This window comes from Pseudoalteromonas mucoides (assembly GCF_049257175.1).
Lineage (GTDB): Bacteria > Pseudomonadota > Gammaproteobacteria > Enterobacterales > Alteromonadaceae > Pseudoalteromonas.
Window position 1 is genome coordinate 57,383 of sequence record NZ_JBMMUC010000006.1, and the last position, 57,671, is coordinate 115,053.

55 protein-coding genes (1 of these 55 cut by a window edge) are annotated in these 57,671 nt (G+C 40.6%); 41 read left to right on the forward strand and 14 right to left on the reverse strand.

Annotation, left to right across the window (positions count from 1 at the left end):
* Positions 1–41: 41 nt before the first annotated feature.
* From AAEU30_RS08440 to leuD, 6 genes are all read left to right on the forward strand, one after another.
* On the forward strand, positions 42–560 hold the full coding sequence (locus AAEU30_RS08440; protein ID WP_421960135.1) for a DUF2931 family protein: 519 nt from the start codon (positions 42–44) through the stop codon (positions 558–560).
* Positions 561–730: 170 nt separating this feature from the next.
* Complete coding sequence (locus tag AAEU30_RS08445; protein WP_421960136.1) at positions 731–1,159, forward strand: DUF2931 family protein; 429 nt, start codon at positions 731–733, stop codon at positions 1,157–1,159.
* A 416-nt stretch (positions 1,160–1,575) separates the two neighbouring features.
* Positions 1,576–3,129, forward strand: coding sequence for a 2-isopropylmalate synthase (gene leuA / locus AAEU30_RS08450; RefSeq protein ID WP_421960137.1), 1,554 nt, complete (start codon positions 1,576–1,578; stop codon positions 3,127–3,129).
* Positions 3,126–4,202: a 3-isopropylmalate dehydrogenase gene (gene leuB, locus AAEU30_RS08455; RefSeq protein WP_421960138.1), complete on the forward strand. Its 1,077-nt coding sequence runs from the start codon at positions 3,126–3,128 to the stop codon at positions 4,200–4,202. Before leuA ends, leuB begins: the two co-directional genes overlap by 4 nt.
* Positions 4,203–4,263: 61 nt before the next feature.
* Positions 4,264–5,664, forward strand: a complete 1,401-nt coding sequence (gene leuC, locus AAEU30_RS08460) for a 3-isopropylmalate dehydratase large subunit (RefSeq protein WP_421960139.1) — start codon at positions 4,264–4,266, stop codon at positions 5,662–5,664.
* Positions 5,664–6,263, forward strand: a complete 600-nt coding sequence (gene leuD, locus AAEU30_RS08465; protein ID WP_421960140.1) for a 3-isopropylmalate dehydratase small subunit — start codon at positions 5,664–5,666, stop codon at positions 6,261–6,263. The genes leuC and leuD overlap by 1 nt, the downstream gene beginning before the upstream one ends.
* 54 nt (positions 6,264–6,317) lie before the next feature.
* Here leuD and AAEU30_RS08470 read toward each other — a convergent pair whose 3' ends face one another.
* Positions 6,318–6,632 carry a hypothetical protein gene (locus AAEU30_RS08470; protein WP_290209804.1) on the reverse strand — a complete coding sequence of 105 codons (315 nt, stop codon included), beginning with the start codon at positions 6,630–6,632 and terminating at the stop codon, positions 6,318–6,320.
* A 205-nt stretch (positions 6,633–6,837) separates the two neighbouring features.
* Between AAEU30_RS08470 and AAEU30_RS08475 the strand changes: the two genes are divergently transcribed.
* Entirely contained in the window at positions 6,838–7,431 is a 594-nt protein-coding gene (locus AAEU30_RS08475; protein WP_421960141.1) for a hypothetical protein, read from the forward strand.
* A gap of 9 nt (positions 7,432–7,440) precedes the next feature.
* Here the strand turns inward: AAEU30_RS08475 and AAEU30_RS08480 are convergent, their stop codons facing one another.
* Entirely contained in the window at positions 7,441–7,767 is a 327-nt protein-coding gene (locus AAEU30_RS08480; RefSeq protein ID WP_421960241.1) for a hypothetical protein, read from the reverse strand.
* A 140-nt stretch (positions 7,768–7,907) separates the two neighbouring features.
* Between AAEU30_RS08480 and AAEU30_RS08485 the strand changes: the two genes are divergently transcribed.
* The gene (locus AAEU30_RS08485) at positions 7,908–8,354 is read left to right on the forward strand and encodes a tellurite resistance TerB family protein (RefSeq protein ID WP_421960142.1); all 447 of its coding nucleotides are present in this window, start codon (positions 7,908–7,910) and stop codon (positions 8,352–8,354) included.
* Positions 8,355–8,359: 5 nt separating this feature from the next.
* On the opposite strand, the gene AAEU30_RS08490 is transcribed toward AAEU30_RS08485, so the two are convergent.
* Positions 8,360–8,929 (reverse strand): NADPH-dependent FMN reductase, encoded by a 570-nt coding sequence (locus AAEU30_RS08490; protein WP_421960143.1) that lies wholly within the window; start codon positions 8,927–8,929, stop codon positions 8,360–8,362.
* 126 nt (positions 8,930–9,055) lie between these two features.
* Between AAEU30_RS08490 and AAEU30_RS08495 the strand changes: the two genes are divergently transcribed.
* Together AAEU30_RS08495 and AAEU30_RS08500 are read left to right on the forward strand one after the other, a co-directional pair.
* Positions 9,056–9,952, forward strand: a complete 897-nt coding sequence (locus AAEU30_RS08495) for a LysR family transcriptional regulator (RefSeq protein WP_421960144.1) — start codon at positions 9,056–9,058, stop codon at positions 9,950–9,952.
* Positions 9,952–10,179, forward strand: coding sequence for a hypothetical protein (locus AAEU30_RS08500; RefSeq protein WP_421960145.1), 228 nt, complete (start codon positions 9,952–9,954; stop codon positions 10,177–10,179). The genes AAEU30_RS08495 and AAEU30_RS08500 overlap by 1 nt, the downstream gene beginning before the upstream one ends.
* Before the next feature lie 3 nt (positions 10,180–10,182).
* On the opposite strand, the gene norR is transcribed toward AAEU30_RS08500, so the two are convergent.
* Positions 10,183–11,742, reverse strand: a complete 1,560-nt coding sequence (norR, locus tag AAEU30_RS08505) for a nitric oxide reductase transcriptional regulator NorR (protein WP_421960146.1) — start codon at positions 11,740–11,742, stop codon at positions 10,183–10,185.
* A 159-nt stretch (positions 11,743–11,901) separates the two neighbouring features.
* Here norR and AAEU30_RS08510 point away from each other — a divergent pair, with 159 nt between their 5' ends.
* The 3 genes from AAEU30_RS08510 to hmpA are packed head-to-tail and all read left to right on the forward strand — an operon-like array spanning position 11,902 to position 14,594.
* Complete coding sequence (locus tag AAEU30_RS08510; RefSeq protein WP_421960147.1) at positions 11,902–12,159, forward strand: hypothetical protein; 258 nt, start codon at positions 11,902–11,904, stop codon at positions 12,157–12,159.
* A complete protein-coding gene (locus tag AAEU30_RS08515; protein ID WP_421960148.1) occupies positions 12,159–13,385 on the forward strand; it encodes an NnrS family protein in 1,227 nt (408 codons plus the stop codon). Before AAEU30_RS08510 ends, AAEU30_RS08515 begins: the two co-directional genes overlap by 1 nt.
* A gap of 27 nt (positions 13,386–13,412) precedes the next feature.
* Entirely contained in the window at positions 13,413–14,594 is a 1,182-nt protein-coding gene (gene hmpA / locus AAEU30_RS08520; protein ID WP_421960149.1) for an NO-inducible flavohemoprotein, read from the forward strand.
* A 66-nt stretch (positions 14,595–14,660) separates the two neighbouring features.
* On the opposite strand, the gene AAEU30_RS08525 is transcribed toward hmpA, so the two are convergent.
* On the reverse strand, positions 14,661–15,314 hold the full coding sequence (locus tag AAEU30_RS08525; protein ID WP_421960150.1) for an endonuclease: 654 nt from the start codon (positions 15,312–15,314) through the stop codon (positions 14,661–14,663).
* A 106-nt stretch (positions 15,315–15,420) separates the two neighbouring features.
* Entirely contained in the window at positions 15,421–16,137 is a 717-nt protein-coding gene (locus tag AAEU30_RS08530) for a hypothetical protein (RefSeq protein ID WP_421960151.1), read from the reverse strand.
* A gap of 160 nt (positions 16,138–16,297) precedes the next feature.
* Here AAEU30_RS08530 and AAEU30_RS08535 point away from each other — a divergent pair, with 160 nt between their 5' ends.
* A complete protein-coding gene (locus tag AAEU30_RS08535; protein WP_087532597.1) occupies positions 16,298–16,678 on the forward strand; it encodes a hypothetical protein in 381 nt (126 codons plus the stop codon).
* Here AAEU30_RS08535 and AAEU30_RS08540 read toward each other — a convergent pair.
* Positions 16,675–17,118: a PaaI family thioesterase gene (locus AAEU30_RS08540; protein WP_421960152.1), complete on the reverse strand. Its 444-nt coding sequence runs from the start codon at positions 17,116–17,118 to the stop codon at positions 16,675–16,677. The genes AAEU30_RS08535 and AAEU30_RS08540 overlap by 4 nt on opposite strands.
* Before the next feature lie 111 nt (positions 17,119–17,229).
* On the opposite strand from AAEU30_RS08540, the gene AAEU30_RS08545 reads away from it, so the two are divergent.
* From AAEU30_RS08545 to AAEU30_RS08570, 6 genes are all read left to right on the forward strand, one after another.
* On the forward strand, positions 17,230–18,006 hold the full coding sequence (locus AAEU30_RS08545; protein ID WP_421960153.1) for a hypothetical protein: 777 nt from the start codon (positions 17,230–17,232) through the stop codon (positions 18,004–18,006).
* Between the two features lie 94 nt (positions 18,007–18,100).
* Positions 18,101–18,718 (forward strand): transcriptional repressor LexA, encoded by a 618-nt coding sequence (gene lexA / locus AAEU30_RS08550; RefSeq protein WP_087532594.1) that lies wholly within the window; start codon positions 18,101–18,103, stop codon positions 18,716–18,718.
* Between the two features lie 411 nt (positions 18,719–19,129).
* Positions 19,130–20,272 carry a cytochrome c oxidase subunit II gene (gene coxB, locus AAEU30_RS08555; protein ID WP_421960154.1) on the forward strand — a complete coding sequence of 381 codons (1,143 nt, stop codon included), beginning with the start codon at positions 19,130–19,132 and terminating at the stop codon, positions 20,270–20,272.
* Positions 20,272–21,873, forward strand: a complete 1,602-nt coding sequence (gene ctaD / locus AAEU30_RS08560; RefSeq protein ID WP_421960155.1) for a cytochrome c oxidase subunit I — start codon at positions 20,272–20,274, stop codon at positions 21,871–21,873. The genes coxB and ctaD overlap by 1 nt, the downstream gene beginning before the upstream one ends.
* Positions 21,873–22,400 (forward strand): cytochrome c oxidase assembly protein, encoded by a 528-nt coding sequence (locus AAEU30_RS08565; protein WP_421960156.1) that lies wholly within the window; start codon positions 21,873–21,875, stop codon positions 22,398–22,400. The genes ctaD and AAEU30_RS08565 overlap by 1 nt, the downstream gene beginning before the upstream one ends.
* A gap of 11 nt (positions 22,401–22,411) precedes the next feature.
* On the forward strand, positions 22,412–23,287 hold the full coding sequence (locus AAEU30_RS08570; protein ID WP_421960157.1) for a cytochrome c oxidase subunit 3: 876 nt from the start codon (positions 22,412–22,414) through the stop codon (positions 23,285–23,287).
* On the opposite strand, the gene AAEU30_RS08575 is transcribed toward AAEU30_RS08570, so the two are convergent.
* Positions 23,187–23,552: a DUF2909 family protein gene (locus tag AAEU30_RS08575; RefSeq protein ID WP_421960158.1), complete on the reverse strand. Its 366-nt coding sequence runs from the start codon at positions 23,550–23,552 to the stop codon at positions 23,187–23,189. The two genes, AAEU30_RS08570 and AAEU30_RS08575, sit on opposite strands and share 101 nt — an antisense overlap.
* Between AAEU30_RS08575 and AAEU30_RS08580 the strand changes: the two genes are divergently transcribed.
* From AAEU30_RS08580 to AAEU30_RS08640, 13 genes are all read left to right on the forward strand, one after another.
* Positions 23,503–24,240, forward strand: a complete 738-nt coding sequence (locus tag AAEU30_RS08580) for an SURF1 family protein (protein ID WP_421960159.1) — start codon at positions 23,503–23,505, stop codon at positions 24,238–24,240. The genes AAEU30_RS08575 and AAEU30_RS08580 overlap by 50 nt on opposite strands.
* A gap of 1 nt (position 24,241) precedes the next feature.
* Complete coding sequence (locus AAEU30_RS08585; protein ID WP_421960160.1) at positions 24,242–24,736, forward strand: transmembrane cytochrome oxidase associated protein; 495 nt, start codon at positions 24,242–24,244, stop codon at positions 24,734–24,736.
* Positions 24,737–24,756: 20 nt separating this feature from the next.
* Positions 24,757–25,746: a COX15/CtaA family protein gene (locus tag AAEU30_RS08590; RefSeq protein ID WP_421960161.1), complete on the forward strand. Its 990-nt coding sequence runs from the start codon at positions 24,757–24,759 to the stop codon at positions 25,744–25,746.
* Positions 25,747–25,755: 9 nt separating this feature from the next.
* Entirely contained in the window at positions 25,756–26,664 is a 909-nt protein-coding gene (gene cyoE, locus AAEU30_RS08595; protein ID WP_421960162.1) for a heme o synthase, read from the forward strand.
* Positions 26,665–26,675: 11 nt separating this feature from the next.
* On the forward strand, positions 26,676–27,287 hold the full coding sequence (locus AAEU30_RS08600; protein WP_421960163.1) for an SCO family protein: 612 nt from the start codon (positions 26,676–26,678) through the stop codon (positions 27,285–27,287).
* Between the two features lie 258 nt (positions 27,288–27,545).
* Positions 27,546–27,839 carry an STAS domain-containing protein gene (locus AAEU30_RS08605; protein ID WP_498049584.1) on the forward strand — a complete coding sequence of 98 codons (294 nt, stop codon included), beginning with the start codon at positions 27,546–27,548 and terminating at the stop codon, positions 27,837–27,839.
* Positions 27,840–27,848: 9 nt separating this feature from the next.
* Positions 27,849–28,211, forward strand: coding sequence for a response regulator (locus AAEU30_RS08610; protein WP_290209780.1), 363 nt, complete (start codon positions 27,849–27,851; stop codon positions 28,209–28,211).
* A 15-nt stretch (positions 28,212–28,226) separates the two neighbouring features.
* Entirely contained in the window at positions 28,227–30,317 is a 2,091-nt protein-coding gene (locus tag AAEU30_RS08615; protein ID WP_421960165.1) for a chemotaxis protein CheA, read from the forward strand.
* Positions 30,314–30,799 carry a chemotaxis protein CheW gene (locus tag AAEU30_RS08620; RefSeq protein WP_421960166.1) on the forward strand — a complete coding sequence of 162 codons (486 nt, stop codon included), beginning with the start codon at positions 30,314–30,316 and terminating at the stop codon, positions 30,797–30,799. The genes AAEU30_RS08615 and AAEU30_RS08620 overlap by 4 nt, the downstream gene beginning before the upstream one ends.
* Before the next feature lie 47 nt (positions 30,800–30,846).
* Complete coding sequence (locus AAEU30_RS08625; protein ID WP_421960167.1) at positions 30,847–33,177, forward strand: methyl-accepting chemotaxis protein; 2,331 nt, start codon at positions 30,847–30,849, stop codon at positions 33,175–33,177.
* Positions 33,178–33,257: 80 nt separating this feature from the next.
* Positions 33,258–34,088 (forward strand): CheR family methyltransferase, encoded by an 831-nt coding sequence (locus AAEU30_RS08630; RefSeq protein WP_421960168.1) that lies wholly within the window; start codon positions 33,258–33,260, stop codon positions 34,086–34,088.
* A complete protein-coding gene (gene cheD / locus AAEU30_RS08635; protein ID WP_421960169.1) occupies positions 34,072–34,689 on the forward strand; it encodes a chemoreceptor glutamine deamidase CheD in 618 nt (205 codons plus the stop codon). The genes AAEU30_RS08630 and cheD overlap by 17 nt, the downstream gene beginning before the upstream one ends.
* A gap of 8 nt (positions 34,690–34,697) precedes the next feature.
* Positions 34,698–35,729 (forward strand): protein-glutamate methylesterase/protein-glutamine glutaminase, encoded by a 1,032-nt coding sequence (locus AAEU30_RS08640; RefSeq protein WP_421960170.1) that lies wholly within the window; start codon positions 34,698–34,700, stop codon positions 35,727–35,729.
* A 10-nt stretch (positions 35,730–35,739) separates the two neighbouring features.
* Here the strand turns inward: AAEU30_RS08640 and AAEU30_RS08645 are convergent, their stop codons facing one another.
* Positions 35,740–36,771 carry a polysaccharide deacetylase family protein gene (locus tag AAEU30_RS08645; protein WP_421960171.1) on the reverse strand — a complete coding sequence of 344 codons (1,032 nt, stop codon included), beginning with the start codon at positions 36,769–36,771 and terminating at the stop codon, positions 35,740–35,742.
* On the opposite strand from AAEU30_RS08645, the gene dinF reads away from it, so the two are divergent.
* From dinF to AAEU30_RS08675, 6 genes are all read left to right on the forward strand, one after another.
* The gene (gene dinF / locus AAEU30_RS08650; protein ID WP_421960172.1) at positions 36,748–38,079 is read left to right on the forward strand and encodes an MATE family efflux transporter DinF; all 1,332 of its coding nucleotides are present in this window, start codon (positions 36,748–36,750) and stop codon (positions 38,077–38,079) included. The genes AAEU30_RS08645 and dinF overlap by 24 nt on opposite strands.
* Before the next feature lie 106 nt (positions 38,080–38,185).
* Positions 38,186–42,199: a two-component regulator propeller domain-containing protein gene (locus AAEU30_RS08655; RefSeq protein ID WP_421960173.1), complete on the forward strand. Its 4,014-nt coding sequence runs from the start codon at positions 38,186–38,188 to the stop codon at positions 42,197–42,199.
* A gap of 612 nt (positions 42,200–42,811) precedes the next feature.
* Positions 42,812–46,405, forward strand: a complete 3,594-nt coding sequence (locus AAEU30_RS08660) for a PKD domain-containing protein (RefSeq protein WP_421960174.1) — start codon at positions 42,812–42,814, stop codon at positions 46,403–46,405.
* A gap of 52 nt (positions 46,406–46,457) precedes the next feature.
* Positions 46,458–46,670 carry a hypothetical protein gene (locus AAEU30_RS08665; protein WP_421960175.1) on the forward strand — a complete coding sequence of 71 codons (213 nt, stop codon included), beginning with the start codon at positions 46,458–46,460 and terminating at the stop codon, positions 46,668–46,670.
* Positions 46,671–46,880: 210 nt separating this feature from the next.
* Positions 46,881–47,495 (forward strand): trimeric intracellular cation channel family protein, encoded by a 615-nt coding sequence (locus AAEU30_RS08670; protein ID WP_421960176.1) that lies wholly within the window; start codon positions 46,881–46,883, stop codon positions 47,493–47,495.
* Between the two features lie 33 nt (positions 47,496–47,528).
* Positions 47,529–49,040 (forward strand): YifB family Mg chelatase-like AAA ATPase, encoded by a 1,512-nt coding sequence (locus tag AAEU30_RS08675; protein WP_421960177.1) that lies wholly within the window; start codon positions 47,529–47,531, stop codon positions 49,038–49,040.
* On the opposite strand, the gene AAEU30_RS08680 is transcribed toward AAEU30_RS08675, so the two are convergent.
* The gene (locus AAEU30_RS08680) at positions 49,037–49,741 is read right to left on the reverse strand and encodes a response regulator transcription factor (RefSeq protein WP_421960178.1); all 705 of its coding nucleotides are present in this window, start codon (positions 49,739–49,741) and stop codon (positions 49,037–49,039) included. The two genes, AAEU30_RS08675 and AAEU30_RS08680, sit on opposite strands and share 4 nt — an antisense overlap.
* Before the next feature lie 140 nt (positions 49,742–49,881).
* Complete coding sequence (locus tag AAEU30_RS08685; protein WP_421960179.1) at positions 49,882–52,377, reverse strand: alpha/beta hydrolase family protein; 2,496 nt, start codon at positions 52,375–52,377, stop codon at positions 49,882–49,884.
* A gap of 82 nt (positions 52,378–52,459) precedes the next feature.
* Here AAEU30_RS08685 and AAEU30_RS08690 point away from each other — a divergent pair, with 82 nt between their 5' ends.
* Positions 52,460–53,527, forward strand: a complete 1,068-nt coding sequence (locus AAEU30_RS08690; protein ID WP_421960180.1) for a hemolysin family protein — start codon at positions 52,460–52,462, stop codon at positions 53,525–53,527.
* Here AAEU30_RS08690 and AAEU30_RS08695 read toward each other — a convergent pair.
* Positions 53,524–54,741 carry an EAL domain-containing response regulator gene (locus tag AAEU30_RS08695; RefSeq protein ID WP_421960181.1) on the reverse strand — a complete coding sequence of 406 codons (1,218 nt, stop codon included), beginning with the start codon at positions 54,739–54,741 and terminating at the stop codon, positions 53,524–53,526. The genes AAEU30_RS08690 and AAEU30_RS08695 overlap by 4 nt on opposite strands.
* Positions 54,742–54,885: 144 nt before the next feature.
* Here AAEU30_RS08695 and AAEU30_RS08700 point away from each other — a divergent pair, with 144 nt between their 5' ends.
* The gene (locus AAEU30_RS08700) at positions 54,886–55,902 is read left to right on the forward strand and encodes a site-2 protease family protein (protein ID WP_421960182.1); all 1,017 of its coding nucleotides are present in this window, start codon (positions 54,886–54,888) and stop codon (positions 55,900–55,902) included.
* Between the two features lie 39 nt (positions 55,903–55,941).
* On the opposite strand, the gene AAEU30_RS08705 is transcribed toward AAEU30_RS08700, so the two are convergent.
* Positions 55,942–57,255 (reverse strand): short-chain fatty acid transporter, encoded by a 1,314-nt coding sequence (locus AAEU30_RS08705; protein WP_421960183.1) that lies wholly within the window; start codon positions 57,253–57,255, stop codon positions 55,942–55,944.
* A 76-nt stretch (positions 57,256–57,331) separates the two neighbouring features.
* On the reverse strand, positions 57,332–57,671 hold the 3' end of the coding sequence (locus AAEU30_RS08710) for a chemotaxis protein CheV (protein WP_421960184.1). It continues 611 nt past the right edge of the window; 340 of the gene's 951 nt are visible here — the last part of the coding sequence; the start codon falls outside the window, past its right edge; its stop codon occupies positions 57,332–57,334.

Genomic DNA, 57,671 nt, shown 5'->3' on the forward strand with positions numbered 1-57,671 from the left:
AGCTATTCCTCAAGGGCAGCTTGAACTTAAATGGATAGATTATGGACAACCTCATAAAATCACTCATCGCACTCACTTTTACATTATTTGTAATGGGTTGCTCGTCAACAGGTAAAATTGATTACATGGTTGCAGGTGTCGGCACCGAAAATGGCAATGCAATTTGGGGGCGCTCAATAGTATTTGATGATGAGTGGGGGATCCCTTCCGGTGCAATAGAATGTTGTTACGCACAAGCTGGTGGTACTGTAAGTGTCTACAATCAAAAATTCCCAGAAAAAGTCGCGGTTGAATGGTTAGATAAGTCAGAAAATAGAATTTACTACGGTGAAGTGGCAATAGATAAAAATGGCTATAAATTAGCTAAAAATTTACCTGCTTATACATGGGTAAGTACAGGAGAAGTAGAAGAAAATATCAGGCCTTATTTAATTGTTGGCATGGGCGAAACTGGCGAAATAAAAGTGTGGCTATCAAATACAAGCTCAGGAATGAATAGAACAGGTCGCGTATTACACGAGCTTGGCTCTGGGCAAGCACAATGGCGTGAGAATAAATGACCAGTTTTAAACGCCTTTTTACAATCAGCCAGAATAAGCTGAAAAGAGGAGCAATGGCAGTCACAATTAATTAACGGATATAGATTATAGACAAGCTCATAAAATTACTTATCACACTCGCTTTAATATTATTCGCTGTAGGATGTTCGTCAACAGGTAAAATTGATTATATGGTTGCAGGTGGTGCGACACAAAAGGGCAATGAAATCTGGGTGCAATCAATCACTTTTGATAATAGTTGGGGTTTTCCTATGGGGAGCCTTGGTTGTTGCTGGCAAAGTGCCGGTAAAACAAGTGGTGTTTACGATCAAAAGTTCCCAGAAAAAGTTGCGGTTGAATGGTTAGATAAGTCAGAAAATAGAATTTACTACGGTGAAGTGGCAATAGATAAAAATGGTTATAAATTAGCAAATAAATTACCTCGATTTAGTTACCATACAGGCGAAGTAGAAACTGATATTTACCCATATTTAATAGTCGGTATGGGTGAATCAGGTGAGATAAAGGTTTGGGTTTCGAATACGCCATCCGCTGGATTTACAGGTCGTGTATTACACGAACTAGCCTCAGGGCAAGCACAGTGGCGAGAGAATAAATGACAGGTTTTGATAAAAGCTGGACTTTAGTGATAATAAAAATAGAAAACTTATCTAAGCAGGATCGCTGATAAAGCAAAGTATATTATGATTGATTTATGCTTGAATTGAATTGAAAATCTAACAAATAAACTTTTTATGAAATACCATTCCTTTAATTGCAAGTTTTCATTTGTTTTAAAGGTTATATTATGCTTGCTTGTGTTGTTTTGAAGTGTTAAAAATAGGGCTCACTGAACACACACATTTAGTAAAGATGATGAAAAATACACAGTTAATTACATTAAAACTAAACCTCTTACTGCTAACGTATGTAAGCGGGGATTAGTGTATTTTCATTAGAAAACATTAAAAAACCCCGCAATATGCGGGGTTTTTTTTATCTCGCAACTAGGGCAGCTGAGAATTAAGGGTAGATTATGCAAGATAAAGACAAGGTATGGATTTTCGACACCACATTGCGTGACGGTGAGCAGGCGCTTAAAGCAAGTCTAACTGAAGATGATAAAATCCAACTGGCGCATACTATTAGTCGTCTAAATGTGGATGTGATGGAAGTGGGCTTTCCGGTTTCGAGCCCTGCCGATTTTCGTTCAGTACAACGCATTGCCACTGAAGTGAAAGGGCCTATTATTTGCGGTTTAGCCCGCTCTGTTGCGAAAGACATTGAAGCCTGTGGTGAAGCATTACGCACGGCGCAACAAAGCCGTATTCATACTTTTATCGCTACCAGCCCGCTGCACTTAGAACACAAACTACGTATGAGCTTAGATGACGCTACTGCCATGGCGGTTAAATCAATCAAGCTTGCGCGTAATTATACAGATGATGTGGAGTTTTCATGTGAAGATGCAGGCCGTACGCCGCATTGGGATTTATGTAAAATTGTAGAGCAGGCTATCAATGCGGGTGCATCTACGATTAACTTACCTGATACCGTTGGTTTTGTAACGCCAGACGAATACGCGGCGATGATCCATCATTTAATGAATAATGTGCCAAATATAGATAAAGCACGCTTAAGTGTGCATTGTCATAACGATTTAGGGCTAGCTGTAGCGAACTCTGTTGCGGCAGTTCAAGCCGGTGCACGCCAAATCGAATGTACAATCAATGGTATTGGCGAGCGTGCAGGTAACTGCTCGCTTGAAGAAGTGGCGATGATTATGAAAATGCGCCAAGACCACTTAAAAGTACATACTGATATTCGTAGCGAAGAAATTTACCGCGCTTCTCGCCAAGTGGCTAAAATCTGTAATATGCCAGTGCAACCGAATAAAGCCATTGTTGGTGAAAACGCATTTGCTCATAGTTCAGGTATTCACCAAGACGGTGTCTTAAAAGCGCAAAATACTTATGAAATCATGTCGCCAGAAAGCGTTGGCGTGCCAAATAACCAATTAAATATGACCTCACGTTCGGGTCGTCATGTTATTGAGCATCGTTTAGAAGAGTTAGGTTATCAAAAATCTGATTACGATATGGATAGTTTATACGCAAGCTTTTTAGCGTTAGCTGACCAAAAAGGCACGGTTTACGATTACGACCTTGAAGCGATGATCTACTTTAATCAAATCAATGATAAAGACGAAAAATATCAATTAGAGTTTGTTAACTCAACGTCTAATTCACAGTCGGTAGCAAGCTCAACTATCGGGATGACCATAGCTGGTGAATCTAAACAAGAAGCCGCAACCGGCAATGGACCAGTTGAAGCGTCATTCTTAGCGATTGAGCGCTTAACGGGTATGGCTGTTGAAATGATTGAATTTAATTTAGAAGCCACAGGTGAAGGTGCCAGTTCATTGGGGCAAGTCAATATTATAGCTAAATACGATGGTCGCCCTTATCACGGAGCGGGCATAGCAGCGGATGTGGTTGAAGCGTCAGTACGCGCCATGATCCGTGTTTATAACTTAATTTATCGTGCACAAAAAGTGTCTGATTTAAAACAACAAAGGAAAGCAGGATGAGTCAAACAAATTACAGCGTTGCGGTATTAGCAGGCGACGGTATCGGCCCTGAAGTAATGGCAGCAGCAGAAAGCGTACTTGATGCAGTAAGTAACAAGTTTGGCTTTACCATGACTCGTCATCCTCACGCTATTGGCGGTGCAGCAATTGATGAGTTTGGCAAAGCATTACCAGATACAACGCTTGCAGCGTGTGAAAAGGCCGATGCGATTTTATTTGGCTCAGTAGGTGGCCCAAAATGGGAGCACTTACCTGCTGATGAACAACCAGAACGTGCCTCTTTACTCCCACTGCGTAAGCACTTTGGGTTGTTTTGTAATTTACGCCCAGCCCAGCTATTGCCAGCATTAAGTGCAGCTTCACCACTACGTGCAGATATTAGTGAGCGTGGTTTTGATATTTTATGTGTGCGTGAGCTAACAGGTGGTATCTACTTTGGAGATAAAGGCCGTACAGGTGAAGGTGCCGATGAAGCTGCATTTGATACACAAACTTATTCGCGCAAAGAAATAGAACGCATTGCTCGTTTTGCTTTTGAAGCGGCAAAACTACGCAACAACCATGTAACGTCGGTTGATAAAGCGAACGTATTAGCATCAAGCGTGTTATGGCGTGAAGTGGTAACGGATGTCAGCAAAGACTACCCAGAGGTCAGCCTAGATTATATTTATGTTGATAACGCAGCAATGCAATTGGTTAAGCAACCAAGTCAGTTTGATGTATTACTTTGTGATAACTTGTTTGGTGATATTTTGTCTGATGAATGCGCGATGATCACAGGTTCTATGGGGCTATTACCTTCAGCGAGTTTGAATCAATCGGGTTTTGGTATGTATGAACCTGCTGGTGGCTCAGCCCCAGATATTGCAGGCAAAGGCATTGCTAACCCAATCGCACAAATTTTAAGTGCGGCGCTGATGTTGCGTTATTCGCTAGGTCAAGACGAAGCGGCGCGCAGTATTGAAAAAGCAGTAGCAGAAGCCGTGGAAGCGGGTGTAGGCACACCAGATATTTATCCAAATGGTGGATACACTACAAGTGATGTTGCAGCAGCAATCGTTTCACGCATCTAAATATTTTTATAGCCGAAGCACCGTTATGTTTCGGCTCAAAACAGCATTAGGGAATTAGCAAGTGGCCCAAACTTTATACGACAAAATCTGGCAAGCACACGTAGTTGCCAGTATTAATGAGCAAACTGACTTACTTTATATTGACCGTCATTTAGTGCACGAAGTAACCTCGCCGCAAGCGTTTGCAGGCCTTCGTGAAAAAAATCGTAAAGTACGCTGCCCAGAAAAAACCATCGCGACTATGGATCATAATGTATCGACTAAAAGCCGATCACTTGATGCCGCCAGTGAAGTATCAAAGAACCAATTAATGGCGCTTGATGCAAACTGTAAAGAATTTGGTATTACGCTTTACGATCTAAACTCAATTAATCAAGGCATTGTGCATGTAATGGGACCTGAGCAAGGTATTACCTTACCGGGCACTACCATAGTGTGTGGCGATAGTCATACCTCAACGCACGGTGCATTTGGTGCACTTGCTCACGGCATTGGTACCTCTGAGGTTGAACATGTTCTTGCGACGCAAACGCTACAGCAGAAAAAAGCCAAGTCATTAAAAATTCAAATCAATGGTGTTTTACGTCCTACAGTGACAGCCAAAGATTTAATAATGGCGGTGATTGGCAAGCTAGGTACAGCCGGTGGTACAGGCTATGTAGCAGAGTTTTGTGGCGAAGGTATTGAGGCGTTATCAATGGAAGCACGTATGACGCTGTGTAACATGAGTATTGAAATGGGCGCGAAAGCCGGTTTAATAGCCTCTGACCAAATTACGTATGATTACTTAAAAGGCCGCCCGTTTGCACCCAAAGGCGCTGATTTTGATGCAGCCGTTGCTTACTGGGAAACGTTAAAAACTGACGAAGGCGCGCAGTTTGATTTAGTTGTTGAATTAGAAGCGAGCAGCATCCAGCCACAAATTACTTGGGGCACAAGCCCTGAACAAGTAATTGGTGTAGATGAATTTATTCCTGATCCTGATAAAGAGCCTGATTTAATCAAAGCAGATGCAATTCGTAGCGCGCTTAAATACATGGACTTAAAAGCGGGGGAAAAGCTGTCATCAGCAAGCGTTGATACCGTATTTATTGGCTCATGTACTAACAGTCGGATTGAAGATTTACGTGCTGCTGCTCATATTGTGCAAGGTAAGCAAGTTGCTGCTGGCGTTGAAGCGTTAATTGTACCGGGCTCAGGCTTGGTGAAAAAACAAGCGGAAGACGAAGGCTTAGCCGATATTTTTAAAGCCGCAGGCTTTGAATGGCGCGAGCCGGGTTGTTCAATGTGCTTAGCAATGAACGACGATCGTTTAGGCGCAGGAAAGCGTTGTGCATCTACGTCTAACCGTAACTTTGAAGGCCGTCAAGGCCGCGGCGGACGTACACATTTAGTAAGCCCAGCAATGGCCGCAGCGGCAGCAATACATGGTCGTTTTGTTGATATTAGAGGAGAAGCTTAATGAGCACTTATTTTAGCGGCTTAATGGCCCCACTAGATAAAAACAATGTTGATACAGACCAAATTATTCCTAAGCAGTTCTTAACATCAACTAGCCGTGATGGCTTTGATGCAGCCTTGTTTTACGATTGGCGCTATTTAGATAACGGCGAGCCAAACCCAGAGTTTATTTTAAATCGCCCTTGTTACCAAGGTGCGCAAATATTGCTAACTCGCGATAACTTTGGCTGTGGCTCATCACGTGAGCATGCACCTTGGGCACTTAAACAATACGGTTTTGAAGTGATTTTGGCTGAAAGCTTTGCTGATATTTTCTTTAATAACTGCGGTAATAACCAAATGCTTGCGATTGCATTATCAGCGCAAACATTGGAAGATTTATTTGTACTGAGTGAACAACATGACGATATTCATATCGACATCGATCTTGAAAATCAAACGTTGACCAGTAACAAGTTTGCACCAATTAGCTTTGATATTCGTAAAGACGTAAAAGAGCGTTTATTAAGTGGTTTAGATTTTATCGGCGTAACCGAAACGCTAAATCCGCAAATCGACGCCTTTGAAGCAAAGCTTAACGCTGAGCGTCCTTGGCAGTAGTGGTTTAAAAGTGATTAAATAATGAAACGCGGCTCAGGCCGCGTTTTTTTATGGTTAATATATATAAGCAATCGTCAAACCTAGTACTGTAAGTGCAAAGCAAATAGTCATATTAATAGTTTTAAGCTTTTTAAATTGACTAATTTTTGGGTCATCTAGGGTTGAGAAAAAGCCATTTTTGAGTGATTCATTAAAATTAGCTGCCACTGCACAGTGTGAAGTATCGCCTAGTGTATTTTGCGCTAATTGCTCCCACTGAGTTGGATGTGTCTGCGCTAAGTGTGTAAGTAAGGCGTTATATTTTCGATTTTGTATAATAAATAGTGCACAAATTAAAATGAACGACAGCAATGGGTAACTTCCCATCATTCCTTCCTTATTTTTGTTTATCTTTTATTAATCGAACATAAGTTGTTTTTCATTTAAGTTCAACAGTGATGGCCGCTTTTGTTTTATTTTTAGACTCGCTAACTTTTATCTCACCTACTTATAGCTGAACTGCCATTCACCGCGATTACTTCCTTTGTCTTTAGTAACAAGCTAAGGTGGGCTTTTTATCTATTAGGAACATGCTATGAAGTTATTTACTGCTGCAACCTTATTTTTGGCATCAACTGCTGTGTTTGCACGCCCAGCACCGTTAGTGTCTATCCCTAGCCATGATGGCTTTTTTGATAATATTGCCGCCCATTGTGGTAAAGCTTACGAAGGAACTGTAACAGTTGATAATGCTGCTGGTCCTAGTTCGTTTGCGGGTAAAAAATTAGTCATGCATGTTCGTAAATGCACTGGTAGTGAACTACAAGTGCCATTTCACGTTGGCGATGATGCCTCACGTACGTGGATAATTACAAAAACAGGCAGTGGCTTGAGCTTAAAGCACGATCATCGCCATAAAGATGGCTCTGATGATGTATCTACTATGTACGGTGGTCATACGATTGATGCGGGTTTTGAGAGCGTGCAGTCTTTCCCTGCGGATCAATATTCAAAAGAATTATTTGTTAACCAAGGTATTCCACAATCAATGGGTAATACATGGCAAATGTATATTTACCCTGAAAAGTTTACTTACCGCTTGATTCGCCAAGGCCGTGAATTCCGTGTTGATTTTGATTTAACTAAACCAATTACTCCACCTGCTGCACCTTGGGGTTATAAAGATTAAAAGCAAAGACTAGTCTTTTGTGGGCTCAGTCTCACATTGCAGTAATACAGTTAAAGGTGGCTGATATTTACGAGGTTTGGTCGGGAAACGGTCATATTCTTGTACGCCGTCAGTCACTTTTAACATAAAGGTATTGCCACGACATAGACGGTTAGCATGACGAAGTAAAAACACGCTTTGGTTTTTAAAATGCTGATAGTCGTCAGATTGAATTTCTAAGTGGTAGTTATTATCGTCAATTTGAGTTTGGTAGTAATGCACTTTTTCGTCAAAGTCGTAGAGCTTTTCGGTTTCTCCTTTTTCTGCATAGGCAGTATTACACCCCGCTAATATCATAAGAATAAAGATACTTGTGAGGTTTTTGCTCCATTTTCCTGTCATAAACCTTGTACTCCATTATTGTATTGCGCACGCGATTTAACTACAGTGGTGCTTCAGCTATGAGTTAAGTCTAACACCCCAAAAGGGAAAATGTGATGTTCAAACAAATAAAACAGCTATTTTCAACTTTTAATGATCAGCCAAATCAGATGCAAGAGCATGATCTGAAAACAGCGGTCGCGGCATTATTAATTGAGGTTATGCGTGCAGATACCCAGCAGCAAGATGATGAGCTTAAAACGTTAACCTTCACACTTAAAAAGTATTTTCAGTTAACGGATGAAGAAGTTGACGAGCTGATGCAAAGTGCAGGTAAAAGTTTAGATGAAGCCATCGATTACTTTCAATTTTCTAAGCAAATCAATAATCAGTGCAGTGCACGGCAGCGTATTGAAATTATAGAATTACTTTGGAGGTTGGCTTATGCCGATGGTGAGCTTGACCCGCAAGAAGAATATGTAATACGTCGTGTTGCTAACTTACTTTACGTAACTCATGAAGACTTTATCGCCGCTAAACTAGCCGCGACAAAGCTTTCTTAAAGGATTTACTTATTTAGTTTACTGGCAACGCTTACAAGTTGTTGCACCAAGCCTGCTACTTTGTCAGCGGTAACAGGGTCGCTAATGCGGCCAGTTTCATCAAGTACAGTATGAATAGCAGGCACCGCTAGTTGATCAGCTAACACTAAGCTACCAATACCCGATAAAATATCGCGTACGTGATTCAAACCACGTAACCCACCTAAACCACCCGGTGAAGAGGCATATAACGCTGTCACCTTGTTACGAAATGCAGGGACTGCACCTTGCTCTGTGCGTGATGCCCAGTCAATCGCATTTTTAAGTACCGCAGTGATAGAACCGTTATATTCAGGGCTAGCAAGTAAAATACCATCAGCTGCGCGAAGCTTGTTTTTTAAAAGCTGTGCTCCTGCTGGAGTACCTTGTGCTTCAATGTCTTCATCAAATAGTGGTAAGTTTAAATCTGCAAGTTTGATCACTTCAACTTCTGCGCCGCTTTCTAATGCAAAGCGAGCTGCTTCGTTGATCAATTTTTGATTGAAGCTATCTTTACGTAAGCTGCCTGCTAAGGCAATAATTTTTGGTGCAGTCATGGTGTTCGCCTTAATTAATTTAGTTTGTCTGTCTGTTAGTTACTTTAGCAAATATTTACTTGCAGAAAAGCCAAATAAACGCAAAACTTATGTGCATATACGCACAATTAAAAGTTAAGGGCGAGTATGGCGATTCAATTTGATGACTGGCAAGATGTAAAGGTAGCTTATGAAGTAGCGCGACTGGGCACACTCACAGCCGCGGCTGAAAAACTCAACGTGCACCACAGTACGGTACTTAGGCGTATTAATAATTTAGAGCAAAGCTTAAATGCACGTTTATTTCATCGTCATGCTCGCGGTTATAAAGTGACAGAGATCGGCGCTAAGTTATTTACAACAGCGCAATCTATCAACAGCGAACTTGAGCGGCTACATAACGATATAATTGCTGCTGACAGCACCTTGCGCGGCAGTTTATTGCTTACCACAGTGAGTGGTTTTATTGATGTATTAAGTGATGTGTGTGAGCAGTTTCAAAGCTTACACCCGCAAGTGCAATTAGAAGTGATACTTGACCAAAAACGTTTGCGGCTGGATCATGGGCAAGCGCATATTGCAGTACGTGCAGGCCCGCGTCCAGATGAAGGTGACTATATTGCTCAGCACTTAGCGCATTTATCATCAGGCTTTTATGCGTCTAAGCGCTACATAACCAAACATGGATTGCCTAAATCATTAAAGCAGCTTGAATTACATAATTTTGTTTCGGGGGTTGCAGGCTACAATGGCAAAGTACCTTACTTTGCGTGGGTTGATCAGCATATTCCAGCTGCGCAAGTGAAACTAAGAGTATCAGAAACCTCCGAAGCAACACGAGCAATTGTGAAAGGGTTGGGTATTGGCGGCTTACAGCATGATGTTGCGGCACAATACCCAGATTTAGTGCCGGTATTAGCTAGTGAGTTAAGTTGGCCTACAGATTTATGGCTTGTAACGCATCACTTAGTTCACAGAACGGCGAAAGTGCAAGCGTTTAGTCAGTTACTAAAAGCGTATTTCAAAGAGCGTAAATTAGGCTGATGTGGCATTGCAAAAATTTAGGTGATGCGATGCTGTCAGGCATCGAACTTGATAAAATAAAACAACAAGCTAAAGCTGATGCGCCGTTGTTTGTGCGTTATGTCGCAAAACATGGTTTGCATTGTGAAGTGATTGTTTATTTTCCACCAGCGGCAAGTGAGCTGGCTAAACAGTGTTTAGCCAGTCCGTGCTTAGCGCCTGAACAGCAAGATTTAACGGCACTTTAAATATTACAGTGTCTTTTTAATTGTAATTCCGAGTCGTTTAGCAAGTCTTACTAAATTGGCTCTATCAATATTTAAAGTACGTGCAGTTGCCGCCCAATTAAACTCATGATGCGCTAATTGTTGAGTAATTAGATGGTGGGTAAATGTGTCAGTTGCTTGCTTTAACGAAAGCTCTGAATCATGCGGTTTTGGTGTCGGTATTAATGGCGAAACCGTTTTACTGGTTGTCAGGTTAAGCTCACAATGTTCTGGTTCTATGGTGATAATTGCTTGTTGCCATTGGCTTTGCTTAGCCTTTAAAGCAGCACGGCTAATGACATGTTCAAGTTCACGCACATTTCCTGGCCAGCTGTATTGCGCTAGTGTGAGCTGTGCCTCGACACTGAGTTTGAGTTGTTCAATCGCCAATTTACGGGCGGTTTTTTCGATAAAAAATCCCGCTAACAGTATCACATCGTTTTCGCGCTGATTTAAAGGTGGAACATGCAATGGGTAAACACTTAAGCGGTGATATAAGTCGGCTCTAAAGCGTCCCTGTGTCACTTCATCTTTAAGATTGCGGTTTGTTGCGGCAATCACTCTCACATCAACATATTTTACCTTATCTTCGCCTACGGTTTGAATCTCACCGCTTTGTAAAACTCGCAGTAATTTACTTTGCATCGCCAGAGGTAATTCGCCAATTTCATCTAAAAATAAAGTGCCGCCGTCAGCGAGTTGAAACTTACCTTGGCGTGCGTGCTCTGCACCTGTAAATGCTCCTTTCGCGTGGCCAAAAAACTCACTTTCGGCTAGGTTTTCTGGCAATGATGCACAATTTAAGTGGATAAGTGGCTGCTTACTGCGTTTTGAATGCATGTGTATATTACGTGCGACGAGCTCCTTGCCGACTCCAGTATCACCTTGAATTAGTACACTAAACTCTGAGCCAGCCACGAGTTTTAGATCGTTTTTTAAGCTTTGCATCGCAGCACTTTGCCCTATTATTTCAACGCCATCACGGGTAAGTGCCTCACGGTTTAGCTCTTGTACTAATGCATTACTGTGCTGCGCGTGATTTTGATATTGCTGTAACAACAAAGTGGTTTTTAACTGGGTAGCACAGAGCTGGCTCAATACGGTTAGCTGTTGTAAATCATACTCATCAAACGCTTTTGCATTGAGGCTATCTAGGGTAATCACTGCGAGTAAATCATCGTTTTTATCGAGTAAAGGCATGCCTAAGCAAGCGTGTACCGGAATATCTCCTTGCTTACAACTGAGCAAACCATCGTATGGGTCTGGAAGTGGACAATCTTGAGCAAATTGTAGTGGCTGGCTTGCGTTGCAAATAGCATGTAGGCGAGGGTGGTCGTTGATCACAAACCGTCGGCCTAAAGTGTCAGGCATCAGACCGTGAATAGCCATTGGTTTTAACACGTCATCTTGGCGAATGAGCAAAGCGATAGCATCACTAGGCAGCACCTTTTTTACACACTCAATAATATGTTGATAGTGGCAGTGAGGTTGTTCAATAACAGCGAGCTGCATTGCTGTCCTAAGAAGTGCTTCAGTAGTGAGCATGTCAAATTGACTCTTATGTGTTTTTTTCCTTTCATTACGGTAGGTCATTATGACTTACTTGTCAAAGGGTTAAATTATAACTAATTGATAGTAATGTTATTTTAAACTTGGCTCGCTCCATGCAATACATCGTGTAGATATTTAAATAATGGTGATTGTATGACTGCCTACACATCGATTTATAACGATTTAACAGATTTCTATATTCGCTTACTAAGTGCTGCTAATTGGGCATTGGTATTGAGTACAGTTAGCTTAATTATCACCGTGCTACTAAGTTATCCACTTGCAGAGTTGTTAACGATAAAACTGCAAATTGCAGCTCATATTTCAACCATCATCGCTGCCACTATTTTAAAAATTAGCTATGTACTTCGCTGTATTGCACTCAATAGCTTAGGCAGAGAGGTACGATAATGCGACCTATTAATTTAACCGAACCTATGCCTAAACAAATCCGTTTTTATCAAGTAGGGCAGTGGCCGCTTTGGGGGTTAGCATTTCGGCCTTACTTTTTAGGCGCGAGTTTACTCGCTGTTTTATCCATGGCTTATTGGCTGTTAATTTTAACGGGTAACGCAAGTTGGCAATTAAGTATGCCAGCAACATTATGGCATGCTCACGAAATGCTATTTGGCTTTGCAGGCGCCGTTGCTGTGGGGTTTTTATTAACCGCAGCACAAACATGGACTGGCGTAGCAAGTATCAACGGCAATAAGCTCATGTTGCTTACTTTAGTTTGGCTGGCAGCCAGAGGCGCTTTTTTTATCACGGCTACAGGCATTGATAATTTAAATTTATACCTTGTAATTGGCTTGCAAACACTGTGGTGGCTGAGCGCCATTGTTACCTTAGCAAATATGTTAATTGCAGCGAAGAGTAAAAATAACTATCAGTTTTTATTGATACTGGCTGTGTTGTGCGCACTAAACGCGATTTATCTGTGGTTAGTGCTGCAAAAAAATATGGCGCTGGCTTTATCTATCGTTGATACCGCTGTGCTTGTTATGACGTTATTAGTTGGGATAGTCGCAGGGCGTGTTTTACCTTTTTTTACTGCAAGAGGCTTAAACTTAGAGCAACAAATACGTACACCTCGATTAGACAAGGTTTTATTGTTTAGCTCAATCGTAGCAATCTTTCTTTATTTTTTAAGCCAGCTGCTAAATTTTAACCCCGGTTGGGGAATGGGTATTGTGGCTGTGTTGCATCTAAGTCGTTCATTCATGTGGTGGAACACTAAAGTCCTTAAAGTTCCGCTGCTTTGGTCATTACATTTTTCATATTTAGCGCTAGGCCTAGGTTTGACACTGGTTACGCTTAGCTTTTTCAGCTCACTAATTTTGTTTAAAGATGCGTTGCACATGATCACTATCGGAACTATTGGATTGATGATTTTAGCCATGATGACTCGCGTATCTCATGGTCATACTGGGCGTTCTTTAACTACTCCATACTTTATGGCTGTGGCGTTTGCTTTAGTGCTTGTTGCAGCCATTGTTCGTTCGTTATTACCCTTTGTTATTGGACCGCATATAGCGTGGCAATTGAGCGCTGTATTGTGGTTGGTGGCATTTGTGTTGTTTCTACTCCATTGCATTCCTATTTTAACGCGGCGTCGTGTTGATGGGCGGCGTGGTTAATTATTATTTTAGTTATAGGAAAGTAGTATGTTATCTGAAAAAACCATCAATATTGTAAAAAGTACTGTGCCTTTATTGGCAGAGGCGGGCACTGTCGTTACTGAGCACTTTTATAATCGACTGTTTAGCCATAATCCTGAATTACAGGATATTTTTAATATGGCTAACCAGCGCAGCGGGCGTCAGCAGTTTGCTCTTTTTAATGCATTGGCGGCATATGCGCAAAATATTGATAACTTGGATGTGTTGAAAGAAGCGTTGGCGCGTATTAATCATAAGCATACCAGTATGCATATTTTACCTGAGCATTATCCCATTGTTGGCGGGCATTTAATTGGTACATTAAAAGAGCTGATCCCAGAGCAGTTTACGCCAGAGGTTGAATACGCATGGCGTGAAGCATATGCATTGCTTGCTGATATTTGTATTACTGAAGAGGCGGCGCTATACGAGCACAGTAAAACCAAGCACGGTGGCTGGAGTGGTACTCGAGAATTCACGATCGCTAATAAGCAAGTTGAGTCAGAGTTAGTAACGAGTTTTACTTTAGTACCGAACGATGGCAAAGCGGTAATCACTCATAAGCCAGGGCAATATTTAGGTATTAAAGTGAAGCCCACTGATGCGCAGTATAGTGAGATACGCCAATACTCTATTTCTCAGCAAAGTAATGGTGAAAATTACCGCATCAGCGTGAAAAAAGAATTACTGCCAGCAGCAGGTATCGTGTCTAATCACTTACACTCACTTGAAGAAGGTAGCGTTGTTGGGTTATATCCGCCTGCTGGCGATTTCTTCTTACGTTCGTACAGTAAACCTGCCGTATTAATTTCTGCAGGAGTCGGGCAAACACCGATGATGGCGATGCTACAAACTTTACTAAGCGACAGCTCTGATCAGGCTATTACTTATTTACACGCGTGTGAAAATGCCGATCAGCATTCATTTGCTGGCTTTTTGACTGAGCAGGTATCAGCACATTCAAGATTAAGTAGTTATACGTGGTTTAATCAAGGTGGTGAGGGAGCTGACTTTACTGGCTTGATGGATGTTAGCGTTGTTGCAGAGCAGTTACCGCTTGGAGGTGGGGATTTCTACATCTGTGGCCCAACTGGTTTTATGGCTGTCATTAAACAGCAGCTACTCGACCTTGGCGTGGATACCGCACGTATTCATTATGAGGTGTTTGGTCCACACCAAGATATTTAATCACAAAATTAAATACAGGTTTTAAGTAACAGGCGCGCAATGCGCCTTTTTATACTTTTTGGCTGTTTAAAGTACAGTATTACTGCCTTTCGCTATCATCGCTTGGTTTTGCCATGCTTTAAATAACTGCTGTTGTTTATTCGATATTTTTAGTCCGTAGGTTTTTTGCATGTAAAAATAAGCATCTGCAATACGTTTGCGTGAATAGGCAGGTGGTTCAACTACCCGTTGTTTAAAATTCACTTTTACTTGGCAGCTACCATATTGAGTGGCGTTACCTGCAACCATACCAAAACGATAATTCGATCTATCTGCGTTAATTTCACCAATTGCTGGGGCTAGATTATTAATATCAGCTTCCATTTTTCTAAATTGTTCACTGGTTTTCACGCAGTTTTTACGTCCGCCATTTTGCCAGCATTGTAACTGATGACCGAACTCCCACGCTGGTACTATATGCTCCCACTCAATACGAACAGCACGTGCATTAGGTTTACCTGAGCGCGTAACCGCATTACGAGGTTTATAGCCGCATGCTGAAGGGTCGGGTATTAATTTTTTACCTTGGCGTTTTATATCGCAGCCACAGTAAATGCTTTTGGCATCGCTTGGTAACGTTTTTATTAAATGCCTTTTCGCTGTTGAAAAGCGAGTGAACTGCTCGCTGTGAAGGTTAAAACTTACAAGGGAAATAACTAACGCAATAATAAAATAGGGCATTTCCAATCACTTATGTGAACTACAGGAAATGCAATTTTAGAGTGATTAGTCTATAGGGTAAATCGGTTAAATGGGCTAAGTTGCCTAAAATGCAATAATCAGGGAGTTAATTACTCAGCTTTTTGCGTTTATGACGACGAAGACGAATATTTTGCAGTAACAAAGTGATACCTGTGAGGCAGAACAGCACACTGGTTGCCGAAAAGCTAATCAACAAGGGATTATTAAAATCCTCTCGTTCATCGTAGTCCATGATGTGTAACATCCAGAAAAAGTCAAAAATCCGCCAAATAGTGCTACGAACAGTGATAACTTTGCCGCTATCAGCCCACAAATACAAGGTTGTATTAAAACTATCATCGAAACTAACTTGCCAAATATTCTTTTTATAGCCTATTTCTCTTGGGCCCATGTCGAGTTTAGTCGCTGCATTTACTTTAGCGTCGATTAATAAGTGAGCTTGTGCATTAGCAATTATTTGCGCTTTACTTGGCGTAATGAAAGGACGGCCTGTTAAGCCGTTAAAATTGTGCTCTTCATTTTCACTCGTCACAGTAATAATAGGTGTTGTTAAAAAGTGTGTGTAATTTATTTGTATCGGCTGTGCCACCTGAGAAACAATATTATCGAGTGATGTAGGGTAGTCGACTTGCGTAAATGGGTTCTCAAGGGAGCGCAATGCTAAATGTTTGCCATGCACTTTATCGAGAGGAATAGCACTCATCACTAAACCACCTAACAGCCATGCAAAGATTTGTAGTGCGAGTATGTAACCAAGCCATTTATGAATTTTTCGTGCATGCTTGAAAATGCGTTTGTTCATTACTTACTCATTTATTGTTATTTTTCAGTGCGATATTTTATAGGTTAGGGGGCTTTTGCCAATGTGGCAAATTGTCGCAGGTAATAGATGATTTGGTATATATACAAATTTAGGTTAAAGTTTGCGGTGTATTTAACATGGGTTAAGGGTAAAGCTACAAATGTCGGAAATTCAATTTTTAAACGTAGATCTAGAGCTTGAGTCTAAACAAGATATTAGTGCGCTAGTGGCTGACTTAAAAAAAATTGCCACAGTTTTACATTATGACCACGATGAATATCGTCAATTAGCGCGTGTAGAAGCAAATATTGAGGTATCTACACCGGATAAAGCGATTAATCACTTATGTGAGTTAATAGAATCATGCTCACGTAATGCATTAAAACAGTGGTTGTCGTGTTCTCGGCGTACATTTGATATTGGCTTTGAGTCGGGTACTTCACCGAAATGCTTTAATCAAGCACTGCAAGCAGATACTCTGCTTAGAATATCTGCAATTGGTGCGGGTGTTGAAATAACGATTTACCCTATCGAAAGCTAATTTTTACGTTCAACCACTGCTGCGGTCATTCTTGATACGCAGCATAGCTCGTTGCGGCTATTTGTTATTTTAATTTCCCACACTGAAGTACGCCTACCTAAATGAATAGGCTTTGCTATTGCGGTTAAAGTTCCATTGCGTGAAGCTTTTAAGTGATTGGCGTTGATTTCTTGGCCTACACAATAGAACTTCGTAAAATCAACCACAAAGTTTGCAGCATAACTGGCAACCGTTTCGGCAAGTACGACATTGGCACCGCCATGTACCATGCCCATAGGGTTATGATGCTGAGGTATTGCGGGCATAGTGGCCACTAGGTAGTCATCGCCAATTTCGCTAATTTCAATACCCATTGTTTTCATTAATGTGCCTTGGCCATTAATGCCCTCATCAAGTTGTTTACACTGTTCTAAGGTGATTGGTTGATACCAAATAGTCATGGAATGTCCTCAATTGAAAATTTAAAAACTAGTCTACACTTTTGTACACTTTCCTACAGTTAAGATCATCAAAATAGCTAAAATGTACCTAATATTACATCTTAGGAACACATGATGAAAAAAGGAATAATGCTGTTAATTAGCTGCTTATCGATATCCAGCTATGCAGATATCAACCATCAAGTTGATCTCGGATTTACAGATTTAAGTGGCTTGGATAAAGCGTTTTTAGGTGCAAGGTACCGTTATTTTAGTGATGACTTAAATGCCTTATCGGGCCCTCAGGAGTTGAAAAGCCATTTGCATCGAGTGAGTAATGTCGCTATCGGCGGGTTTGCTAATGATAACCTGTATTATATTACCAGTGATGCGACTTATTATTGGCAGCATGGCGTTATTTTAGCGGCTGGTGTACAGCATGTGGATGATGATAGCGGTATTTGGCAATCAGATAGTTCTTTGCTCAATGCATCGATAGGTAATCAAATAAACGATCAATTGCAAATTGGCTTAACTGCTTTTTATAGTCGGGTGGAAGAAACACGTCACTTTTATCCAAGCGAGGAGCTAACTTCGGTTGAGTGGAGTTATGCGCCTTACATTCGCTGGACTAATATCAATAATAATCAAGGCTGGGATATAGAGGCAAAGCAATTAGCAGGACGGTATCGTTACATCCAAGGCCGAGCAGCGTATTACGTTAATCAAGACTGGTCTGTTGGCGTAGTTGCTAACGTACATGGGCGAGGCGATCGAGATGATAATTATGAGATACAAACACAGTATTGGTTTAATGAACATATAGCGTTGAAGTTTGGTTTAGGCTCATCTTTGAAATCTGATGATGGTTTAAATAGCGCCACTTTATTGCTGAATACCAGATGGTAATCAAGAAGGGTCAAAGCTAGCGAATTTAAAATTTGCGATTTTCAAATAACTGTATATACTCACAGTTAAATGTACTGTATGGAAAACCAGTTGTATGCGCCCATTAACGAATCGTCAAGCCCAAATTCTTGAATTAATCAAAGTGTTTATCAAAGATACTGGCATGCCACCTACGCGTGCTGAAATTGCGCAAACTTTAGGTTTCAAAAGCGCTAATGCTGCCGAAGAGCACTTAAAAGCACTGGCTAAAAAAGGTGTTATTAAAATGAAGCCGGGTGCAAGCCGCGGTATTCAGCTGGTGGAAGAAGATGAGCCAGAGCAGCTCGGATTACCATTAATAGGCCGAGTAGCAGCGGGTGAACCTATCTTGGCGCAACAACATGTTGAAAGCCATTGCCAGATTGACCCTTTAATGTTCAAGCCTGCCGCTGATTTTTTATTGCGTGTACAAGGTATGAGTATGAAAGATATTGGCATTATGGATGGTGATTTACTTGCGGTGCATAAAACTCAAGTTGCTGAAAACGGCCAAGTAGTGGTAGCGCGTGTTGATGATGATGTAACTGTAAAGCGCCTAGAAAAAGCCGGTCGCAAAGTATTGTTGCACGCCGAAAATGAAGAGTTTTCTGCAATTGAAGTAGACTTAGAGCATGAGTCTTTTAATATTGAAGGGCTTGCAGTCGGTGTGATCCGTAATGCTGATTGGATGTAAACCTATTTTGCACCAAATTGGTGATATTTGGTGCTTTCACTTTTATATTTTTATTTAACTGCTAGTTTTAGCACTTGTCTGTAGCTACTAAAGCTCTATATAAGCTAGATACCTCCTGCTTTTAGCCATTTCTTTCCTCACCTGAATTTAAAATAACGCGCTGATTTTGTATTGTTATTTTTGCACCAAAATAGAATTTTATTTGCACTAAAACTTGCTAATTGTTCATTTTTTAACTAATTGGTTAATACACTGTGTTAACGACTGATCTTTTGGGGCCTTGCTGCAATTTATTGTTGCATGCGAAGAGATTAATTTAACCAGTTACAATAAAAATAACGAATTGGCGCGAAAAAAAGCAGTGCCGCCTTTTCGCTTTGCGTTAGCAATAGCATCAAAAGGAGCCGTCACATGGGTAAACTGAGCTCTACCTTGTGCCTTATATTATTTATGCTGCCGCAGCAATTATTGGCCAATAGCCAATTTAATATGCGCGAAGGTGTAACCGATATAAGTAATAATGTTTATCAACTGCACATGACAATATTTATAATTTGTTGTGTGATTGGGGTGATTGTATTTGCCGTTATGTTTTGGGCTTTAATACATCACCGCAAATCAAAAGGGGCTATTCCTGCCCAATTCCATGAAAGCACCAAGGTTGAGATACTTTGGACTGCGATTCCGTTTGTCATTCTAATTGCAATGGCAGTGCCTGCGACAAAAACCTTAATTGCGATGGAAGATGCCAGCAAAGCTGACATTACCATTAAAGTGACAGGTTCTCAGTGGAAGTGGCATTATGAATATATGGGTGAAGACGTTAGTTTTTATTCAATATTATCTACACCGAGCGAACAAATTGCCAACCAGGCCGATAAAACAGATACCTACCTACTCGAGGTAGATAAACCTCTCGTTCTACCAATCAATAAGAAAATTCGCTTTTTAATGACCTCAGATGATGTGATTCACTCTTGGTGGGTGCCTGATTTTGCAGTTAAGAAAGATGCGAACCCTGGGTTTATTAACGAAACATGGACCAAAATTAACGAAGAGGGCATTTACCGTGGCCAGTGTGCCGAACTATGCGGTAAAGACCATGGCTTTATGCCTGTGGTTGTTGAGGCAAAGTCTGAGCAAGATTTTGTTAATTGGTTAGCCGACGCTAAACAGGCTAAACAAAAAGCGGCTGCCGCAGATGCTGCATTGATGGATCAAACCTTACCTAAAGAAGAGTTAATGACCTTAGGTGAACAAGTTTATATGGCCAGCTGTGCAGCGTGCCATCAACCTACCGGTATGGGTTTACCCGGCGTCTTCCCTGCGCTTAAAAATAGCCCTGTGGTATTGGGAGATGTTAATGAGCATATTGATGTCGTAGTTCATGGCCGCCCGGGCACTGCAATGCAAGCATTTGTAAAACAACTATCGATAAAGCAACTTGCGGCGGTTGTTACCTATAAGCGTAATGCATGGGGTAATGACACGGGTGATGTGGTTCAACCTAGCCAAATTCAGGCTTTGATTGATGCAACTGCGGAGGCTAAGTAATGAGTAGCATAACAGACGATCATAATAACGACGCTGCACATCACGATGCAGGGCATCATCATGGCGCAACTGGGTTTAAGCGTTGGTTGTTTACAACGAATCATAAAGATATAGGTAGCTTGTATTTAATATTCTCGCTAACCATGTTTTTGATTGGCGGTGCGATGGCTATGGTGATCCGCGCAGAGTTATTTCAGCCTGGATTACAATTAGTTGACCCGCACTTTTTTAATCAAATGACCACAGTCCATGGTTTGATTATGGTATTTGGTGCTGTAATGCCGGCGTTCACTGGGCTCGCTAACTGGATGATACCTTTAATGATTGGTGCGCCAGACATGGCATTACCGCGAATGAATAACTGGAGCTTTTGGATTCTGCCATTTGCATTTTTAATTTTGTTAGCGTCGTTGTTTATGCCAGGTGGGGGTCCTGCTTTTGGTTGGACTTTCTACGCCCCTTTATCAACAACCTATAGTAACGACAATACGGCCTTATTTGTTTTTGCGGTGCACATTATGGGCATTAGCTCAATTATGGGAGCTATTAATGTGATTGTTACCATAGTGAACATGCGCGCGCCTGGTATGTCTTGGATGAAGCTACCCCTATTTGTTTGGACCTGGCTTATTACCGCGTTCTTACTAATTGCGGTTATGCCTGTTTTAGCGGGCGCTGTAACCATGGTACTGACAGATAAATACTTTGCCACTAGCTTTTTTGATGCGGCAGGTGGTGGCGACCCTGTGATGTTTCAGCATATATTTTGGTTCTTTGGTCATCCAGAAGTGTACATAATGATCTTACCTGCTTTTGGCATTATATCGACCATAGTGCCGACCTTTTCTCGGAAAAAACTATTTGGCTATGCCTCAATGGTTTATGCCACGTCCTCAATTGCATTACTGAGTTTTATTGTGTGGGCACATCATATGTTTACCACTGGTATGCCAGTAGCTGCTGAGTTGTTTTTTATGTATTCGACCATGTTGATATCGGTACCTACCGGGGTAAAAGTATTTAACTGGGTAGCTACCATGTGGCGAGGCTCAATAAGCTTTGAAGTGCCTATGTTATTTAGCATTGCGTTTATTGTATTGTTCACTTTAGGTGGTTTTTCAGGACTGATGCTAGCAATTACACCGGCTGATTTTCAATACCATGATACCTATTTTGTTGTGGCGCATTTTCATTATGTACTTGTTACAGGCGCGGTCTTTTCAATCATGGCAGGGGCTTATTATTGGCTGCCAAAATGGACTGGCAATATGTTTAATATCACCTTGGCTAAATGGCATTTTTGGCTGTCATTGGTCAGTGTGAATGTATTGTTTTTTCCGATGCACTTTGTTGGTCTTGCAGGTATGCCACGCAGGATCCCCGATTACGCGCTGCAATTTGCCGACTTTAACGCAATTATTAGTATTGGCGGGTTTGCCTTTGGCTTGTCACAACTGTTGTTTGTTGTGGTGGTTTTTAAATGTGCCAGAGGCGGTGACAAAGTACCGGCTAAGGTGTGGGATGGAGCGCAAGGGCTAGAGTGGGAAGTCGATTCTCCTGCGCCTTATCATACCTTTGATACACCACCGAAGATCAAGTAATGAATCACGCACCTTTGCTTAAGCGCTTAGTTTTAATATGCCTTGGTATGTTTGCCTTCGCGTTTGCTTTGGTGCCTTTATACGATGTTTTTTGCGATATCACCGGGCTTAATGGTAAGCCTTCTCTTGAGCAAGCGAAGCAAAGTACACAGGTTGTTGAGTCACGCCAAGTCGATGTTAGCTTTACCACTCATGCACAAAGTGGTGCGCCATTTGAGGTGCAATCACAGCAATACAGCGTGGTCGTTAAACCCGGTGCAATGCGCGAAGTATTGTTTAAAGCAAAGAACCTCAGTAATGAAGACAAAGTCATGCAAGCGGTGCCTTCGGTATCGCCTGGGAAGGCCGCCAAATATTTACATAAAATGGCCTGCTTTTGTTTTGATCAGCAACCACTAAAAGCAGGTGAAGAAGTGGAGTTTACATTGCTTTTTTATGTTGATACCGCGCTACCCGATGACGTAGAAGAGCTCACTTTGTCATATACCGTGTTTGATATTAGTAGCCAGTTAGTGGCTAGTAATTAGGAGCAAGTGAAATGAATCAAAATTACGATAAATATTATGTACCCGCACAAAGTCCGTGGCCCATTGTAGGTGCTGTGGCGTTATTTTTAATTGCTGTTGGCGCAGCACTGACTGTGATGCAAGTAAACTCAGAAGGCGGCTCTGGTCAATATATACTTTATGCCGGCATCGCTATTTTGCTTTATATGCTATTTAGCTGGTTTAAAAATGTGATTGATGAGTCGCACCAAGGTTTGTATTCAGCGCAAATGGATCGATCATTTCGCCAAGGTATGAGCTGGTTTATTTTCTCTGAAGTGATGTTTTTTATGGCCTTCTTTGGTGCTTTATTTTACGCGCGAATGATCTCAGTACCTTGGCTTGGCGGCGCTGGCAATAACGCCATGACCAACGAAGTGTTATGGCCAACATTTGAAGCTATGTGGCCATTAGTAACAACCCCTGGTGGTGGCACTACACAAGCTATGGGCTGGCAAGGTTTGCCATTAATAAATACCGTTATCTTGCTGATTTCATCAGTGACTCTACATTTTGCCCATGTCGCGATGGAGAATAATAAGCGCGGCCCACTTAAAGCCTTTTTAGGATTCACTATTTTACTTGGCATTGTTTTTTTAGGGCTGCAAGTTGAAGAGTATATCCATGCCTACAATGATCTGGGCCTCACCTTAGACGCTGGTGTATACGGTAACACGTTTTTCTTGTTGACCGGTTTTCACGGTATGCACGTAACGCTCGGCACGATTATTTTGTTGGTGGTGTTTTTCAGAATATTAAAAGGTCACTTTAGCCCAGATAAACATTTTGCTTTTCAAGCGGCTGCTTGGTATTGGCATTTTGTTGATGTGGTTTGGCTATGTTTATTTGTGTTTGTATATGTGTTGTAGGATTGGCATTGGGGTAGATATAGCCAAGTTTAAACGCAGCAATGACAACAACAAGTACGATGACAGAGAACATCACGCGGCGGCCTAAATAGTGTGACATTGGCCGCCCATTGTCTCGACCAGAGACCATTATAAATAAAGCTCTAAATAAGTTAATAAGTATAAATAATAACAACAGTACGATAATAATTTTAATAATCACTGGGTTCACCTTTATGCAGCTAATTTTATGGCGTAAACAAAAGCTTAGCTCAATTTTCATCATTTGCGTGGTGATAGTTGTGGTATTGGTGTGCTTACGTTTAGGTTATTGGCAAATACAGCGAGGTCAAGCGAAGAGCTTGCAATTGTCGCATATAGCGAAGGTGCAATCTAAAGGGGTTATGCCGTGGCAGCAAGTATTGGCGTTGCCCAGTGAGTGGAATAAAACTGGTATTCAAGCCAGTTTAACTGGCACTGTAAACACGGTGCATTATTGGTTATTAGATAACCAAGTCGTGCAAGGGCAGGTTGGTTATGATGTTTTAGCATTATTTAAACCTACACATAGTCAAACGCCGATATTAGTTAATTTTGGCTGGATTAAAGCGCCAGCCTCTCGTCAGCAATTACCGTCAGTTACGTTACCTCGTGGTGCTATCGATATTAAGGTTCAGCTAAAACAAGGCAAGCTCAGTGGCTTTACTTTAGATAGCTCAGAGCACCAAAAACACAAAAGTGATTGGCCCAAACGCGTACAAAATATCGACTTAGCGCTATTTGAGAAACATGTAAAGCAGCCCTTAGTCGATTTTATTGCTTATCGCCAAGGTGTTGGTGATGCTTTTGGTATACCGCATTACCAAGCTGTCGTAATGAGCCCGCAAAAGCATTATGGCTATGCAGTTCAATGGCTATTAATTGGTCTGTCTTGTGTCGTGGTTGCCATCGTTGCTAGTAAAAGAAGGAATTAAAATGAAAAACAAACCCCTGATTATTTTTATCGGCTGCTGCTTGGTGCCTTTGGTGTTGGCCTATTTAGCACTAAAACTGGAATGGATACCTTCAGCTGCAACAAATAATGGCACGTTCTTAAGCACAGAAATAAAACTTAAAAACTGGCAAAGCTCAGAGCATAAACAGTGGACGATTGCTTTAAACCATCCTCAACAGTGCCAACAAGCATGTGCAGAGCAATTACACGCACTCGATAATCTGTATGTAGCATTGGGTAAAAATCAAGGCAAAGTCGATATGGTTATTTTAGGCACACCCCAAAAGCAAGATTCAACGTGGCGACAATTAGCTCCAATGGCTGAGCTGGAGCCTGCGAGTTTGTATTTAATAGATCATATGGGATTGGTGGTTTTGCAATACCCCTATCAGCAAGAGCCGCAGCAAAATCGATTGGTGCAAAAAGGGTTATTAAAAGATTTAAAAAAATTACTTAACTATTCACGCTCAAGCTAATTTTATCTAAGGGGCTGATTATGTATAAAAACTATAAATATTTAGTGGTCGTGACCTTCTTTTTATCTATTTTAGTGGTTGGACTTGGTGCATACACGCGTTTGAGTGATGCGGGGTTAGGCTGCCCAGACTGGCCCGGATGTTACGGCTTTTTAACGGTACCAAAGCATGCTGCTGATCTTGCGTTGGTTGAGCAAACTTACCCAGATATGATGTTCGAAACAGCAAAAGCATGGAAAGAAATGATTCATCGCTATTTTGCTGGCACGTTAGGGGTATTAATTTTAGCGCTATTTATTGTGGCGTTTATTAAGCGCAAGCAGCCGACTATGCCTGTGGGGTTGCCGTTACTATTGCTCATATTAGTCATCTTTCAAGCTGCACTTGGGATGTGGACGGTCACCATGAATTTGCAGCCCTTAATCGTGATGGGGCATTTGTTGGGCGGTTTTAGTATTTTGTCGCTAGTGGCGCTACTGTACTTACGGCTAACCTCTAAACCAATTGATGGAGAAGATGCTCCTGCGAGGCGCCACTTTAAATTAAGCTTAGTTGCGTTAGTAGTACTAATATTACAAATAGCGCTGGGTGGTTGGCTTGCCGCCAATTATGCAGCACCTCATTGCAATGGTTTACCGCTTTGTAGCTATGGTCAGCCATTTTCACTGAGTAGTGTGTTTCAGTTACCTATGGAGCACAGTACGTATGAATATGGCGTGCTTTCACAACAAGCGAGAATGTCGATTCATTTACTCCACAGGATTTGGGCACTGGTTACCTGTGTAGTGCTCGCGTTGATTATGTGGCGTATATATAGTCATGCGATTTCTACAAAAATTAAACATTGCTGTGTATCCGTGCTCGTTGCTTTGTTTTGTCAAATAGCATTAGGCCTTGCAGTAGTGCATTGGCATTTTCCTTTGGGTGTAGCACTGGCACATAATTTAATGGCAGCCATACTGTTAATTACACTCGTTCGTTTATGCTTTTATTTAAAAGCCCGTACCTAGGAGGCTGTTATGGCACATTTATTAGCAATAACAAAAGATGCACCACATCAACTGACAGAGCTATTTAAAGACTACTTAGCGATTAGTAAATTTAAAGTGGTTGCAATGCTGGTGTTAACTGCATGGGTTGGTTTAGCGCTAGCCCCCGATGTTGGGCGCGGTGTTGGTGTACAATTTATAAGTTTATTAGGCATAGGTTTACTGTCGGCAGCAGCGGCGGTAATAAATCATGTGGTTGATAGTGAAATTGACAGTAAAATGGCTCGTACTAGGCATCGACCTGTGGCAAAAGGGCGCTTATCAAAGTTTCATGCCTTAAGTTTTGCCAGTGTTATTGGTGTAAGTGGTTTTGCAATGTTGGTAATTTGGGCAAATACCCTTACCGCAATATTAACGCTATTTGCTTTAGTGGGATATGCCTTTATTTATACCTCATTTTTAAAGCGCGCTACACCACAGAACATTGTTATAGGCGGGCTAGCTGGAGCGATGCCACCTTTACTGGGCTGGGTATCTGAAACAGGGCAAATGGCCGCTGCACCTTGGTTATTAGTGATGATTATATTTACTTGGACCCCGCCACACTTTTGGGCATTAGCCATTGCCCGTAAAAGTGATTATGAGCGAGCAAAAATCCCAATGCTACCTGTGACACATGGTATCGATTTTTGTAAAACATGCGTGATTGCCTATTCTGTTTTACTTGCTTTGGTGTGCATACTGCCTTATTTAATCGGTATGTCGGGTTTAATATATTTAGTTGCTGCATGTGTGCTAAATGCGGTGTTTATTTATAAAGCCATAAAACTAAAAATAGCGCCGGTGGATGACACGGCGATGGATTTATTTCGTTTTTCAATTATTCATTTAATGGTACTCTTTATCGCCTTATTTATTGATAAATGGCTTATTTTATGAAGGTATTAGCTATGAAGCTAAGTACGTGCATTGTTGTGATTTTAAGTGTGATGTTGTTAGCTTCATGCAGCGACGACAGTAAACCGAATGTCGAGGCTTTGGTATATGAACAAGCAAAACCTCTTAGTGATTTTGCATTGCTTGATCAACACAAAAATAAAGTGACGAAAGCGGCTTTTGCAGGGCAATGGAACTTAGTGTTTTTAGGTTATACCAGTTGTCCTGATATTTGCCCGTTAACGCTGGCAAAATTAAATGCCGTGCATAAAGCACTTAATGAGCAATACCCGTTACAAATTTGGTTTTTATCAGTGGATCCCAAGCGTGATACAGCAGATAAACGCAAAGCCTACATTGATTATTTTAACCCTGATTTTTTAGCCGTTTCAGGTGAGCATAAGGACTTATTTCCACTCGTGCGTGAGCTCGGCTTAATTTATGCCATTAGTGACAGTGATGAGCAAGAGTACGCTGTTGATCACAGCGCTTCTGTTGCTATGGTTGATTCACGTGGGGCTGTAAGGGCAATATTTAAACCTGAGTTTAAACAAGGTAGTGTTCCATTAATTAATGCTAAATCATTAATTAGTGAATTTAAATTGATAGCTGACTACTATCAATAAATTGCTATTAATGAGTAACCAAAACTCTGGATAATGAATTAGTTTCTAGCTAGAGGGGATTATTAGTATTTATTTTTAAAATCAATACCTATAGAACCCTTTAAGCAGAGTGCAGACTAAGTATATTTTCGATTGTTTTTGGAAGCGTTGGCCTCTTTTTTTACTTTTATTTCCCCCTCTATAAATAATTTCCTCTTTTTTCGATGCATATATGGCATTTTTCACAACTCAGTCTAAGCTTTTGTTATGAATTGGTAAATTACGCAAAGTGATGAAAGTATGTTGAAGCTTCCTGAAGAGTTAGCAATCACCAAAGTCGAATTTTTACATCAAGACTTGCTAAATGAGCTAAGTACTAATGACGATGTTTGCCTAGACATCAGCGATGTATCACGTGCTGATACTGCGTCCATTCAACTACTGTGTGCTTTACAAAAACACTTACTGTCTGTGCATCATAAAATAATTTGGATTGGACAGAGTGAGCCATTAAAGAACGCCATCAATCAATTAGGTTTAAATGAATATTTAATACTCGATAATGAAAATTAAGAGGTGTATATGAAAAGAATTTTAGCTGTAGATGATTCTGCGTCGATGCGTCAAATGGTGGGCTTTACATTAAAAAAAGCTGGCTTTGATGTAACCGAAGCAAAGGATGGCAGTGAGGCGTTGAATATAGCTAAGCAACAGGGTTTTGACGCTGTGATCTCGGATGTAAATATGCCTGTTATGGACGGTATTACTTTAATTAGAGAGCTGCGCAATTTACCCAATTATAAGTTTACACCCTTATTAATGCTGACTACTGAATCAGGCATGGACAAAAAAGTGGAAGGTAAGGCAGCTGGAGCAACAGGCTGGATAGTTAAACCTTTTAACCCTGATCAATTATTAGCGGTTTTAAAAAAAGTGATTCGCTAATTTAGGGAGCGAGGCATGAGTATAGATTTAAGTCAGTTTTTTGAAGTTTTCTTCGAAGAAAGCTTTGAAAGCTTTGAAGGCTTGGATGCCATGGAAGCTGAACTGCTTAATTTGGTGCCTGGTGAAGAAGACTCAGAAACAATTAATACAATATTTCGTGCTGCACATTCAATTAAGGGGGGCAGTGGCACCTTTGGTTTTGATTCAGTTGCTGAGTTTACGCATGTATTAGAAACGCTGTTAGATGAGGTTCGTGAGGGTAAGCGTACTTTAACGACAGAGCTTGTAAATTTATTACTAAAATCTGTAGATTGTTTAAGAGCTCTGCTGAGTGCTTTACAAGCAGAGCAAGCGCTAGACTTGAGCGAATCAATTGAGCTGAGAAAACAATTTGAAGAAATTTTAGCGCTGGAGAACAGCCAATCACAGCCTAGTGAAATTGTTGATCAAGCGGCTGAGGTTAACACCTACCAGATTGATTTTAAACCTCATCATCACCTATTCAAAACCGGCAATGAGCCGCTGTACATGATTAGTGAATTGGCCGAACTTGGTGATTTAGAAATTCAGGCATTTCACAATGAAATTCCAGACATAACAGATTTAAGCGCAGACGACTGCTTTTTATCTTGGCGGTTTTTTTTAAACACTGATAAACCAGAGCATGCCATCTCTGAAATTTTTGAATGGGTTGAAGATGATGCAGATATAACCATTGCTCTGTGTGGTGGATTATTTTCAGATGATGAACAGCCTAAACAATCAAAAGAAGCTCAAACCATTGAGTCTTCTAAAGTTAACACTTCAGTATCAAAAAACACTGCCCCAGAAGTAAAAGCCGCGATTAATGCTAAGGTCTCAGCGCCTGCTACAGCTGTGGAGTCAACCTCAATCAGAGTGGGTATTGATAAAGTAGATTCATTAATAAACATGGTTGGCGAGCTTGTGATCACGCAAGCGATGTTAAGTCAATTAGGTGAGCAAGAAATTACTGAGGCAACATTAACGTCGCTACAAGAAGGGCTCGCGCAACTTGCACACAATACTCGTGACTTACAAGAAAATGTGATGCGTATCAGAATGTTACCAATTAGTTTTGTGTTTAGCCGGTTTCCGCGACTAGTTAGAGATATATCGCAAAAGTTAAACAAGCAAGTAGAGCTAAAGCTTATCGGTGAGCAGACAGAGCTTGATAAAACTGTGATGGAAAAAATATCAGATCCTTTGGTGCACTTGGTTAGAAATTCTTTAGATCATGGGTTAGAAACAGTTGAACAGCGTATTGCCTCAGGTAAAGACCCTGTGGGTATTGTGACGCTTAACGCTTTTCATCAAGGTGGCAATATAGTCATCGAGATTATGGATGATGGGCAAGGTCTTAATACTCAAAAAATAAAACAAAAAGCCATTACAAATAGGCTCATCAATGAAACTGATGAGTTATCAGATAATGAAATAAACGAGCTCATTTTTATGCCCGGCTTTTCTACAGCAGATGAAGTGAGTGACCTTTCAGGCCGCGGAGTCGGTATGGATGTAGTAAGGCGTAACATTCAATCTTTAAATGGTTCTGTTGAAGTGACTTCTGCATCCGGGGTTGGTTCGACTTTTACTATTAGGCTACCGCTCACGTTGGCAATTCTAGACGGTCAGCTAGTTCGAGTGGCTAAGCATACTTATATTATTCCGTTAATTTCTATCGTTGAATCATTACAAATTGATATCACTAAAGTGAGCCGTGTAGGCAAAGATCTAGATGTATTACGGTTACGCGATGAGTACATTCCAATTCTACGGCTATATCAGATATTTAATCATCAAGATGCAATTGAAACTTTGGATAAAACCTTATTGGTTGTGGTTGAAAGTGACAATCAGAAAATAGGCTTATTGGTTGATGATTTACTATCGCAACAACAAGTCGTGATTAAAAGCTTAGAAGCAAACTATCAAAAAGTAGATGGTGTTTCAGGAGCAACCATATTGGGTGATGGTCGCGTATCGCTTATTGTTGATATTAGCGGGTTGATCAAATTATCCGGATTAAGAAAGCCAGGCAGCCAAGAGTTAATTGTTGAGTCACAAGCTAATTTGGAGGCGTCATGAGCACACTGAGTAGTGAGTTAGACCATAATCTAGTGCTTGAAAACGTCCAGGGCGTAAAACAGTTCCTTACCTTTATTATGGCCGAGGAAGAGTATGGCGTTGATATTTTAACAGTGCAAGAAATCCGTAGCTGGGAAGAGATCACCGCAATACCAAATGCACCCGACTATGTAAAAGGTGTGATTAATTTACGTGGAACTATAGTACCTATTTTAGATTTGCGGCTGAGATTTGGCTTACCCTACATCGAGTATGGTGGTTTAACTGTGGTTATTGTCGTGAAAGTCGAGTGCGCACAACAAAGTAAAATAATGGGCATGGCGGTAGATGCTGTGTCTGACGTTTATAGCATTATGGAGCAAGATGCGAAGATGGTGCCTTCATTTACAGAATCAGATAACTCGGAGTTTGTTGCTGGATTAGTAAACGTTGGGGAAAAAATGGTTGCATTACTCGACCTAAAAAAAGCAATGGATATATGAGTATCTGTTAATCGAGCTAATAAAAACTTATATAGAAGGTGATGGACATGGGGTGGTTTAGTAATTCTCAACGGAGCAAATCACAGAGTGATTTAGTTCTAACTGCGTTGAATAAATCGTTAGCTGTTATTGAGTTTGAGCCAAGTGGAAGAATTCTAACAGCAAATAATAATTTTTTAAATGTTGTGGACTATGGCTTGGCAGATATTCAAGGCCAACATCATTCTATGTTTGTCGAACCGGATGAAGTGGCTAGTAGTGAATATCAGCAATTTTGGCAGCGCTTAAAAGGAGGTGAATTCATTTCTAATGAATTTAAGCGCATTGGAAATAATGGCAAAGAAATATGGATTCAAGCAACGTATAACCCTGTTATTGATTCACAAGGTCAGGTTATAAAAGTTGTGAAATTTGCCACCGATATTAGTGAACAAAAATCGGCAACGGAAGAAGCAATACGTATTGCTAATCTCGCAAATGCCCTTGAAGTGTGCCAAGCAAATGTGATGATTGCTGATAACGACTTAAAAATAATTTTCGTTAACGAGCAAGTTAAGCAAATGCTGCAAGCACGTGAAAGCCAACTTCAAACAGTACTACCTAGCTTTGCTGTTGAAAACTTAATAGGCACCTGCGTTGATGATTTTCATAAGCAACCAGCGCATCAGCGTCAGTTATTAGCGAGTTTGAATGACCCTTATAAAGCTACATTACGTTTGGCTGGTCTTATTTTTAGTTTAATCGCAACACCTTGGCTGAGTCGTGACGGTGAACGTTTAGGCACAATTGTTGAGTGGCAAGACATTACTGATAGTGTTAATAAAGCAGAAGAAGAAAAGCGAGAAGCTGAAGAAAACCTGCGAGTACGTCGAGCATTGGATCGTGTTGCAACGAATACGATGATTGCAAATGCAGATAATGACATTATTTATATGAATGAATCGGTACTAAATATGATGACGGCAGCTGAAGCCGATATTCGTAAAGATTTGCCTAATTTTAATAGCAGTAAGTTGCTAGGGCAAAATATTGATGTATTTCATAAAAACCCAGCACACCAGCAACATTTACTAAGTAAATTAACGAATATATACAGTACTGAAATTAATGTAGGTGGGCGAACTTTTGGTCTTGTTGCTAACCCAATATTCACACCTGAAAAAGAGCGCATTGGTACAGTTGTTGAGTGGGAAGATCGCACCGATGAAGTCGCGATTGAAAAAGAAATGGCTGATTTGGTTAGTGCAGCAGGTAAAGGTGAGCTGAAGACTCGTGTAAATGAAGCTGGCAAAGAGGGCTTTTATCTTCGTCTAGCGAAAGGCTTAAATAGTTTAGTCAGTATTGTTGATGATGCAGTAGCTGATACTGGAACTATGCTTGATGCTATGGCTAATGGTGATTTATCTATTCGGATTGAGAAAGAATATCAAGGCTCATTTGATAAACTAAAAACAGACGCTAATGCAACAGCAGATAAGCTCACAGAAGTGATTAATCGGATTAACTCTTCGGCGACTATGGTTGCCAGTGGTGCAGAGGAGATCTCACAAGGTAATGCCGATTTAAGTCAGCGTACTGAAGAACAAGCATCGTCATTAGAGGAAACCGCTTCGAGTATGGAAGAAATGACCAGCACTGTGCGACAAAATGCTGACAATGCAAAGGTAGCGAACAGTTTAGCAGTAGAAACTCGCGACAAAGCGATGCAGGGTGGGGAAGTTGTAAACCGAGCGGTTGTTAGTATGTCAGCTATCAATGAAGCAAGTAAGAAGATCGCTGACATTATTAGTGTTATTGATGAGATCGCATTTCAAACAAATCTGCTTGCGCTCAATGCCGCAGTTGAAGCAGCCCGAGCAGGAGAGCAAGGGCGTGGTTTTGCTGTTGTAGCGGGGGAAGTCCGTAACCTCGCACAACGTTCTGCTGGTGCCGCAAAAGAAATTAAAGAGTTAATAAGAGATAGCGTTGGGAAAGTGGAAGACGGTACGCTATTAGTGAATGAGTCCGGTGCAACGTTGCAAGATATTGTCAGTTCAGTGCAAAAAGTGACAGAGATGATTTCTGACATCACAGAAGCCTCTGAAGAGCAAAGTGCAGGAATCGAACAGGTAAATAAAGCTATTTCGCAAATGGATGAGATGACTCAGCAAAATGCCGCGTTAGTTGAGCAAGCGTCTGCTGCTGGTGAATCTATGTCGGAGCAGGCGAATGATATGCGTAGGCTGCTGAACTTTTTCTCACTCAGTCAGCAAGAAATACCCGGTTTAATTGAGTCAACGCCAACCGCAAAAACACCAACACGAGCTAGTCAAAATATTCGCAGCGCTCCTCGCGGTAACGACTTTGCTGACTCTTCCGATGAATGGGAAGAGTTTTAGCTAAAGCTTAAGGGCAGCTCCATAGGTTTTGAGCTGCCGATCTCTTTGTTTTAACATTTTTGGCATGTCGAGTGCGCGCAATGAAAGAGTTTTTACTAACGGATAATGATTTTAAAAAAATTGCATCACTGGTTTATGGCGCATGTGGCATCGTACTTGGAGAGCACAAGCGCGAAATGGTTTATTCTCGTCTTGCAAGGCGTATTCGTACTCTGCGGTTAGCCAACTTCAAACAGTATCTAGATTATTTAGACACTCATAAAGAGCAAGAGTTTAGTGATTTTATAAATGCGATTACTACAAATCTAACATCTTTTTTTCGAGAAGCTCACCATTTTGAATATTTAAAATCGCACATTGTTCCTGCGTTGTTACAAGCTAATAAACAGACAAAACGAGTAAGAGTGTGGTCTGCTGGGTGTTCGAGTGGTGAAGAACCTTATACCTTGGCCATGATATTAAATGAGTTATTTCCAATTAATTGGGATGTGAAGATACTCGCCACAGATTTAGATTCTAATGTACTTGCAAAAGCGCAGTCAGGAAGTTACACAGCAGCGAATGTGAATGGTCTTGGGCAGCATCATTTGCAACGTTGGTTTTTAAAAAGTAAAAATGGGGAACTCTTTAAAGTAAAGCCTGAACTACAGGAAAAAATATATTTTAAGCGATTGAACTTACTCCAAGAGTGGCCAATGAAGGGGCCTTTTGATGTAATTTTTTGCCGTAATGTTGTTATCTATTTTGATAAAGAAACCAAAGATCAGCTTTTCCAGCGGTATTGCACTATTTTGGCGCCCTGTGGGCATTTATTTTTAGGCCACTCTGAAAGCATGGGGAAAGAACATACGGAGTTTAAAAACTTAGGGAGAACGATTTATCAAAAGGAGATGCATGAAGCAAAGCTTTAAACCTGTATTACCTGGTTTTGAACATGTTAAGCGGTTTTGGGATGCTGGGAAGCAGCATATGATAGCTAAAGTTTTACCGGGCGAGTTTTACGTATCTAAGAATGATGAATTAATTACAACGGTACTTGGTTCGTGTATTGCTGCATGTATTTATGATGATCGCTTAGGCATCGGAGGAATGAACCATTTTATGTTACCCATGGAAAAAGGGACTGAGTTTACCGGCGCTCACAGTTTAAATTGTCGTTATGGTAATTGGGCGATGGAATTCTTAATTAACGAGGTTATAAAAAATGGCGCGTCTCGGCAAAACTTAAAAATAAAGTTGTTTGGTGGCGGGAAAATAATTCGTTCTATGACGGATATTGGCTTAGGAAATATTCGCTTTGCTTACGCATATGTACAAGAAGAAGGGCTTGAGCTTGTGTCGCATGATGTTGGCGGGCCTTGGCCAAGAAAGGTGTTATTTAATCCGCAAACGGGCAAGGCACAAGTGAAAAAGTTACGTGAAATGCATAGTGATGCCCTTGAAAAACGTGAAATACGTTATCTGCATGATATCGAAAAACAAGATTCCCAAACGGATATAGAGCTATTTTAGGAGGAACTATGATCAAAGTGTTAGTTATTGATGATTCGCCTTTGATCAGACGCCTGCTGACTGAAGTGTTGAGTCAAGCCAAGGATTTAATGGTTGTCGGTTGCGCAGAAGATCCTTACCAAGCACGTGAAATGATTAAACAATTGAACCCAGATGTTATTACACTTGATATTGAAATGCCGAAAATGGATGGGATCAGTTTTTTAAAAAACTTAATGCGATTGCGGCCAATGCCAGTGGTGATGATTTCAACGCTCACGAAAAAAGGCTCGCCGGTTACATTAGAAGCTCTAGAGCTCGGGGCTGTGGATTTTATTGCTAAACCGACAGTTAACGTATCACAGCAATTTGTCCAATATGCTCAGTTCGTACAGCAAAAAGTCCGCACTGCTGCGTCTGCCCGGGTACGTTCGTTTAAGATGAGTCAAGATAAACCTCAGGATGTTGTTAGTATTTCTGAGTTTGATTTAAAAGCCTTGGTAGCTATCGGTGCATCTACTGGTGGGACTGAAGCTATCAAGGAAGTGTTATTAAGGATGCCAAAAAACTGCCCTCCAATTGTTATTACCCAACATATTCCCGCGGTATTTAGTTATTCGTTTGCTCAGCGAATGAATCGAACCTGTCTAATTAATGTTAAAGAAGCTGAGCACGGTGATAAATTAACGTCAGGCACTGCGTATATAGCACCAGGTGATAAACACTTAAGCGTGATAAAAAAAGGGGGAAATTTGTTTTGTGCTTTAGATGAATCTCCACCGGTTAATCGTCACCGCCCTGCGGTGGATCGTTTATTTAATTCATTAGTTAATGTATGCCCCGAAAATACCGTCGCGGCATTATTAACAGGTATGGGAAGTGATGGGGCGAAAGGGTTGTTGGCGTTAAAGCAGCAAGGCGCGTATACCCTAGCACAAGATGAATTAACCTCAGTTGTGTGGGGTATGCCAAAAGCTGCTATAGAATTAAATGCTGCAACAGATATTGTGCCACTAGATAAAGTGGCACATAAATTATTGCAGCGTGCGCAAAAAACTTGATATTAAGATATTATTTAACAATTACCCAAGGTTGTGAGAACCAATAATAACTGCCTTTGTGCGTTTTAGATGGCGCGGTGCAGTTAAACCGAGAACGTCCTTGGCTAAGCTTTTTTGAAGAATTAACAACGACAGTATCATCGCTTGTCCAGTTTAACTCTGCTTGCCCAACTCCTGAGACATAGCAAGCCAGCTGGCTCTTGTGAAAACCCCCCATATTAAATGTAATACTAATTTGTGGTGGGTTTTGGTTTGTAACACTGTCGCTGTAAGCCAGCTCTTTGATTGAAAAGGCGCGTGAGTTTAATTTCGTTATCAAGGTTTCTAGTTTACTGTAGAAGCCGGATGCAGGAAAGCGAGGTAGGCGGGTAAAATCGGCATTTGCATCAAGCGCCCCAGAGTGTTGACCAATACCGATAAAGCCAATCTCTTTTACTAATGTCTGTAGTTTATTGTTAAACTCACCATAAGGGTATGCTAGGTATTTGTAATCATGGCCAGTTTCTTCTTTTATTCGTTGCTGTGACGATAAAATATCTTGTTTGATACGTGTTTGCCATTGAGCATCACTTTCGTCGTGATATTTTTTGTGTAAATAATCATGCTGAGCACTATGATTGCTGATCAGTGCTCCTTTTTTAGCAAGCTCTCTTAATTTATCCCAACCCATAACATAGCTTTTTCCTTCATCAATGAGTTTAGGGTTAACAAAAATAGTATAAGGAAAATTAAACTTCTCAAGTATAGGAGCAGCTTGTTCATAGTTGTTGTTATAACCATCATCGAATGTAATCGATACTGTTTTATCTGGTAAACTTCGCCCGGCTTGTAGCGCCGTTAATAGCTCATTGAGAGGTATTACTTTAAAATCATGTTGCTGTAAGTAATTGAGGTGTTCAGTAAAAGTATTAGCACTGATGCTTGTTACCGCTGGTAGCGTTTCGCTAACATGATGGTATTGTAAAATAACTGCACTTTTGGCAGGTAAAGATAACCAAAATAGGATTGGAAAAACATAGTGAAACAATTTCTTAAACGTCATAAGGCACACCATCAAAGCTTGCTGTTGTTAGCGGGTCCGATGATACTATCAAATATAACCGTGCCATTGTTAGGAATTGTTGATACTGCGGTAATTGGTCACCTTGGTAGTGCGCATTATCTAGCTGGGATTGCATTGGGAGCCTCAGTAATTTCGTTATTATTTTGGCTCGCTGGCTTTTTACGCATGAGTACCACAGGGCTGGTCGCGCAAGCATATGGTAAGCAAGATTTAGTTTTATTAGCGGGTTTATTAAAACGTAGCTTAGTATTGGCATTAATTGTCGCTTTCTCGTTATTAGCTTTATCACCCTTTATTAAGGAAGCTATTGCCTATCTGTCGGGTTCAAATAGCGAGGTTTTACAGCAAGCTTACAGTTATTTTGATATTCGAATATTCAGCGCCCCAGCCGCATTATGTAACCTAGTGTTATTAGCGTGGATGCTCGGCGTGCATTACGGGCGAGGGCCATTTTACTTATTATTAGTAACCAATATTACAAATATTGTATTAGATGTCTATTTTGTGGTCTTTTTAGATTGGCAAGTTGCAGGCGCAGCTTGGGCATCTGTTATTGCAGATTATACAGCACTGCTATTTGCGGTTTGTTTGGTGTTTAAGTTAGCAAAAAAAATGGCCGTGCCTCTATTTATTGAACGCTGGTTCAGTGCTGGAAAAATGCTGGATTTAATGAGTTTGAATCGTGATATTTTTATTCGCTCACTCATCTTGCAGCTTTGCTTTAGCTTTATGACTTTTTACGGTGCGCGCATTGGAGAGGTCACCCTTGCAGCAAATGCTGTTTTGCTGAACTTTTTAATGTTAGTGAGTTTTGCATTAGATGGCATAGCTTACGCAAGTGAGGCTAAAGTGGGTCATGCTAAAGGGCAAAATAGTGCGCGTAAAATACATTTGTGGGTGAAGGTCAGCTTGTTTTGGGGGGGCATTTTTGCATTTGCCTATAGTGTGTTCTTTGCTTTACTGGGGTCGCAAATCATTACTTTATTAACTGATGTCCCTGACGTTATCATCGCCGCCAATACGTATCTTCCTTGGTTAATTATATTGCCAATTGCAGCAATGAGTTGCTTTTTATTTGACGGTATATTTGTAGGTTTAACGCGCGCAAAAGATATGAGAAATACCATGATTATCTCGGCTGGAGTTGGCTTTTTCGGTGTGTTTTTGATATTCAACGAGTGGCAAAATCACGGTCTATGGTTAGCGATGACTAGCTTTATGTTACTACGCGGCGTGAGCCTAATTATACGTTATGCGCAGCTATATAAAGAAAGACGTTTAACTTAAATGTGAGTTAATAAAAAATTAACAGGTACAACCAACTAATTACGTGTGTTAATTTTTGCTTTCGTCTATTCTTTATTCTAAGAATAAAAAGATTAAAGAGTAGTAAATGCAGGTTAAGCTATGGATATTGGCTAGTTTTCTATGTTTATTTCAGGTTGCAAATGTTTTTGCGGCGTTTAAACATTACAGTATCGAAGAGGGCTTGTCACAAAGTGTGGTATTTAACATAGAGCAAGATGAACTCGGCTTTATGTGGTTTGCCACGCAAGATGGCCTTAATCGGTTCGATGGCAACCGTTTTGACGTTTTTAAGACATCTGTAAAAAATACTAACTCTTTAACTAATAATTATATTTATCCCCTTTCTTTAGATAATCAAAACACTCTATATATTGGCACACGTCATGGTGGGGTGAATCAACTTAATCTCTATAACTATGAGTTTACTGCACCATTTTTAAAAAATAAGCGTATTACCTCTGTATTGCCATTTAAAGATTGGCTATTTGTTGGCACATTTGATGGGGTTGTATATCGAATAAGCCGTGAGTCTGAAAAAGTTGAAACAGTTGCAGAGCAGTTAAAAAAGCCAGTTTACGCACTCACATTAATTAATAATGTTTTATGGATTGGCACTCATGGCCGTGGACTTTTTCATTATGATTTGCAAACAAATCAACTTGCCAATAATTACCTACAAGATGTGTTTAATGGGCATGAAATACATCCGAGTATTTTTTCGATTAAGGAGGATAACGATTCCAATGTCTGGCTGGCTACACAAGGAGGAGGTGTTTACAGGATTAATGTAGCCGATAGCACATACCTAAACTGGCGCCATGATCCGAATGATTCCCACTCGATCTCTAGCAACCAAGTGCGGGATATCGAGTTTGATGATGCTGGGCGGGTTTGGTTTGCCACTCGTGGTGGTGGTGTGAGTATTTATGATAAATCACAACAGCATTTTACTCATTTAAAACATGACCCGTTTGACAGATATAGCTTAGCTCATAATAGAGTGTATAGCGTATTTAAGGACCAAACTGGCATTATGTGGTTTGGTACTGCAAATGGTATTAATAAGCTAGATCCAGCTTCTTTAAATTTTACAAAGTTAAAAAAGCCAGAACCATTATCAAGTAATGATTCATGGGCACTGTTTGAGGACCCGCAGAAGCGGCTGTGGTATGGAAGCTGGGGTGGCGGTATTGACATACTTGATGAGCAATTTAATCGATTACAGCATTTAGGTACACAGTCATCTGCGTTGGCATTATCGAGTAATGCAATTAAAGCGATAACACAAGATAAGCTTGGTAATACGTGGATAGGTACGTGGGCTGACGGCATAAACGTGATCACCAAACAAGGCGAGCTCATTAGGTATAATGCTAATGATGGTGATCATGGCTTGAGTGAAAACAGCATTTATAGTCTGTTAGTTGATAACCATGATCAAGTATGGGTAGGAACCAATGGCGGTGGGTTGTTTAGATTTGATAGAGAGTTAAACGCTTTTATTAGCTACGCCAAGCCTCAACAAGGCAGTAATCTATTCATCGACGCTCCTCGAGTTACTAGTTTGTACCAGGACTCAGATGGTAACCTGTGGATTGCTACAGACGGCAGTGGCGCGTATAAATTTAATATGCGCTCTGAAAATGTTACTCATTTTAGTAAATCATCGCAGGGTGAAGGTCTCAGCCATAATACGGTGCGCGCATTTTTATTGCTTGATAACGGTGATATGTGGCTTGCTACTTCTAATGGTGTAAATATTATTAAAGCGCAATCCGATAGAATAATTCATTTAGGTATTGAAGAAGGGCTGCCCAATCAGGTGGTGTACGGGCTTATCTCTCAAGGCCAATATGTTTGGTTAAGTACTAATAATGGCCTAGTAAAAGTGAACACCGAAACGCTGAATATGCAACACTTTCAAGCTAAAGACGGCCTACAAGGGAATGAATTTAATGCAGGCGCATATTACAAAACCAGTCAAGGCAAAATAATATTTGGTGGTACCCAAGGACTTACTGTTTTTACGCCAGATGCACAAACAACAAAACAGTTACCGGGCAAACTAGCACTTACACAATTAAGTTTTGACGACCAGCCGTTACGCAATAGTATTGGTAGTGAGTTAGGGATGCATTATGAGGTTGATAAAAGCCGTCATTTAACTATTCCGTTTTCAGTAAAAAGGGTCTCGGTCGGAGTTAATTATTTACATTATCAAGAGCCTAAAACAAACAAATTTCGTTATCGCTTAACTGGTTTTGAGCAACAATGGCGATCCGCAGCAGGCAGCAGCATTACAATTGAATATACCAACTTACCTGCGGGGAAATACAAGTTAGTTGTTGAAGCCACGTCTAATGCCGGTGCAAAAGCCATATCTCCTCTAGTAATAAACTTTCACGTGATAACTCCTTGGTGGCAAACACCTGTTGCATATGCTTTATACTTTGTTTTATTAGTTGGTTTTATCTGGTTGTGTAGCACTTTGTGGACACGTCGTTTACGCAGTCAAAAGCAAGCGTTAGAGCATTCTATTGCGCTGCGAACTCAAGAAATAGCAACACAAAAAACACTAATTGAAAAACAGGCCGTAGCACTGAGTAATACTCTTGAAAGTAAAGTGCGCTTTTTTACTCATGCATCACATGAGCTGCGAACCCCGTTAAGCTTATTAGTTGCCCCAACCCAAGCATTATTAGCAAATGAGGGTTCAACGCAAAAACGAGAAGACCTGAGCTTGATATTACGTAATGCTAAACGTTTGGAAGGGTTAGTCGATAAATTATTAACGCTTACGCGATTTGATGAAAGTGGAGACGATGAAGTAAAGCAGCTTTCTCTGTCAGCTATCGCCCGAGAAGTTGCTGAGCAGTTTAAGGTGCTGGGGAAGCAAAACCTACAGTTTGATTATCATATTGAAGAAGCCTTGTGTATCGAAGCGAGTCGTGAGGGCTTAATTACTATTTTTAATAACCTATTGAGTAACGCGTTTAAATATACTCATGTTGGGAAAATTGAATTTAAGATTTTCGCAAATCAAGAATATGCAGTAGTTGAGCTTACTGATACAGGCCGGGGCATAGCTGAAGTCGAGCTAGATAAAGTCTATGATTTGTTTTATCGCGCAACAGGAAATGTCAATGTTGAAGGAAGCGGGGTAGGTTTATCAATTGTGAAAAGGCTGGTTGATAAATACCAAGGACAAATAGATTTAAAAAGTAAGTTACGTGAAGGTACGCAGTTTACAATTAAGTTTAAGTTAATTGCTGCACAGAAACTGGAATCAGTTGAAAGTACTAAGCAATTAGCGCTCACTCATACCTCAAAAAGCAAGCATGCTGCAACCGTACTCATCGTGGAAGACAATGATGAATTACGTCATTATCTAAAAACTGAATTGCTGCATAAATATAATGTTTTAACGGCTGAAAATGGTGATGTAGCCATGAAGCTGATGTTAAAGCATGTACCAGATTTATTAATAACTGATTTAATGATGCCCCAAATGGATGGTTTTGAGTTATTAAAAGCGCTGCATGAGTCGCGGGTTACTTGTCATATCCCTGCCATTATCTTAACAGCAAAAGGTGATCATGAAAGTAAATTAAAAGGGTTAAACCATTACGCCCTTGATGTGATTACAAAGCCTTTCGACCGCGCAGAGTTATTGATTAAAGTTGACAACTGGATAGCCTGGATCAAAACCTATCACCAAGGAATCAACAACTATAATAAGTTGCCGACAATTGTTGCTAACCGGCCCAATCACGATCCAAAAGATGCGCAGCTATTATCAGATTTGAATGAATTTTTAGCAAACCATTACCAAGATACGCAATTAACTGTGCCGCGCTGTGCTAAAGAGCTGGCTTTAAGTGAGCGACAATTTCAGCGGAAATTAAAAGTGCTAATAAACATATCACCAACAGAATATATCCGTGATTACAGGTTGATCAAAGCGGCTGAGTTATTAAAGCAGGGACGACAAATTAATTTAGTTATAGAAGATGTAGGGTTTACGTCTCGTTCTCACTTCTCAAAATCATTTAAAGCTAAGTTTGGTATGACAGCAAAAGAGTTTCAGGTTTCTAATTGATTGAATATCAATGTTTTGTCGTATATGAGAACAATTTGGTCGTAAATGAGAGCTGCTTTTTTATAGTCTTCCCTTATGCTATTTATTCAGTTTTTAGATATAGGCTGTTTATTTTTTGCAATACTTGGCTTTTTTCGTCTTGCTAATTTAGTGCGTTATTTTAATTTTTCTCCTTCGGTGGAGGCTGGAGAGTAGGCCAGCCTCTACTATTTTTGTTTATTCCTGTTGTCTTCTACTTTGCATTGGGCAGTTAAATATCTATCCCCTTACAAGGTGAATATTCGCTTTAACCCATTGAAAGTTTGGTTTTTGTCGGATAAGAGTTCATTTTAGGCGTAAATTAATACGTTGTTTTTTAGCGTATTCATCTACCATTAATGCAGCTAATTTGCGTTTAAACACGCACATCTACCGATACACGAAATGGAATAAATTGTTACGTTATATGGATGTCTGACTTCCTTATTTTAGGATCGCTTAGCTCAGTATCTTATGTACCGCTGAAAATTTACTCCTCCGTTTATCAATAAATTCACCTAATTTATCAAGCACGCACTGATGCTCGTCTTAGTAAGCGCTTGATTTGAATTGTAGGTAAATAAGGATAATAAAATGAGTTCTTCAAATAAAATTAAAAGTCTAGGAGCTTCAGCACTGCTGATTAGTTCTCTCCACCTTGCAGGTTGTGGCGGCGGCGGTGATGGTGATAGTGATGGTACTACAGCACCACCAACCTCTAATAATAACCCTACAGTGAGTATTTCTGGTGAGACAGAAGTGACCGAGGGTAATGAGTTAGTAATTTCAGCTACTGCAAGTGATAGTGATGGCAGTATTGCTAGCTACGCTTGGCAACATGTGTCAGGACCAGAAGTAACCCTGGCAGGCAGTGACACCGCAAATATTAGTTTTACTGCTCCTGAACTTGAAGATGATGCACAGCTAGTGCTTGAGGTGACTGTAACCGATAACGAAGGAGCAACAACATCAGCTCAAGTGACAATTGAATTAAAGCGTAAGGTACTTACAGTGACCATTACTGGCATTGTGACAGATAAGCCCATTAAAGATTCAAATGTTGCAGTGCAGATAGGCGATGAAACTTTTGACGTTACTGCTGATGGCGATGGTAAATACAGTGTTGAAATTGAGGTGGATGACTCGTTTGCGAATAAGCTTGTACGCTTAGTTGCGTTAGGAAATACCGCAATAAACCCTGAAGTGGAGTTTATTTCTCAGCTTAAATCGATTGCAACGCTCGTTGCTCAAGCTGGTGAAGATGGCGAGCTAACTAAAGAAGAAAACTTTGGCGTAAACATTACTAACGTAAGTACATCAGAGTTTGCACTTATTAAACGAGATAATGACGAGATAGAAGATGAACAGGCACTTGATAACGCTTTACTAGCTGTTGATGCTGATGAAAAATTACGATTAGCCGCTTTAATTAAGATAGTTGTTGATAATGAAGCCTATGAATTGCCTGAAGGCGTTGAATCAACCTTAGAGTTAATTTCAAATGCCGACGATATAGATAATTTTGTTAATACCGTTAATAGCCAAGATGCTGATTTAATTGAAGCCACTAAGAATGATATCAAAGAAGATGACGACCTTGTCGATGAGAGTATTGGTGAGATCAGTGGCCAATATGTAATGTTGGCACCTAAATATTATAATTATAACTCTTCTCAGGTTAATTTTAATAATGATGGTTCTGGTTATTTTAGTACTTATAATTTAGATACATCGTTTACTTGGCAACAACAAGGTGGTGATATTGCAATTTCACTTACTGAGCCGGTAAAAGAGTCATGTAGCTTTGTATCAGACGACAGTGGTACCGAGCAAGAACAGTGTAATTATCTAGTCGCGATGAATATGACTGTTTTGTTAGAGAACGAAGCTAATCGCACAGTGGAGTTTTATGAGCAATACCAAACAATAGCTGAGTCATCCTCTGAAGTGGTAAATACCAACGAGAACTCTAGCAACCTAACTTTAATAGCGAAAGAAAAAACCTTAACAGTAAACGAGCAGCAACTGCATGGCACTTGGTATGTAGACCGCATTTCTCGGTTTGATGGTTTTAGTGAGGCAGTTGCACTTAATTTACAAAGTGGCGGTACAGGTACACTGGTTGATAATGATAAGGCTCCAGTTGCGATCACTTGGACTATTGTTGGCAATCAGCTGCAAGTAACTAGCGAAGCTGAAGAGCTTAGCTTTAATTATGCATTTTGGTTGGTTAAAGATGTTGTCGCAGGCTATCAGTTTGTTGCATCTTTGAATGCTAAAGATGAAAGTACAACACGTACAGCTTCTGGGTTAATGATTAAAGATAACTCTTTAACATTTGAACGCTCTGAATTATTAGGTAAATGGACTATTTACCAAGGTTATAACGTGCCGCAAATAGATCTTCATTATGATGTATATGAAGATGGCTTAATGAACTTTAATCTTGACCAAAACTACCGCTCTTGGCTAGTTGATAGTGAAGGTAAATTTATTCGTAATAACTATTTTACTGACTCAGGTGTTCAGCCTATCTGTGATCGCCCAGATAATAGCTGCCCTGTTTATAGTGAGTTTTCGCAACAACTATTGGCTAAAAATAATGGCCTGTTCTACAGCTACCGTAAATACCGTTTCTTTAATTATGATGGTAGTGAGAGAGTTGAAAATTACTCGTCACATATCCGTGAATTCTCGGTTTCTGCTGACTATGGGGTCAATAAATTTGCGCCGTATTGGTTAGAAAACAATTCAGGCTTCGATGAAAATGGTTACCCAACCAATGTTAATTACATCACACTTTATACGCCAAAGGAGCAAGCAGTAGAATCAATTACAATCGCGACAACGTATAACGAAGAGCTTGATAAAAATGAATATACGCTAACTCAGCAATATCAAGGTACGACAACTGAAAATAGCTACACCTTAGCTGCAGGGAAAATGCTGTTTGGGACGATGAAGGCTGAAATCAGTGGTTTTGATCGCGAATACCTAACCGTTTGTGTTTACGAGAATACTGCAACCTGTACTGCTGCGGATCAACAGAATTGGTATTTCGATTCAGCTAAAGCTCAAGAGCAAGTCGTGGTGGTTCGTCCAACGCCAGCACATCCACTTGATGGTGCATGGCAGCTGGCCCATGAACCAACGGTAATCATTGTATTCTTAGATGGTAAATGGGTTCATATACAAACCAGAGGGAACGATGATGTTGACGATGCATTTTTAGGTTATGAAGTTGGTGATTTTTCGTGGGATGAAACAACAGGTCGAGTAACAGTAAGTGTAATTGAAGACACCAATGGTTCGTGGGGGTTAAGTAGTGATATCGTCTCCCCTGGGACTGATAATATTCGTCATATTATCTATGCTAGTGTTCTAGCTGATGGCGATACTATAGCATTGGCAGTTGATGAATGCGCTGATGATTATACTGGTGATAAATGTGGTGAAGGTGATGCGGGTTATGAAAGATTCACATATGAAATGACGCGCATTTATGATCCTAGTAAGCCTCATGTTGGAGCATATTTTGAAGGCTCTATTGCTAACAACGATTTCTTCTTATCTGTACTAAAAAGTGATGGTTACTTCTTTGAATTTGAACATACGAGTGAGTTTGAGCCAGGTATTGCTGCAGGCACTTATACAGTTCAAGGCGATCCATCGGGTGATCCTGAGGTATTAAATGTCACAGTAGACACTTACATTAATCAATTGGAAGAACCAGAATATTATGACCCATACTTTGTTGTAAAAGCCCAAGGGAATCAGCTCATCTGGCTAGATGGAGATGGTTTTGGCGTGATGCAACGAATAACTAATATCGTTGAACCAGTTAGCTTCAGTGAAGCAAATATTATTGGTGATTATGTATTTAGTTTTATGGATCAAGGAACAATTACTGAGCGGGTGATTGAAGTTCGCAGTGATGGAACGACTAGCTTTGATTTAGATGGCACAGTGCGAGAAGGTACATGGTCACTTGAATTAGGGAGCTTAAAGCTCACCAGTCCGGAGTCATCTTCGCAGGATGCGACCTATGGTATGATTATTTCTCCAAACACTATCTTGGAAAATGGATACGCTGTGTCTGCCTTTAGCGTCACCGTGCCAGACTATCATCCCGAGGAAGAGGACCCAAGCTTACATATTAGTGTAATGGGTAGCATGTTAAAGCAGTAGTTACTATATAACGGAGCCTGATGGCTCCGTTTTACTTTTAAGGAGTTATACAATGTATAAATTGTTATTAGTTATTTCTCTACTGAATATTACAGGTTGTGCAACGGTTGACTCAATGCAGCAAGATGTCACCGGTTTTAGTAACGACTTATTTGCAACTAAAGGCACTGAAGATGATGCTTCAGATGCTTTTTTTAAAGCACAAGGAGCTGATAAGGCGCGTAAGCAAACAGTGTCACTTAATGCTCAACAGCGAAGCTTGTGAGCTGAGCTTGAAAATGACCATCAAAAGCTAGTTGATAACCCTGAGTCAGCGGCAGATAAAGAATCAATGTTCTCAAATGACACGATAGCTGAAAATATCATGACACGAAGCCTAGAATTAACAGCAAAAACAGATTAATTACCAAGATGACTTAAAACTGTGTGGTGATTGTGTTAAAACGATTACATAGATCACTTTTTAGTTACAAGCATGACTGAACTTTACCACTGGTTTGATTTAATCGGCGTAGCCGTGTTTGCGGTGTCGGGCACTTTAATTGCGTATGATAAAAAAATGGATGGCTTTGGTGTGGTGGTACTCGCAACCGTTACCGCTGTTGGTGGTGGCACTCTGCGCGATTTAATTCTAGATGTGCCGGTTTTTTGGTTACATGATCAAAGTTATTTTATCGCTATTTTATCCGCTATTTTTGTTACTGCGCGATTAATCAATAAGCAAAAGTCTATTCCGCTCTATCATTTACATGTTGCGGATGCGTTTGGTTTAGCATTTTTTGCCGTGATGGGGGCGCAAAAGGCATTACTGGCAGGCATGCCTGCTACGACTGCGATTATCATGGGAATAATCACTGGGTGCTTTGGTGGGATGATCCGCGATGTATTAGCTGGCAATATTCCGATGCTTTTAAAAGGTGAGCTGTACGCTATCACCTGCATTGCTGGTGGATTTGTGTATACGCAAAGCATCTCATTTAATGTAATGACAGAAGTTGCTATGGTTTTAGCAATGTTAACGACCTTATTTTTACGCTTAGCAGCCATGAAATGGCAACTAACACTACATATTTTCAAATATCCTGACTAGACTGTAATAAAAGTAACATTACAGGGACAAAGGATGTCGTTAGCTCGTATATATTCTCGCGCACAAATAGGGATTCAAGCTCCAGAAGTAATGGTGGAAGTTCACTTAGGTAATGGTTTACCTGCTTTTCATATTGTTGGCCTGCCTGAAGCGTCAGTAAAAGAGGCGAAAGACCGAGTTCGTAGCGCATTAGAAAACTCTCAATTTGGTTTTCCAGATCAGAGAATTACCGTCAATTTAGCGCCAGCAGATTTACCTAAAGACGGTGGCCGATTCGATTTAGCCATAGCCGTGGGTATATTAGTCGCTTCAGGGCAAGTGGTGTGTAATGAGTTGGAGCGTTATGAGTTTTACGGTGAGCTTGCTCTCAATGGGGAAGTGCGTGGTGTGAATGCTATTTTACCGTCGGTATTAGCTGCGAAAGAGCAAGGTCGGTGCTGTTTTTTACCCGCGGTCAATGACAGCTTAGCAAGTTTAGTTAATGGGGTTGCTCGTAAGGCTGTTTATTCAATTCAAGATGTATGGAATGATTTACTTAACCAGCAGCCACTGCCTTTAAACATCGAGTATGCGGAACGTGTTCATAACACGCATTTTATCCATGATTTAAGTGATGTAAAAGGCCAGCCTGGTGCTAAAAGAGTATTAGAGATAGCGGCTGCGGGTGGCCATAATTTACTCTTTTTAGGTCCGCCAGGCACTGGAAAGTCCATGCTCGCGCAGCGTATGCCAACTATAATGCCCGGCATGTCTGATGAAGAGGCGCTATCAAGTGCTGCGTTGTACTCTATAATTGGCCAATCTATTGATTTAACAAATTGGCGCAAACGCCCTTTTCGCAGTCCCCATCATACTTGCTCCGCCGTTGCTTTAGTTGGTGGCTCTTCTAATCCCAAGCCCGGTGAAATATCGTTGGCGCATAATGGCGTACTCTTCTTAGATGAGCTTCCTGAGTTTGAGCGAAAGGTGTTGGATTCTTTACGTGAGCCTATGGAAACCGGCACCGTTACAATCTCAAGGGCAGCCCGACAAATGGAGTTTCCTGCTCAATTCCAACTTATAGCGGCCTTAAACCCGAGCCCCACCGGTTGTCATAATGATAAACGCGCGACGCCAGATCAGGTTATGCGTTATTTATCTCGGGTATCAGGGCCCTTTATTGATCGTATTGATTTGCAAATCGAGTTGCCGCGTCTAAGTAGCAGTCAGCTGCAAAGCACCGAAAAGGAAGAAAGCAGCGAAATAGTGCGTGCCCGAGTAGAAGCTGCCTATCATTTACAGTTAAATCGGCAAGGTAAAGTGAATGCACGACTTAATAATAAAGAGATGAGTGTGTATTGTGTACTGGCAGCGGCGGAATTAAAGTTTTTAGCCAGAGCGAGTGAGAAACTATCGCTCTCGCCACGCTCTTATCATCGGGTCATTAAAGTTGCACGGACGATAAGTGACTTAAAAGGGCAGGAAAATATTACCTTAAGTGAGTTAAAGGAAGCGTTAAATTATCGGGCATTTGAACGTTTATTAGCACAGTTGAGCCAATATTAAATTGATAACATATAGCCTTTGCCACGTACAGTAACAATACGCTTTTGGTCTTTTTCGTCACTTAATTTTTTACGTAAGCGGCCAATTAGTACATCAACCGTTCGGTCGTTTGGGCTCCAATCCGGCTGGCCAATTTCTTCAGATATCTTCTCTCGGGAAGTGGCTTTACCCGCGTTACTGATTAAGCAAATTAACACCTTGTGTTCCGCTTCTGTGAGCCTCGACTCAATACCATTTGTTGTTATTAGAGTCCGATTATCTGGGTGTAGTTTAAAGTCTGCGTATTCTATAAACTCTTCGCTTTCGTCATTATTGTTATTACTTTTTAAGCGTTTGTAGAGTGCTCGCATACGTAGCTCGAGCTCTAACAAGTCTACGGGTTTACAAATATAATCATCAGCACCTTGCGCAAGGCCTGCAATTCTATCTGCTTGCGAGTCGCGGCTAGATAGCATGATTACACCAATGTTAGTGAGTGTATTCAGTTCTTTTGCTAGATGAAGACCATCTCGTTCAGGTAAAACTATATCAACAATCGCTAATGAAATAGCGTTACTAGCGTGTTCACGGGATTTAACAATCTCAAGTGCTTGAGCACCCGTTGCATCGTTTTCAATGTGAAACTCGGTTTGAGCAAAGTGATTGATGATGCGTTTAACTAATAATTCGTCATCTTCAACCAGTAAAACGTGAATAGTCATAGTATCTTAATTACTTTCAATAATAACCCTATATTAGCACTCATTCGTAAAAGGATAGAGTGCAGAGAGGGGATTTTTTATAGTTTTTTGCAAAAAGCGAAAGAAAGAAAATGGGCTATTTTCTTTCTTTTGGCTAAACGTTATTTTTCAGGGTATAAATATTGCCACCATTGCGGTTCTTGTTTTAAATGTTTGTCAAAGTAGGCGAGCATGGTGTTCCACCAATTGAAGCGCTTGTCACGAGCAAATATTTGATGATCCGCGCCTTTATATTCAATAAGGTCGACGTCTTTACCAAGCAGCTTTAATGCTGTATACATATTATGGCTTTCGCCAACAGGTACGTTAGTATCTGAATCGCCGTGTAATAATAGTAAAGGTGTCGTTACTTTATCTGCATGAAACACCGGGCTACGTTGGCTATATAAATCGCTATTGTTCCAAGGGAAGCTATTTTTAGATGCTTCGCCTGAGTATAAATAGCCCCACCAACCTTGGCCCCAGTATGAAGTAATATTTGAGATCCCAGCGTGTGCGATAGAGGCACTAAACATATCGGTTTTAGTTGCTAGCAGCATGGTCATAAAGCCACCATATGAGGCGCCTAAATTACCTAAACGGTTCTTATCAATAAATGAGTAGTGCGCAAGTAAAGCTTGAGTACCTTGCATAATATCGTCGGCGGTGTGCTCGCCCCACGCATTGACATGCTTAGCAGAGAACTCTTGGCCAAAGCCCGTCGCACCTGTGGGCTGCACAACGTAAACAATGTAACCATTTTCTGCCCATAAGTTAAACGGATAACGACCAGTAAAACCACGCGAAACCGGTGATGTACCACCATAATAATAAATCAAAGCTGGATGCTTTTTAGATTTATCTAAATTTGTTGGCAGATACACGCGGCCTTTAATTTCTACACCTTGTTGATTGGTAAAGTTAAACTCTTCAAGTGTTGGGATTTTAGTCGCAGCGTAGTTTAGTGGTTTAGAATCCCATACGGTACTGGCTCTATTTTTGTTGATGTTTAAACGCTTCAACTGTTGTGGTGTTGATGCCGTGGTTCCACTATATAGAATAGCCGGCGAGCGATTTTTTGAAATGCTAAATTGCTCAACTACATCAAGTTTGGTTTTAAGCTTTTTAAAGTGACTTTTACTTATATCAAAAAGGTAAAGCTGTTGCGTATCCTGTTCCGTGACTTTAAGCACGGCATCGCCATTACCAAGCACGTCTATTTGCCCAATCGCAGGGTCAAATTCTTTACTTAATGCTTCAGCTTGCTTGCCTTGCTGGGTCAATAAATACAGCTGACCGTCGTAGTTATTTGCTAACATATCAGTTGGAATATTTCGGCCAAGTCCTTGCTTAAAGTCTGGCCCTGCGACAACGTAAATCCCCTTTTTGGTATACTTTGCTTGATTAAATGTTTTAAATTGGCCTAAAACAGTGTGTTGTGCTGATTTGATATCAGTTTCTAATAACTCTGTTAGCGGATGAGTCGTAGCTTCCATTAAGTGAGCGCTACGGCTAAGCAGTACAGTGCCTTGCTCGCTATTATAATCTTCAATGCTATGACTGAGCGGCCCTTCGCTAAGTGCTTTACTCAAACCTGATCTAATATCCATCAAGTATGCTTGCGAAGTTGTACGAGCATATGACCAACGATCTTGTAAGCCACGATAATGCTTTGTGAGACCTGTGTCAGCTTCAGGGTATTTTGACCAAGTAAAAAGTAGGCTTGTATTGGTATAAAATTCAAAGCCGCTCGCACCTTTAAGGTTATTCGCAATTACATCTAATACGAGCGTGTGGCGATTAAGCTTCTTCAATTGGCCATCGATTAAATAAACAATATAATCATTATCAGGGCTCCAAATCACATTACTAGGTTGGCCTGATTCAAAGCGATAAACGACTTTATCATCTTGATTTTTAAGCTCGGTCACTATTTGTGCTTGGTTACCGGTGTGATCACTGTAATGGCGTGTACTGGTAATGTAGTGTTCGCCATCGGGTGACAGTGAAAGCATGCTGATGGTAGGTGCATCAAATAATTGCTTCGCAGATAAGCTACTACTTGGTTGTTGGCTAATAGTAATGTTATCAAGCTCTGACTTTGGACTAAAATCAATATCAACGTCATGCCAGTTAGCTACTTGCTCAGCAATGATAACAATTTGATGTTCGCCAGTCGTAAAAGCCAGTTCATAATTGTGCTCTTTAGCGCTTTGCAGTTGACCATTAAGGAAAACCTTAGCTTGCTCTATACCAATAAGTTTTAGTGTGCCTTGGCTAAAACGATTACTTTTAACAGTAAATTTTAGCCCTTGTATACCTGCTAAAGTTAATGCATTTATATCACTTAGCGTTTGCCATTTATATTGCTCACCAAATACGGAAATGCTTTTGCGGTTTGCTTGTAAGTTGGGTAGCAAGTTATCGATAATCGCATCATGGTGCTGCGTTTGGTAGGGCTTTAGCTGCATATGTTCGCCTAGCGGGCCAATAAACGCAATATTACTCTTATCAAAAGAAGAGGCTAGCGCTGAGTTTGCAGTAGCACACAATGCTAATAAGCTAAGTGTTTTTGCAATGTACCGAGGGTATGATTTTGCAAATAAAGTGAAAGTCATAATTAAGCCTGTGAACGATAATTTGGCTAAATATAGCATGTATTGTTAGGATGCTCATTAGTCCAGCTAAGAGGGGAATTTAATGACGTTATTAATTGTTTACATGCTAGCAGCCATAGTCATATCCTTCTTATGCTCGATAATGGAAGCCGTGTTACTGAGTATTACGCCCAGTTATATTGCTTTATTGCGTAAGCAAAAGCCAAAGCTTGCGAAACGTGTTGAAGCGTTAAAACAGAATATTGACCAGCCATTAGCGGCAATTTTAACTTTAAATACCATAGCGCATACTGCCGGCGCTGCTGGAGTTGGTGCACAGGCTGCAGTGGTTTTTTCAGATGCCGCCGTGGGAATCGCTTCCGCAATAATGACTCTATTGGTATTGGTTCTCTCTGAAATAATTCCAAAAACTTTGGGGGCTAATCATTGGCGGGTATTAACCCCAATAGTCGCAAAGGGGTTAATTTATTTAGTGGTGGTATTAAAACCTTTTGTTTGGTTTGCTGATAAGTTAACTAATTTACTGGGTAGAAATTACGACGAGGCATTTTATATTCGTCAAGAAATTGAAGCAATGGCAGATATTGGTTCAGAATCAGGTGCTCTGCATCAAGAGGAATCTGAAATAATTCGTAGCTTGTTACATTTTCGCCATGCCAAGCTTGAGTCAATAATGACCCCGCGTACCGTGTTGTTTAAGGTACATAAAGACATTACTGTTAATCAGTATTTAGCAGAGCATGGCTCATCTTCATTTTCACGTGTGCTTGTTTATGATAAAAACGGTGATGACATTATCGGCTTTGTACATAAAAACGACATTATGTTGGCTTATCACCGGATTGGGGAAGAATATAAGATAAGTAAGCTCGTCAAACCTATTTATACTGTGCCAGAAACACTTTACGTTCCTACCTTATTTCATACTTTATTAGCTGAACGTACGCATATATGCCTAGTCATTGATGAGTATGGCGAAGTACAAGGCATTGCTACACTCGAAGACATGATTGAAGCGCTGATGGGTCTGGATATAATCGATGAGCATGATCAATCAGCTAATATGCAAATAGTTGCCAAGCAACGTTGGCGCCAGCGTTTAGCAGCGTCTGACAAGCTGCTAAGTGACGACGATGAAAATAAATATTAGCGTTGGCTACGACTCGATTTATTAGTCATTTGCAGCCATGATTTTGCCCAGCGAGTAAAGTCTTGTTTCGCTTTTGGTCCGCATATTAAAAAACCCTGCATCAAAATAAATTCTTTAAAACGATCGAGATACTCAAGTTCTTCAATGCGTTCTATGCCCTCAGCAACAATCACAATATCTCTTTGAATTGCAATATTAACTAAACTACTGGTAATGACTTGAGAAAATTGGTCTGTGTCTATATGGCTGATTAATGTACGATCAATTTTAACTTCTGTAAAAGGTAAGGTTTTTAGCTGGTTAACATTAGTAAAACCGATACCAAAATCATCTAAAGAAATATCAAAACCGCGTATTCGTAAGCGGTTTAATGTTTCTAATTGCGCATTACTACATAGTGCATGTTGTTCGGTTATCTCTAAAATAATTTCATTGGGCGTTAAATTATTAAGTTGTAAGATGAGCGCTAATTTATCAGGGCAGCTTAAATCTTCTAACTGGCAAGGAGATAGGTTAAATGCCAGTTTAAACATGTAACCTAGGCTATTTTTTAGCTCGCTAAAATCCGCTGTTGCTTTTTCAAATAACTGAAAAGTAATAAGGTTTATTAGATCTAATTCTTCAGCAACACAAATAAAACGCTCAGGTAAAATTATATCTCCTTTTTCTGTCATAATTCGTGCAAGTACTTCAACACTTTGTACTTTATTGGTGTGACGATTTACTTTTGGTTGGTAGTAAGGCGTTACTTCATTATGACTAATTGCATGCAGTAATTGTGATTCAGAGATTGGCTCAATTGGTTTTTCTATATGATAAGCTAAATGCTCAAGCTTTTTAAGTAAGGTGTGAACCTGGCTTAGCTGCACTGGTTTTGAAATATTGCCAATTAGATGAGTATTACTTTTTTTCGCTAGGTCAGCGGCTAAATCTATGACTTTAATATCCATTTCAGAAATAATAACAATCGCGCCTGTGTATTTTATATCACCAAGGAGGCGAATAAGCTCCATGCCATCCATTTCTGGCATATTTAGGTCAGTAAATACAGCATCATATAAAAAAGGGGATTGCTTGACTTTATCAAGCGCTTCTTGAGCGCTTAGGCAGGTAGTAACTTGGGGTACTTCAAGTTCATTTAAAATTGCCTCCATAACAACCAAAATCGCTTTGGAGTCATCAACCACCATTATGTTACGCGCTAGTTTTGTCATCTTCATTCCTTGAATAAAAACTCATCAATTATTTAAAAGTAGTAGGTTTAAATAGAAAAGTCAGTAATAGGACTAAAATAAATCCACTCATATTTATTCGTAAAATAGGTATAATGGCCGCAATGTTATTAAGATTAAGATACGATGATCCAAATACAACTTACTCTTGCTGAGCAATCTTTTAATTTAGTGCTAGCTGAGCAAAAAATTGTGCAAATATTCCAACAGCAACAAGCGATTGGCTTTGATAACCCAAGGGATAACTACTTTGAGTTTGGACTTGGCGATAAAGTGATAGGTCTGGACACTTCGTTAGTTAATGAGCAAAGTTTAATGTTGTATGTGAATGATCAACTTGTACAAAAGTTGAATATTCCACCAGTTGAAAAAGCCAAACCAAAGCAGGGACTACTGGGTATTTTTGCCTTAGGGTTTAAGCTGTTTAAAAGTGCGAAGGTTGTTAAAGTCGCCTTAGCGGGTGCGTCAGTGGCTGGTTATGCCTGGCTGTTCACCTTTGAATTCGCCTTAATGCTGATTGCTTGTTTGGTAATACATGAATACGGACACGTTCGCGCGATGCAGTATTTTGGCATTAAAACTAAAGGTATTTACTTAATCCCCTTTGTGGGTGGGCTCGCGGTTAGCGATGATAAAATTACCACTCGCTGGCAAGATGTGGTGATCTCATTAATGGGGCCCGCGTTTGGCCTTATCACTTCAGTACTCGGGGTGGTACTCTATTACGCTACAGAAATGGATATCTTCGCAGGTGTTGCAGTACTCAGTGCGTTACTTAACTTATTTAACTTATTGCCCATTTTACCGCTTGATGGTGGCCATGTATTAAAAAGCATCAGCTTTTCAATGCGCTCTTGGGTTGGCTTAAGTGTGTGCTTGCTTGGTGTGTTATTTGGTTTATGGATAAGTTATACGTTTGGCTTAATGTTATTGGTGCTCTTTTTGTTTATTGGTGCGCTGGAGATTGTTTTTGAATGGCGCGGCCGTCATTTTTCACATCTTGTGCCGCTGAATCAATACGGCCAAGGTTTTTCAGCGGTGATGTACGCATTGGTGGTTGCTGGCCATGTGGCGGTGATGATGCACTTTGCTGATTCTGAAAACGCAATATTAAGCCTACCGATGAAAATTTTATCGAGCTGATTTATAACGCTGGCGTAATCCACAATTACGCCAGCGGATTTATGGGTAAAAACTTAGCATCAACGCAATAAACACGCCGGTGATAATTAACTGCACTAAACAAAAACCCATAATGTCTTTGGCTTTTAAGCCGGCAATGGCGAGAACTGGTAACGCCCAAAATGGTTGGATCAGGTTAGTCCATGCATCACCCCAGGCTACCGCCATGGCTACGCGGGGCATATCTGCGCCAAGCGCCTGTGCGGCAGGGATCACAATGGGGGCTTGTACCGCCCATTGACCGCCACCTGATGGCACAAATATATTGACTAATCCTGCACTTAAAAAGCTCCAAAATGGCAGTGATTCAGCACTGGCTATGGCGATAAAGCCTTGGGAAATTTGTTGTGCTAAACCGGTATCGACCATTATCGCCATAATCCCTGCATAAAATGGAAATTGAATAATAATACCTGCGCCGCTGGGGATGGCTTGCTGCAAGCTAGCGAGTAAGTTATGTGGTGTTTGGTGTAATACTATCGCGGCAAATAAAAACAGCCCTATAACACTGTTTAGATTAAGTGAACCATTATTGAAAATAAAATAATACGTTAAATATACAAGGCCAAGTAAGCCTGTGGTTATACCTAACACGCGGCTGTGTTCGATACGATCTGCTGGACGAGTAAAGGTGACATCTTTATTTTTAGGTTCTATTAGTTTGCTTTTATCAACATACACACTGTCATTATCGTGAGGGAGCATATAGCGATTAACAAGCGGCATGATAATAAACAAGCCCAGTACAATCGCAATATTAAAGCCTGAAAACAGTGTCTGCGAGGTGCTAATAACGTCAATACTTTGCTCTGAAAAGTGCCCTGTAGTGGCAATTGTCAAAGGTACAGAGCCTGCCAAGCCTCCATGCCATACAATAAATCCAGAGTAAGCGCTGGCCACTAATAATCGATAGTCTACTTTTGTTTGCCTTGCTATTGCTTTGGCAAATAAAGCACCGATCACTAAGCCGAATCCCCAGTTCAGCCAACTAGCTAACAATGAAACTAATGTGACCCAAATAATTGCTTTGGCTGGTGTGCTGGCAAAGCTTGCTAGTTTTGCCAGTAAGCGGTTGATTATAGGAGTACTTGCCAACATGTAACCGGTGAGTAGTACCAATAACATTTGCATTGCAAATTGTAATAAATTCCAAAAGCCACTTCCCCAAGCATCAATTACTTCAACTGGGCTAGAAGGTGTAAACAGGCTGGCAATAATAAAGCTTAAAAGCGTTAGCAAAATAACAAAAATAAAGGGGTCGGGTAAGTAGCGTTCAACTAATTGAGTAAAGGGCTTTGCAACACGGTTAAGCATAGTGAGAGTGTTTTTATTATGGTTACATAGTGCCAATTAATCATGAAATGACTTAATTGGCAAATCGACCAAGGTATTAGCTGTTATTATTCAATACCGCTTTTAAACGGTTCTGTACTTCTTCGACTAATAAGTCAGGTTGGAACTTAGATAAAAACGCATTACAACCGACCTTTTCAACCAGAGCTTGGTTAAAACTACCGCTTAAAGAAGTGTTAAGCACAACATGTAAGTTTCTTAGGCGTGCATCGTTACGAATTTCATGCGTTAAGCGGTAACCATCCATCGCGGGCATTTCAGCATCGGTGATCACCATCAATAGGTCTTGCTCTACGTTATCGCCGCGATCTGCCCAGCTTTTCAGCATATTTAATGCTTCAAGGCCATTACTTGCTGGGATAATTTCAATACCCAAC

Excerpts from the sequence above, each read along its gene's own strand:
- AAEU30_RS08440 (WP_421960135.1), top strand. The coding sequence starts at position 42 with ATGGACAACCTCATAAAATCACTCATCGCACTCACTTTTACATTATTT.
- AAEU30_RS08445 (WP_421960136.1), top strand. The coding sequence starts at position 731 with ATGGTTGCAGGTGGTGCGACACAAAAGGGCAATGAAATCTGGGTGCAA.
- leuA (WP_421960137.1), top strand. The coding sequence starts at position 1,576 with ATGCAAGATAAAGACAAGGTATGGATTTTCGACACCACATTGCGTGAC.
- leuB (WP_421960138.1), top strand. The coding sequence starts at position 3,126 with ATGAGTCAAACAAATTACAGCGTTGCGGTATTAGCAGGCGACGGTATC.
- leuD (WP_421960140.1), top strand. The coding sequence starts at position 5,664 with ATGAGCACTTATTTTAGCGGCTTAATGGCCCCACTAGATAAAAACAAT.
- AAEU30_RS08470 (WP_290209804.1), bottom strand. The coding sequence starts at position 6,632 with ATGATGGGAAGTTACCCATTGCTGTCGTTCATTTTAATTTGTGCACTA.
- AAEU30_RS08475 (WP_421960141.1), top strand. The coding sequence starts at position 6,838 with ATGAAGTTATTTACTGCTGCAACCTTATTTTTGGCATCAACTGCTGTG.
- AAEU30_RS08480 (WP_421960241.1), bottom strand. The coding sequence starts at position 7,767 with ATGATATTAGCGGGGTGTAATACTGCCTATGCAGAAAAAGGAGAAACC.
- AAEU30_RS08485 (WP_421960142.1), top strand. The coding sequence starts at position 7,908 with ATGTTCAAACAAATAAAACAGCTATTTTCAACTTTTAATGATCAGCCA.
- AAEU30_RS08490 (WP_421960143.1), bottom strand. The coding sequence starts at position 8,929 with ATGACTGCACCAAAAATTATTGCCTTAGCAGGCAGCTTACGTAAAGAT.
- AAEU30_RS08495 (WP_421960144.1), top strand. The coding sequence starts at position 9,056 with ATGGCGATTCAATTTGATGACTGGCAAGATGTAAAGGTAGCTTATGAA.
- AAEU30_RS08500 (WP_421960145.1), top strand. The coding sequence starts at position 9,952 with ATGTGGCATTGCAAAAATTTAGGTGATGCGATGCTGTCAGGCATCGAA.
- norR (WP_421960146.1), bottom strand. The coding sequence starts at position 11,742 with ATGCTCACTACTGAAGCACTTCTTAGGACAGCAATGCAGCTCGCTGTT.
- AAEU30_RS08510 (WP_421960147.1), top strand. The coding sequence starts at position 11,902 with ATGACTGCCTACACATCGATTTATAACGATTTAACAGATTTCTATATT.
- AAEU30_RS08515 (WP_421960148.1), top strand. The coding sequence starts at position 12,159 with ATGCGACCTATTAATTTAACCGAACCTATGCCTAAACAAATCCGTTTT.
- hmpA (WP_421960149.1), top strand. The coding sequence starts at position 13,413 with ATGTTATCTGAAAAAACCATCAATATTGTAAAAAGTACTGTGCCTTTA.
- AAEU30_RS08525 (WP_421960150.1), bottom strand. The coding sequence starts at position 15,314 with ATGCCCTATTTTATTATTGCGTTAGTTATTTCCCTTGTAAGTTTTAAC.
- AAEU30_RS08530 (WP_421960151.1), bottom strand. The coding sequence starts at position 16,137 with ATGAACAAACGCATTTTCAAGCATGCACGAAAAATTCATAAATGGCTT.
- AAEU30_RS08535 (WP_087532597.1), top strand. The coding sequence starts at position 16,298 with ATGTCGGAAATTCAATTTTTAAACGTAGATCTAGAGCTTGAGTCTAAA.
- AAEU30_RS08540 (WP_421960152.1), bottom strand. The coding sequence starts at position 17,118 with ATGACTATTTGGTATCAACCAATCACCTTAGAACAGTGTAAACAACTT.
- AAEU30_RS08545 (WP_421960153.1), top strand. The coding sequence starts at position 17,230 with ATGATGAAAAAAGGAATAATGCTGTTAATTAGCTGCTTATCGATATCC.
- lexA (WP_087532594.1), top strand. The coding sequence starts at position 18,101 with ATGCGCCCATTAACGAATCGTCAAGCCCAAATTCTTGAATTAATCAAA.
- coxB (WP_421960154.1), top strand. The coding sequence starts at position 19,130 with ATGGGTAAACTGAGCTCTACCTTGTGCCTTATATTATTTATGCTGCCG.
- ctaD (WP_421960155.1), top strand. The coding sequence starts at position 20,272 with ATGAGTAGCATAACAGACGATCATAATAACGACGCTGCACATCACGAT.
- AAEU30_RS08565 (WP_421960156.1), top strand. The coding sequence starts at position 21,873 with ATGAATCACGCACCTTTGCTTAAGCGCTTAGTTTTAATATGCCTTGGT.
- AAEU30_RS08570 (WP_421960157.1), top strand. The coding sequence starts at position 22,412 with ATGAATCAAAATTACGATAAATATTATGTACCCGCACAAAGTCCGTGG.
- AAEU30_RS08580 (WP_421960159.1), top strand. The coding sequence starts at position 23,503 with ATGCAGCTAATTTTATGGCGTAAACAAAAGCTTAGCTCAATTTTCATC.
- AAEU30_RS08575 (WP_421960158.1), bottom strand. The coding sequence starts at position 23,552 with ATGATGAAAATTGAGCTAAGCTTTTGTTTACGCCATAAAATTAGCTGC.
- AAEU30_RS08585 (WP_421960160.1), top strand. The coding sequence starts at position 24,242 with ATGAAAAACAAACCCCTGATTATTTTTATCGGCTGCTGCTTGGTGCCT.
- AAEU30_RS08590 (WP_421960161.1), top strand. The coding sequence starts at position 24,757 with ATGTATAAAAACTATAAATATTTAGTGGTCGTGACCTTCTTTTTATCT.
- cyoE (WP_421960162.1), top strand. The coding sequence starts at position 25,756 with ATGGCACATTTATTAGCAATAACAAAAGATGCACCACATCAACTGACA.
- AAEU30_RS08600 (WP_421960163.1), top strand. The coding sequence starts at position 26,676 with ATGAAGCTAAGTACGTGCATTGTTGTGATTTTAAGTGTGATGTTGTTA.
- AAEU30_RS08610 (WP_290209780.1), top strand. The coding sequence starts at position 27,849 with ATGAAAAGAATTTTAGCTGTAGATGATTCTGCGTCGATGCGTCAAATG.
- AAEU30_RS08615 (WP_421960165.1), top strand. The coding sequence starts at position 28,227 with ATGAGTATAGATTTAAGTCAGTTTTTTGAAGTTTTCTTCGAAGAAAGC.
- AAEU30_RS08620 (WP_421960166.1), top strand. The coding sequence starts at position 30,314 with ATGAGCACACTGAGTAGTGAGTTAGACCATAATCTAGTGCTTGAAAAC.
- AAEU30_RS08625 (WP_421960167.1), top strand. The coding sequence starts at position 30,847 with ATGGGGTGGTTTAGTAATTCTCAACGGAGCAAATCACAGAGTGATTTA.
- AAEU30_RS08630 (WP_421960168.1), top strand. The coding sequence starts at position 33,258 with ATGAAAGAGTTTTTACTAACGGATAATGATTTTAAAAAAATTGCATCA.
- cheD (WP_421960169.1), top strand. The coding sequence starts at position 34,072 with ATGAAGCAAAGCTTTAAACCTGTATTACCTGGTTTTGAACATGTTAAG.
- AAEU30_RS08640 (WP_421960170.1), top strand. The coding sequence starts at position 34,698 with ATGATCAAAGTGTTAGTTATTGATGATTCGCCTTTGATCAGACGCCTG.
- AAEU30_RS08645 (WP_421960171.1), bottom strand. The coding sequence starts at position 36,771 with ATGACGTTTAAGAAATTGTTTCACTATGTTTTTCCAATCCTATTTTGG.
- AAEU30_RS08655 (WP_421960173.1), top strand. The coding sequence starts at position 38,186 with ATGCAGGTTAAGCTATGGATATTGGCTAGTTTTCTATGTTTATTTCAG.
- AAEU30_RS08660 (WP_421960174.1), top strand. The coding sequence starts at position 42,812 with ATGAGTTCTTCAAATAAAATTAAAAGTCTAGGAGCTTCAGCACTGCTG.
- AAEU30_RS08665 (WP_421960175.1), top strand. The coding sequence starts at position 46,458 with ATGTATAAATTGTTATTAGTTATTTCTCTACTGAATATTACAGGTTGT.
- AAEU30_RS08670 (WP_421960176.1), top strand. The coding sequence starts at position 46,881 with ATGACTGAACTTTACCACTGGTTTGATTTAATCGGCGTAGCCGTGTTT.
- AAEU30_RS08675 (WP_421960177.1), top strand. The coding sequence starts at position 47,529 with ATGTCGTTAGCTCGTATATATTCTCGCGCACAAATAGGGATTCAAGCT.
- AAEU30_RS08680 (WP_421960178.1), bottom strand. The coding sequence starts at position 49,741 with ATGACTATTCACGTTTTACTGGTTGAAGATGACGAATTATTAGTTAAA.
- AAEU30_RS08685 (WP_421960179.1), bottom strand. The coding sequence starts at position 52,377 with ATGACTTTCACTTTATTTGCAAAATCATACCCTCGGTACATTGCAAAA.
- AAEU30_RS08690 (WP_421960180.1), top strand. The coding sequence starts at position 52,460 with ATGACGTTATTAATTGTTTACATGCTAGCAGCCATAGTCATATCCTTC.
- AAEU30_RS08695 (WP_421960181.1), bottom strand. The coding sequence starts at position 54,741 with ATGACAAAACTAGCGCGTAACATAATGGTGGTTGATGACTCCAAAGCG.
- AAEU30_RS08700 (WP_421960182.1), top strand. The coding sequence starts at position 54,886 with ATGATCCAAATACAACTTACTCTTGCTGAGCAATCTTTTAATTTAGTG.
- AAEU30_RS08705 (WP_421960183.1), bottom strand. The coding sequence starts at position 57,255 with ATGCTTAACCGTGTTGCAAAGCCCTTTACTCAATTAGTTGAACGCTAC.